The organism is Nitratidesulfovibrio termitidis HI1 (genome assembly GCF_000504305.1).
GTDB classification, from domain to species: Bacteria; Desulfobacterota; Desulfovibrionia; order Desulfovibrionales; family Desulfovibrionaceae; genus Cupidesulfovibrio; species Cupidesulfovibrio termitidis.
Genome location: NZ_KI632512.1, coordinates 3,952,154 through 4,009,824 on the forward strand (window position 1 = coordinate 3,952,154; position 57,671 = coordinate 4,009,824).

General features: G+C 67.4%; 46 protein-coding genes and 2 tRNA genes. 32 read left to right on the forward strand and 16 right to left on the reverse strand.

Features of this window, described 5'->3' with window-relative positions:
- The first annotated feature begins 69 nt into the window (after positions 1–69).
- The 7 genes from rarD to DESTE_RS15805 all read left to right on the forward strand — a co-directional run bounded on the left by rarD (position 70) and on the right by DESTE_RS15805 (position 7,855).
- On the forward strand, positions 70–984 hold the full coding sequence (gene rarD, locus DESTE_RS15775) for an EamA family transporter RarD (RefSeq protein WP_035068710.1): 915 nt from the start codon (positions 70–72) through the stop codon (positions 982–984).
- 181 nt (positions 985–1,165) lie between these two features.
- Positions 1,166–2,236, forward strand: a complete 1,071-nt coding sequence (locus DESTE_RS15780; protein WP_035068712.1) for an extracellular solute-binding protein — start codon at positions 1,166–1,168, stop codon at positions 2,234–2,236.
- 320 nt (positions 2,237–2,556) lie between these two features.
- Positions 2,557–3,792, forward strand: a complete 1,236-nt coding sequence (locus DESTE_RS15785) for an ABC transporter ATP-binding protein (RefSeq protein WP_245590878.1) — start codon at positions 2,557–2,559, stop codon at positions 3,790–3,792.
- Positions 3,789–4,679, forward strand: coding sequence for an ABC transporter permease (locus DESTE_RS15790; RefSeq protein ID WP_051384510.1), 891 nt, complete (start codon positions 3,789–3,791; stop codon positions 4,677–4,679). Before DESTE_RS15785 ends, DESTE_RS15790 begins: the two co-directional genes overlap by 4 nt.
- Entirely contained in the window at positions 4,676–5,539 is an 864-nt protein-coding gene (locus tag DESTE_RS15795) for an ABC transporter permease (protein ID WP_035068715.1), read from the forward strand. The genes DESTE_RS15790 and DESTE_RS15795 overlap by 4 nt, the downstream gene beginning before the upstream one ends.
- 144 nt (positions 5,540–5,683) lie before the next feature.
- Positions 5,684–6,595, forward strand: a complete 912-nt coding sequence (locus tag DESTE_RS15800; RefSeq protein WP_084559503.1) for a glycerophosphodiester phosphodiesterase — start codon at positions 5,684–5,686, stop codon at positions 6,593–6,595.
- 270 nt (positions 6,596–6,865) lie between these two features.
- Positions 6,866–7,855 (forward strand): DMT family transporter, encoded by a 990-nt coding sequence (locus DESTE_RS15805; RefSeq protein ID WP_035068717.1) that lies wholly within the window; start codon positions 6,866–6,868, stop codon positions 7,853–7,855.
- Between the two features lie 87 nt (positions 7,856–7,942).
- Here the strand turns inward: DESTE_RS15805 and DESTE_RS15810 are convergent, their stop codons facing one another.
- Positions 7,943–8,380, reverse strand: a complete 438-nt coding sequence (locus tag DESTE_RS15810; protein ID WP_035068719.1) for a winged helix-turn-helix transcriptional regulator — start codon at positions 8,378–8,380, stop codon at positions 7,943–7,945.
- A gap of 291 nt (positions 8,381–8,671) precedes the next feature.
- On the opposite strand from DESTE_RS15810, the gene DESTE_RS15815 reads away from it, so the two are divergent.
- From DESTE_RS15815 to DESTE_RS17340, 7 genes are all read left to right on the forward strand, one after another.
- Positions 8,672–9,181, forward strand: a complete 510-nt coding sequence (locus tag DESTE_RS15815) for a nitroreductase family protein (RefSeq protein ID WP_035068721.1) — start codon at positions 8,672–8,674, stop codon at positions 9,179–9,181.
- 1 nt (position 9,182) lies between these two features.
- Complete coding sequence (gene dmpI / locus DESTE_RS15820) at positions 9,183–9,371, forward strand: 4-oxalocrotonate tautomerase DmpI (RefSeq protein ID WP_035068723.1); 189 nt, start codon at positions 9,183–9,185, stop codon at positions 9,369–9,371.
- A 116-nt stretch (positions 9,372–9,487) separates the two neighbouring features.
- A complete protein-coding gene (locus tag DESTE_RS15825; protein ID WP_035068726.1) occupies positions 9,488–10,606 on the forward strand; it encodes an NADH:flavin oxidoreductase in 1,119 nt (372 codons plus the stop codon).
- Positions 10,607–10,752: 146 nt separating this feature from the next.
- Positions 10,753–11,085: a hypothetical protein gene (locus tag DESTE_RS15830; RefSeq protein ID WP_015946597.1), complete on the forward strand. Its 333-nt coding sequence runs from the start codon at positions 10,753–10,755 to the stop codon at positions 11,083–11,085.
- A 136-nt stretch (positions 11,086–11,221) separates the two neighbouring features.
- Positions 11,222–11,836, forward strand: coding sequence for a flavodoxin family protein (locus tag DESTE_RS15835; protein ID WP_035068729.1), 615 nt, complete (start codon positions 11,222–11,224; stop codon positions 11,834–11,836).
- Positions 11,837–12,004: 168 nt separating this feature from the next.
- Positions 12,005–12,538: a rhodanese-like domain-containing protein gene (locus DESTE_RS15840; protein WP_035068732.1), complete on the forward strand. Its 534-nt coding sequence runs from the start codon at positions 12,005–12,007 to the stop codon at positions 12,536–12,538.
- 111 nt (positions 12,539–12,649) lie between these two features.
- Positions 12,650–13,195: a VanZ family protein gene (locus tag DESTE_RS17340; protein ID WP_051384511.1), complete on the forward strand. Its 546-nt coding sequence runs from the start codon at positions 12,650–12,652 to the stop codon at positions 13,193–13,195.
- A gap of 217 nt (positions 13,196–13,412) precedes the next feature.
- On the opposite strand, the gene DESTE_RS15850 is transcribed toward DESTE_RS17340, so the two are convergent.
- Both DESTE_RS15850 and DESTE_RS15855 read right to left on the reverse strand, forming a co-directional pair.
- Positions 13,413–13,634, reverse strand: coding sequence for a SlyX family protein (locus tag DESTE_RS15850; RefSeq protein WP_035068735.1), 222 nt, complete (start codon positions 13,632–13,634; stop codon positions 13,413–13,415).
- A gap of 92 nt (positions 13,635–13,726) precedes the next feature.
- Entirely contained in the window at positions 13,727–14,194 is a 468-nt protein-coding gene (locus DESTE_RS15855) for an EVE domain-containing protein (RefSeq protein WP_035068739.1), read from the reverse strand.
- 207 nt (positions 14,195–14,401) lie between these two features.
- Between DESTE_RS15855 and DESTE_RS15860 the strand changes: the two genes are divergently transcribed.
- Entirely contained in the window at positions 14,402–17,128 is a 2,727-nt protein-coding gene (locus DESTE_RS15860) for a hypothetical protein (RefSeq protein WP_035068743.1), read from the forward strand.
- Between the two features lie 102 nt (positions 17,129–17,230).
- Here the strand turns inward: DESTE_RS15860 and DESTE_RS15865 are convergent, their stop codons facing one another.
- Positions 17,231–19,546, reverse strand: coding sequence for a YgiQ family radical SAM protein (locus DESTE_RS15865; protein ID WP_035068746.1), 2,316 nt, complete (start codon positions 19,544–19,546; stop codon positions 17,231–17,233).
- A gap of 277 nt (positions 19,547–19,823) precedes the next feature.
- Here DESTE_RS15865 and DESTE_RS15870 point away from each other — a divergent pair, with 277 nt between their 5' ends.
- A complete protein-coding gene (locus tag DESTE_RS15870) occupies positions 19,824–23,327 on the forward strand; it encodes an ATP-binding protein (RefSeq protein WP_035068749.1) in 3,504 nt (1,167 codons plus the stop codon).
- A gap of 158 nt (positions 23,328–23,485) precedes the next feature.
- Here DESTE_RS15870 and DESTE_RS15875 read toward each other — a convergent pair whose 3' ends face one another.
- The 4 genes from DESTE_RS15875 to nhaA all read right to left on the reverse strand — a co-directional run bounded on the left by DESTE_RS15875 (position 23,486) and on the right by nhaA (position 28,128).
- A complete protein-coding gene (locus DESTE_RS15875) occupies positions 23,486–23,839 on the reverse strand; it encodes an EF-hand domain-containing protein (RefSeq protein WP_035068752.1) in 354 nt (117 codons plus the stop codon).
- Positions 23,840–24,193: 354 nt separating this feature from the next.
- Entirely contained in the window at positions 24,194–26,248 is a 2,055-nt protein-coding gene (locus DESTE_RS15880; protein ID WP_035068755.1) for a methyl-accepting chemotaxis protein, read from the reverse strand.
- Between the two features lie 319 nt (positions 26,249–26,567).
- Positions 26,568–26,643 (reverse strand) — tRNA-Asn (locus tag DESTE_RS15885).
- 102 nt (positions 26,644–26,745) lie between these two features.
- Positions 26,746–28,128 carry a Na+/H+ antiporter NhaA gene (gene nhaA / locus DESTE_RS15890; protein ID WP_035068757.1) on the reverse strand — a complete coding sequence of 461 codons (1,383 nt, stop codon included), beginning with the start codon at positions 28,126–28,128 and terminating at the stop codon, positions 26,746–26,748.
- A 414-nt stretch (positions 28,129–28,542) separates the two neighbouring features.
- Here nhaA and DESTE_RS15895 point away from each other — a divergent pair, with 414 nt between their 5' ends.
- Positions 28,543–29,241 (forward strand): methyltransferase family protein, encoded by a 699-nt coding sequence (locus tag DESTE_RS15895; RefSeq protein ID WP_051384512.1) that lies wholly within the window; start codon positions 28,543–28,545, stop codon positions 29,239–29,241.
- 278 nt (positions 29,242–29,519) lie between these two features.
- Here DESTE_RS15895 and DESTE_RS15900 read toward each other — a convergent pair whose 3' ends face one another.
- The 5 genes from DESTE_RS15900 to DESTE_RS15920 form a co-directional block, all read right to left on the reverse strand.
- Positions 29,520–30,464 carry an ABC transporter substrate-binding protein gene (locus DESTE_RS15900; protein ID WP_035068760.1) on the reverse strand — a complete coding sequence of 315 codons (945 nt, stop codon included), beginning with the start codon at positions 30,462–30,464 and terminating at the stop codon, positions 29,520–29,522.
- Between the two features lie 55 nt (positions 30,465–30,519).
- Entirely contained in the window at positions 30,520–31,998 is a 1,479-nt protein-coding gene (locus DESTE_RS15905) for an aldehyde dehydrogenase family protein (protein WP_035068762.1), read from the reverse strand.
- Positions 31,999–32,008: 10 nt separating this feature from the next.
- The gene (betA, locus tag DESTE_RS15910) at positions 32,009–33,688 is read right to left on the reverse strand and encodes a choline dehydrogenase (protein ID WP_035068765.1); all 1,680 of its coding nucleotides are present in this window, start codon (positions 33,686–33,688) and stop codon (positions 32,009–32,011) included.
- Positions 33,689–33,961: 273 nt separating this feature from the next.
- Entirely contained in the window at positions 33,962–34,744 is a 783-nt protein-coding gene (locus tag DESTE_RS15915) for a FadR/GntR family transcriptional regulator (RefSeq protein WP_051384513.1), read from the reverse strand.
- Positions 34,745–35,155: 411 nt separating this feature from the next.
- Positions 35,156–35,231: transfer RNA gene (locus tag DESTE_RS15920), tRNA-Asn, on the reverse strand.
- 274 nt (positions 35,232–35,505) lie between these two features.
- Between DESTE_RS15920 and lysS the strand changes: the two genes are divergently transcribed.
- The 11 genes from lysS to DESTE_RS15975 all read left to right on the forward strand — a co-directional run bounded on the left by lysS (position 35,506) and on the right by DESTE_RS15975 (position 50,006).
- Entirely contained in the window at positions 35,506–37,011 is a 1,506-nt protein-coding gene (lysS, locus tag DESTE_RS15925) for a lysine--tRNA ligase (RefSeq protein WP_035070705.1), read from the forward strand.
- Positions 37,012–37,021: 10 nt separating this feature from the next.
- Complete coding sequence (locus tag DESTE_RS15930) at positions 37,022–38,299, forward strand: lipoprotein-releasing ABC transporter permease subunit (RefSeq protein WP_035068767.1); 1,278 nt, start codon at positions 37,022–37,024, stop codon at positions 38,297–38,299.
- 17 nt (positions 38,300–38,316) lie between these two features.
- Complete coding sequence (locus DESTE_RS15935) at positions 38,317–39,048, forward strand: ABC transporter ATP-binding protein (RefSeq protein WP_051384678.1); 732 nt, start codon at positions 38,317–38,319, stop codon at positions 39,046–39,048.
- Entirely contained in the window at positions 39,032–41,722 is a 2,691-nt protein-coding gene (gene bamA, locus DESTE_RS15940; protein ID WP_035068770.1) for an outer membrane protein assembly factor BamA, read from the forward strand. Before DESTE_RS15935 ends, bamA begins: the two co-directional genes overlap by 17 nt.
- 377 nt (positions 41,723–42,099) lie before the next feature.
- Positions 42,100–44,484: an N-acetylmuramoyl-L-alanine amidase gene (locus DESTE_RS15945; protein ID WP_035068772.1), complete on the forward strand. Its 2,385-nt coding sequence runs from the start codon at positions 42,100–42,102 to the stop codon at positions 44,482–44,484.
- 248 nt (positions 44,485–44,732) lie between these two features.
- The gene (locus DESTE_RS15950) at positions 44,733–45,260 is read left to right on the forward strand and encodes an OmpH/Skp family outer membrane protein (protein ID WP_035068775.1); all 528 of its coding nucleotides are present in this window, start codon (positions 44,733–44,735) and stop codon (positions 45,258–45,260) included.
- Positions 45,261–45,270: 10 nt separating this feature from the next.
- Positions 45,271–46,302, forward strand: coding sequence for a UDP-3-O-(3-hydroxymyristoyl)glucosamine N-acyltransferase (gene lpxD / locus DESTE_RS15955; protein WP_035068777.1), 1,032 nt, complete (start codon positions 45,271–45,273; stop codon positions 46,300–46,302).
- Between the two features lies 1 nt (position 46,303).
- A complete protein-coding gene (gene fabZ, locus DESTE_RS15960) occupies positions 46,304–46,768 on the forward strand; it encodes a 3-hydroxyacyl-ACP dehydratase FabZ (protein WP_007527376.1) in 465 nt (154 codons plus the stop codon).
- A complete protein-coding gene (gene lpxA / locus DESTE_RS15965) occupies positions 46,768–47,568 on the forward strand; it encodes an acyl-ACP--UDP-N-acetylglucosamine O-acyltransferase (protein WP_035068780.1) in 801 nt (266 codons plus the stop codon). The genes fabZ and lpxA overlap by 1 nt, the downstream gene beginning before the upstream one ends.
- Positions 47,569–47,854: 286 nt before the next feature.
- A complete protein-coding gene (locus DESTE_RS15970; protein WP_035068783.1) occupies positions 47,855–48,700 on the forward strand; it encodes an LpxI family protein in 846 nt (281 codons plus the stop codon).
- 121 nt (positions 48,701–48,821) lie between these two features.
- On the forward strand, positions 48,822–50,006 hold the full coding sequence (locus DESTE_RS15975) for an aminotransferase-like domain-containing protein (RefSeq protein ID WP_035068785.1): 1,185 nt from the start codon (positions 48,822–48,824) through the stop codon (positions 50,004–50,006).
- Positions 50,007–50,180: 174 nt separating this feature from the next.
- On the opposite strand, the gene DESTE_RS15980 is transcribed toward DESTE_RS15975, so the two are convergent.
- On the reverse strand, positions 50,181–50,654 hold the full coding sequence (locus DESTE_RS15980) for a pyridoxamine 5'-phosphate oxidase family protein (RefSeq protein WP_035068788.1): 474 nt from the start codon (positions 50,652–50,654) through the stop codon (positions 50,181–50,183).
- Positions 50,655–50,797: 143 nt separating this feature from the next.
- Here DESTE_RS15980 and pdxR point away from each other — a divergent pair, with 143 nt between their 5' ends.
- The 4 genes from pdxR (at position 50,798) to DESTE_RS16000 (ending at position 54,383) form a co-directional block, all read left to right on the forward strand.
- Positions 50,798–52,243: a MocR-like pyridoxine biosynthesis transcription factor PdxR gene (gene pdxR, locus DESTE_RS15985; protein WP_035068790.1), complete on the forward strand. Its 1,446-nt coding sequence runs from the start codon at positions 50,798–50,800 to the stop codon at positions 52,241–52,243.
- Between the two features lie 108 nt (positions 52,244–52,351).
- Entirely contained in the window at positions 52,352–53,155 is an 804-nt protein-coding gene (gene thiM, locus DESTE_RS15990; protein ID WP_035068792.1) for a hydroxyethylthiazole kinase, read from the forward strand.
- A complete protein-coding gene (gene thiE / locus DESTE_RS15995) occupies positions 53,152–53,802 on the forward strand; it encodes a thiamine phosphate synthase (RefSeq protein WP_035068794.1) in 651 nt (216 codons plus the stop codon). The genes thiM and thiE overlap by 4 nt, the downstream gene beginning before the upstream one ends.
- Positions 53,803–54,047: 245 nt before the next feature.
- Positions 54,048–54,383, forward strand: coding sequence for a NifB/NifX family molybdenum-iron cluster-binding protein (locus DESTE_RS16000; RefSeq protein ID WP_035068797.1), 336 nt, complete (start codon positions 54,048–54,050; stop codon positions 54,381–54,383).
- Between the two features lie 71 nt (positions 54,384–54,454).
- Here DESTE_RS16000 and DESTE_RS16005 read toward each other — a convergent pair whose 3' ends face one another.
- Positions 54,455–55,219, reverse strand: a complete 765-nt coding sequence (locus tag DESTE_RS16005) for a ferric reductase-like transmembrane domain-containing protein (protein ID WP_035068799.1) — start codon at positions 55,217–55,219, stop codon at positions 54,455–54,457.
- A gap of 347 nt (positions 55,220–55,566) precedes the next feature.
- Positions 55,567–57,390 carry a sigma-54-dependent Fis family transcriptional regulator gene (locus DESTE_RS16010; RefSeq protein ID WP_084559505.1) on the reverse strand — a complete coding sequence of 608 codons (1,824 nt, stop codon included), beginning with the start codon at positions 57,388–57,390 and terminating at the stop codon, positions 55,567–55,569.
- Positions 57,391–57,671: the final 281 nt, after the last annotated feature.

The following is a 57,671-nucleotide window of genomic DNA, read 5'->3' on the forward strand; positions in this document are numbered from 1 at the left end:
GTACCCGGGCCATTCTTTCGCCACCTTTGGGCGCGGGGCTCGCACCCCTGTCGCCACCACGGAGAAGCCATGCCGCCGCAACCGGAGCAACGCACCACGCGCGCGGGCCTTTGGGGGGCCCTTGGCGCGTTCGGCCTGTGGGGCCTGCTGCCCCTGTACTGGAAGCTTGTCCAGCAGGTGCCCTCGTTCGAAATCCTGTGCCACCGCATTGCCTGGTCGGTGGTGTTCCTGCTGCCCCTGGTGCTGCTGGGGGGGCGCCTGGCAGAGGTGCGCGCCGCCCTGGCCTCGCGCCGCAACCTGACCACCATCGCGGGCAGCAGCCTGCTTATCGGCGGCAACTGGTTCCTGTACATCTGGGCCGTGAATTCGGACATGGTGCTGGAAACCAGCCTGGGCTACTACATGACCCCGCTGGTCAACGCCCTGCTGGGCGCGCTGGTGCTGGGCGAAAGGCCAAGCCGCGTGCAGCTTGCGGCCATCGCCATCGCCGCCGCCGGGGTACTGTCCATGCTGGTCTCCTACGGCAGGCTGCCGTGGGTGGCGCTGGTGCTGGCGGTGTCGTTCTCGTTCTACGGCCTGTTGCGCAAGCTGGTGAAGGTGGAGTCCATCCCCGGCCTGTTCATCGAGACCATGCTGCTTGCGCCCGTGGCCATCGGCTACCTGGGGTGGCTGGCGTGGCAGGGGGGCGGCGCGCTGGGTCACCAGGGTGCCGCCACCAGCCTGTTGCTGGTGGGCGCGGGCATCGCCACATCCACGCCGCTGCTGTGCTTTGCCTTCGCGGCGCGTCGGCTGCGCCTGATGACGCTGGGGATCATGCAGTACATCGCGCCGAGCATCGCCTTTCTGCTGGGGGCCTTCGTGTTCCGCGAGCCGGTGACCTCGGCCCACCTGCTGACCTTCGGCTGCATCTGGGCGGCCCTGGCCCTGTACACGGCGGAAGGCCTGCGCGCCGCAAGGAGCGGATACCGCCACGCGGTTCGGTGACAGCGGCAGGGTTTTGGAGTAGCCTTGCAAGCGTGGTCGTGCGGCCGTGACCCGTGTGTGGCGTGCGCGCAATCTTCGCGTAACCAGTGGGCGTCATTATGGGCGCTCCCGTTGCGGGATTGCGCCGTGCACGGGATGCGGCGCGCGCGGGCGGGAAACCCATCATACCCGGAGACTGCACATGACGAAGAAGATGTTGTTGCTGCTGTCGATGCTCACGGTGCTGCTGCTGCCCTGCCTGGGCCATGCCGCGCCCAAGGAATTCCGCCTGCTGACCTGGAAGGGCTACGCACCGGCGGAACTGGTGGAAAAGTTCGAGAAGGAAACCGGCTACAAGGTGCAGGTGACCTATTCGAACAACGAGGAAATGATCGCCAAGTTGCGCGCCACGCGCGGCGGCGGGTTCGACCTTGCCCAGCCCAGCCAGGACCGCATTTCTTCCGTGCAGGCAAGCTTTGGCCTGTACCAGCCCATCGACTTCGGCCGCATCGAGGCAGCCCGGTTCATTCCTTCCATGCTCGACGCGGTGAAGAAGAACACCCTGGTCAAGGGCAAGTCGTATGCCGTGCCGTTCTGCTGGGGCACCGACGGGCTGATCGTGAACCGCAAGTTCGCGCCCGAGGCCAAGAGCTTTGCCGATCTGCTGGACGCCAGGTACGCGGGCCGCGCCAGCTATCGCCTGAAGCGCCCCACCCTCATCGCGCAGGCCTTCGGCATGGGTATCGACCCCTTTGCCCTGTACGCCGATGAGGCCGCCTACCAGAAGATGCTGGACCAGGTGGAAGGCAAGCTCATCGCCGCCAAGGGCGTGGTGAAGAACTACTGGACCAACGGCGACGCGCTGCTGGAATCCATGCGTTCGGGTGAAGTGCACATTGCCCAGGCCTGGGACAACGGCGGCTTCAAGCTGCATGCCGAAAATCCCGACATCGACTTCGTGGCGCCCACCACCGGCGCGCTGGGCTGGATCGACACCTTCGCCATCCCCGCCAAGGCCGACAACGCCGACGCCGCGTACAAGTGGATCAACTTCATGATGCGGCCCGAAAACGCGGCCGTGTTCACCAACGCCGAAGACACCCCCACCGCCGCCGTGGGTGTGGGCGAACGCCTGAAGCCCACCTTCCGCGCCGACTTCGAACGCTGCTACCCGCAGCAGGTCATCGACAACATCAAGTGGTACCCGCCCGTGCCCGCCAAGCTCGAAGCCATGGAAGGCAAGGCGCTGGACCGGGTGAAGGCCGCCCAGTAGCATGACGCCGGGGCGCCGTGCCTGCCCGTGAGGGGGGTGCGGCGCCCCGTTTCGTTGCATCCGGAACAGGACGCGCCGGGCGTGCAGGGCCCGGCGGTTTCGCCCCCGTTCATCGGCGTGGGGCGTAACCGCGATGGATACCGGATGGCCCGGCAGCGGGTGGCCATCCAGATGCGCCGCGCATGGCGGCCCAAGCCCTTTTGCGAATCCGCGAGCCCCACGCGGACCCGATGCGGCCCGGCAACGGTGCCGACACGGGACCGGACGGGGATACGCGGCGAAAGGGCGGGCAGGCCAGCGCGGCGGGAGTGCATGACCCTATGCCCACGGATATTTCGCCAGTTGCTTCTTCTGCCGCTTCCCCAGGCGCTTCCCCAAGTATATCTGCGGACCTTTCCGTCACCCGCCTCGTCAAACGCTTTGAAAAATTCACGGCGGTCAACGACGTGTCGTTCGAGGTGGAGCAGGGCAAGTTCTTTTCCATCCTCGGGCCTTCGGGCTGCGGCAAGACCACCCTGCTGCGCATGATCGCGGGGTTCGAGTCGCCCGATTCCGGCGTCATCGCCATTCGCGGGCGCGACATGGCGGGCATTGCCCCCAACCGCCGCCCGGTGAACCTGATTTTCCAGCATCTTGCGTTGTTTCCCATGATGTCCGTGGCCGACAACGTGGCCTTTGGCCTGAAACGCCGGGGCATGGCCGGGGGCGAGATAACCCGCCGGGTGCAGGACGTGCTGGAACGCGTGGGCCTGCCCGGTTACGGGGCCAAGATGCCCGCCCAGCTTTCCGGCGGGCAGAAGCAGCGCGTGGCCATTGCCCGTTGCCTGGTGCTGGAACCCGCCGTGCTGCTGCTGGACGAGCCTCTGGGCGCGCTGGACCTGAAGCTGCGCGAGCAGATGAAGGTGGAACTGAAAACGTTGCAGGCCGAGGTGGGCACCACCTTCGTGTACATCACCCACGACCAGTCCGAGGCCCTGGTCATGTCCGACCACGTGGCGGTCATGAACGCCGGGCGCTTCGAGCAGGTGGACACCCCGCGCAACCTGTACCGCCGCCCGGCTTCGGCCTTCGTGGCCGGTTTCGTGGGCGAGACCAATGTGTGGTCGGGCACGCTGGAAGAAGCCAGCGGCGATGCGGGGCTGGTGCGCACCGACGAGGGCGCGGTGTTCCGCGCCCGCGTGGCCGCCGGGCTTGCCAGGGGTGCGCGGGTGGACATGTTCATCCGGCCAGAGGCAGTGCTGATCGACCCCGATGAGGTGTCGTGTGCGACCGGTGACGCGACAGGCGGCGCGACCAGTGACGTGGCTGGTGACGGCGGCGATGCGCCCCTGCCGGTGCGCGGGGCCTGCGCCAATCGCGTGCAGGTGCAGGTGCAGGCCATCCTGTTCGACGGCGCGGCCAGCCGCCTGCTGACCCATCCGGAAGGTTCGCGCCGCGAGGTCATGGTGGCCCTGCCCCAGAACCGCCTGTACGACCACATCAAGCCCGGCGACCGCATCACCGTGGGCTGGGACGACCGCGCGGGCATCTGCTTCGCGGCGGGGAGCGGGAAATGAGCGCCGCCGTGCATGCAGCGCCCGTGAAATCCCGACCGGGACTGCGCCTGACCCTGGCGTTGTTCCTGACCCCGGTGGTGCTGTGGCTGGGGCTGCTCATCGTGTTGCCGCACATCGACCTGCTGATCATGTCCTTTCGCATGGACCCGGCCTTCGGCGACGAAGGCTGGAGCCTGGAAAACTACCACCAGTTCTTCTCGGAACCCATCTACTGGCTGACCTTCGTGCGCACAGCCGGGTATTCGGTGCTGGTCACCGTGCTGACCTTCCTGGTTTCCCTGCCCGTGGCCTTCTACGTGACCAAGGTGGTGGCGCGGAACACCTCGCGCTTTCTGCTGACCATGCTGCTGCTGCCGTTCTGGGTCAGCGAACTGGTGCGGGTGTACGGCTGGATGATCCTGCTGCGCGAAAGCGGCGTGCTGAATCACTGGCTGACGGCGCTGGGCATTACCGCCAGGCCCGTGGAGATGCTGTACAACGACGCCACCATGATCATGGGGCTGGTGTACACCTCCATGCTGTTCATGGTGGTGCCGCTGGTGTCCGTGCTGGAAAGCCTGGATGACAGCCTCATCGAGGCCGCCTGCGACCTTGGCGCGGGCCCGTGGACCATCATGCGCACCATCGTGGTGCCGCACTGCATGCCGGGCATCATGTCCGGGGGCATAGTGGTGTTCATGCTCACCCTTGGCAACTACCTGACGCCCAACCTGATGGGCGGCAAGAATTCGCTGTGGTTCACCGAGCAGATCTACAACCAGTTCATCGCCAGCTTCAACTGGAACCAGGGCGCGGCCTTCGGCTTTCTGCTGCTGGCGCTGTCGTCGTGCATCATCTGGCTGGGGCTGCGGCTGACCGGCCAGAAACTGAGCAGGGTAGTGCAATGATCCGTTCGCTGCCGCGCTCGCGCGGCTACACCATGGGCTACGGCCTGTATATCACGCTGTACTTCGTCTTTCTGTTCGCACCCCTGGCGGTCACCTGCGTGCTGGCCTTCAACGATTCGCAATTCCCCTCGCTGCCGTGGAAGGGCTTCACGCTGGACTGGTTCCTGGCCGACCTGCCCGCGCGCACCGGCATCTTCCACGACCGGGGCAACCTGTCGTCCATCCTCACCAGCGCCCAGACCGCCATCCTGGTGTCCGCGCTGGCCACGCTGGTGGGCACCTGCGCCGCCTTCCTGTTCGAGCAGGAGGAGTTTCCGCTGAAGGGGCCGTTGTACTTCCTGATGCTGGCCCCGCTGGTGGTGCCCGGCGTCATCCTGGGCATTTCCATCCTGATTGCCGCCACCACGGCGGGCACCTTCATGGAAGACGTGCTGGGCATCGACGTGGGCATCCTGCGGCCCGGCTTCTGGCTGGTGGTGCTGGGGCAGTTCTCGTTCATCACCACCTTTGTCACCCTGGTTGTTTCCGCCCGGCTGAAAAAGTTCGACCGCACGCTGGAAGAAGCCGCGCTGAATCTGGGGGCGACGAGGCTGGAGGTGATCCGCTACATCACCCTGCCGTTCCTGCGCACGGCCATCATCGGCGCGGGCGCAGTGGCCTTCCTGATGTCGTTCGAGAACTTCAACACCACGCTGTTTCTCGTGGGCTCGGAACCCACCCTGCCCATCAACCTGTATCTGCAGGTGCGCGACGGCTCCACCCCGGTCATCAACGCCATCTCGTTCCTGCTCATCGTGGGCACCTCGCTGGTGGCGTGCGTGAATTTGTATGCGGGGCGGAGGACCGAAGCCGGTAGTTAGAGAGTGTTGGAAATGAACCGGGGGGAAGGAACCTTTTGGAAAAGGTTCCTTCCCCCCGGACCCCCCAACCTCCCAAACTTTTTATTTGGGGTACGTATTCCAGGCATGGAGTCGTGCCTTTGCTCGAATTTTCAGGAGGTCAGCATGTCCGGTGCAACCATGCCCCGTGAAGGATACTACGCCCTGCGCGAGGGGCGGGTGCTGTGCATCGCCCATCGCGGCGCGCGCTCCGTGGCGCCCGAAAACACCATCCTTGCCGCCCAGCGCGGGCTGGAAGAGGGCGCGGACCTGTGGGAACTGGACGTGCAGCTTACCGCTGACGGTCATCTGGTGGTGGTGCACGACGACACCCTGGACCGCACCACCGACGTGGCCACCCGCCCGGAATACGCAGGCCGAGCCCCGTGGCGGGTCTGCGACTTCACCCTGGACGAGGTGCGCGGACTGGACACGGGCGGCTGGTATCAGGCTGCGGACCCGCACGGCCAGATTGCCTCGGGTGGAGTGACCGCCGACGACCTTGCCCTGTTCCCCGGCCTGCGCATCCCCACGCTGGACGAGGCCCTGGCCTTCACGGCGGACCACGCCTGGCGCGTCAACGTGGAAATCAAGGACATGACCGTCAACGCGGACGGCAGCCCTGGCAGCCCGAATTATCCGGGCGACGAGGCGGTGGTCCGCGCCGTGCTGGAATGCATCCGCGCGCATGGCCTGATGGAGCGGACGCTGCTGTCCTCCTTCCGGCACGACTGCCTGCGCCACGCGGCCCGCATGGAACCCGCGCTGGCCCTTGCCGCGCTGGTGGAGGACGTGCGCCCGGACGACCCGGTGGCCCTGTGCAGCGAACTTGGCGTGGTGGCCTACCACCCCGGCGACGACATCGTCACCGAAGCGGACGTGGCCGGGCTGCGGGCAATCGGCGTTGCCGTCAACGTCTGGACCGTGAACGAAGAGGCGGACATGCGCCGGTTCATGGACTGGGGCGTGGCCGGGCTGATCACCGATGTTCCGCTGCTGTGCTGGGGTGTACTGCGCGAGAGGGGTTTGAGCGCGTAAGGGGTGTTTGGGCGTTGCCTTGTCCGCCCCCTCCGTTTGAGAGGGCAGGGTAAGGGGGCTACGGACCGCGCCCCCCGTGCATTCCCGCTCGCGGAACAGCCTGCATATCCGGATGGTTGACCCGGCGCGCCACAAGGCGTAGGCCGTGCGCTCGGGCATCCGCGCCTGCCGTGGTGGCGGTGCGTGGTTCCCACCGCGACTTCCACGCAATCGTCAGGCAACCCGTGCGCCGGTCCCGTCCGGCCAGCTTCCGCCCTGCGGAGGAACCCCATGCCCGCCCTCGGGACCGGCGAACTCGCCGCCCTGTCCACCGCCGCCCTCTGGGCGGTTTCGTGCCAGATCCACGCCATCCTTTCCCGGCGCCTTGGCGCCCACACCCTGATCCTGCTGCGTCTGCCCATCTGCATCGTGATGTTCGGCGCATGGTGGGGCGCATCCGTGCTCTTTTTCGGCGGCGGGGTGATGGTGCCCGGCGCGGGCAACTCGCCTGGCCTGACTGGCCTGACTGGCGCGGGCGGCCCCAGCACAGTGGCCTTGATATCGCTGGCCCTGTCCGGAGTGTTCGGCGTGGCCCTGTGCGACCTGCTGTTCTATTCCGGCGTGGTGCTGGTGGGCGCGCGGGTGGCCTTGCTGGTGCAGTCGTTGTCCACGGTGATCACCGCCGTGCTCGGCTACCTGTTTCTGGGCGAGGCCATCGGCCCCATGGGCATCGCGGGCATTCTCATCGCCACGGTCGGGGTGGCCTGGGTGGTGGGCGACGGCGGCACGGTGCCCGAGGGGGCGGTGCCCCTGTCCCGCGCCGTGCGTTTGCGCGGGGTGGGTCTGGCCTTTGCCTCGGCACTGGCGCTTTCCGGTGGCATGGTGCTGTCCAAGCAGGGGTTGAGCGAAGGGGTGGACCCGCTGTTCGCCGCACTGCTGCGCATGGTGGTGGCCATGGGTGTGTTCTGGCCCACGGCCATGCTGACCGGCAGGCTGCGCCCGGCGCTGGGCGTGGTGCGCGGAAGCAGTCAGGACCGCCGCAATTTCCGTCTGCTGCTGGTGGCCTCGCTTATCGGGCCGGTGGTGGGGGTGTGGCTGTCGCTGGTGGCCATTGGTGCCACCAAGACTGGCATTGCCGCCACGCTCATAGGGCTGGAGCCCATTTTCATCATTCCCGTGGCCGCACTGGTGGAGCGGCGCTGGCCCACGCCCCGCGCCATTGCCGGGGCGGGCATCGCCTTCGTGGGCACGGCGTTGCTGTGCCTGCGGAATGTATTGTAGGCACGGTTTGATCCCAAAAATAAAAAGCGCCCGGAGTTGCTCCGGGCGCTTTTTATTTTTGGGGGGCTGAAACGAGACGGCTGGCGGCTACACTTCGCCCACGGCCATGTCCAGGTCGTCGCCGATGGCTGCGGACTCGCCGCGCCCGGTGGCCTTGGCGCCAGTCATGTCGGTCGTGCCGTGATTCGCCTCGAAGGCGTGGCCCCACTTGCACATTTCGGACAGCACCGGCAGCACGCTGCGGCCAAGTTCGGTCAGCGAATATTCCACGCGGGGCGGCACCTGAGGGTACACCTCGCGGTGCAGCACGCCGTCCGATTCCAGTTCGCGCAGCTGCTGGGTGAGCATTTTCTGGGTGATGTTGGGCATGATGCGCCGCAGTTCGCTGAAGCGCAGCGTACCGTCCTGGCCCAGCCGCCACAGGATGATGGGCTTCCACTTGCCGCCGATGACCTGAAGGGTCAGTTCCAGCGAGCAGTAGTATTCCTTGCCCGCGCAGTGCTTGAGGGTGCATGCCGTGACCATCTGGTACCTCCGCGCGAAACATAGTATCATCTTCGGTATCTTTCAAGACCCTACAGTATGCTGCAGGATACTATGCCACAAAATGGTGCGTACTTGATGAAAAATCCGAAGCAGGTATTTTGTGCCGTAGAGTTTCGCCATCTCTTGCCCGCGTTGCCTGTCCCGGCCACCGCCGCCTTGCCGCAGGGAGTCTCCGGCAGGGGCGGCGGCTGGCCGGGCACACGGCGATGCCGCAGGAATCATGCTCTGGCACCTCGCAAATCCGCGCCACACAGGGCGCAGGAGGGTTTCATGGACATCCTTTCCGCCATCCACGGGCGCCGTTCCATTCGCAAGTACACCGAGGCCCCCGTTGCCGCGTCCGATGTGCGCGACATCCTGGCCGCCGCCATGTCCGCGCCCAGCGCGGGCAATGCCCAGCCGTGGCGCTTCGTGGTCGTGGACGACCGCGCGCTGCTGGAGGCCATTCCCGCGTTCAGCCAGTATGCCGCCATGGCCGCAAAGGCCCCGCTGGGCATTCTGGTGTGCGCCGACCTGACGGCGGAAAAGTACCCCGGCTACTGGGTGCAGGACTGCTCCGCCGCCGTGCAGAACATCCTGCTGGCCGTGCACGGCAAGGGGCTGGGCGCGGTGTGGACCGGCGTGCACCCCATGCAGGACCGCGAGGATGGCTTTCGCCGCCTGCTCGGCCTGCCGGACAACGTGGTGCCGCTGGGCTTCATCGTCATCGGCCACCCGGCTCAGGAACTGGCCCCGCAGGACCGCTACGACGAAGCCAAGGTCCACTGGAACGGGTGGTAGCATGCCCATCATCAGCGTGGTGGCCAACCCCATGGCAACGGAAGACAAGCGCGAACTGGTGCGCGAACTGACCGCCACGGCGGCGCGCGTCATGAAGTTGCCGCCGGAAACCATCACCGTGCTTATCGATTGTCGCCAGCCGGAAGACATCGGCGTGGCCGGTGTGCTGCTGGCCGACCGGAAGAAATGACGGGGGGCGGCAACCCGCCGTCCGTTGTCCCGGCATTATCACCGGCAACATTTCGATTTTAGGAAACATTTACGCGCGGCCCCCCTTCGGGGCGGGTAGCGCATCACGGAGACCCAATGAGCGCATCCATTTTCGCTCCCGTGCGCATCGGCAACCTGGAATCGCCCAACCGCTTCGTCCGTTCCGCCACCTGGGAAGGGCTGGCCACAGACGACGGCCTGGCCACCCCGGCCCTGGCAGACGTGCTGGGCGCACTGGCCAAGGGTGGCGTGGGCGTGGTCATTCCCGGCCATGCCTACGTGGAAAAGCGCGGGCAGGCGGGCCCCCGCCAACTCGGCATCCACGACGACGCGTGCATTCCCGGTCTGCGCATGCTGGCGGACGCCGTGCACGCGGGCGGCGGGCGCATCGTGGCCCAACTGGCCCATGCGGGCGGTCTGGCCCATACCCCGGCCACCGGAGAACCCGGCATGACCGCCACCCCCTTCGAGCGGGAAGGCTTTCCGCCCATGCGTGAAATGACTGCAACGGACCTCGACGAGGTGGTGAGCGCCATTGCCGCCGCCGCGCGTCGCGCCGTGCAGGCGGGCTTTGACGGTGTACAGGTCCATGGCGCGCACGGCTACCTGCTGAGCCAGTTTCTGTCGCCCGCGCGCAACAAGCGCACCGACCAGTTCGGCGGCAGCCTGGAAAACCGCATGCGCCCCCTGCTGATGGCGGTGCGCGCCGTGCGCGAGGCCGTGGGGCCGAGCTGTCCCGTGTGGGTGAAGCTGAACAATTCCGACTTCATGGACGGCGGATTCGAGGTGGACGAGATGCTGGAAACGGCCCGGCACGCCATATCCGCCGGGGTGGACGCCGTGGAAATGTCCGGCGGCACGGCCATGAACCCGCCGAGCCGCATGCCCGCCCGGGTGACCCGCATCCGCAAGCCGGAGGACGAGGCCTGGTACCGCGAGGCCGCCCGCCGCTTCAAGACCGAGGTGGGCGCGCCGCTGATCCTGGTGGGCGGCATCCGTACCCCGCAGGTGGCGCAGCAACTGGTGGACGAGGGCACGGCGGACATGCTTTCCCTGTGCCGCCCGCTGATCCGCGAACCCGGCCTGGTGCGCCGCTGGGCGGAAGGCGACGACGCTCGCGCCACGTGCATCTCGTGCAACAAGTGTTACGGCCCCCTGCGCGAGAACCGGGGCTTCTACTGTCCCGTGGCGCGCGGCGAGGTGGCCGGGGAGTAACGGGCCTGCCCGGCAGGCAGGGGAGCAGGACGGGGCCGTTGCCCGGTTTTGTCCCCTGCGGCAGGGCACTGGGGCCTTGAGCCAGACGGCGAAACCGCGTACCCGTCGTGGACCGGGTGCAACCCGAATTCCACCAGGAGCCGCGCATGAAGATTCTCGCCATCGACAAGGTTCGCGAAGACGCCACCCCCGACGTCATCCGCGCCAACTTCCTGAAGGAAGTGGCCCATACCATCAAGATGTATCTCGCCGACGTGGTCCGCGAGGTGTACTTCCGGCAGGACCGCTCCGGCACCGTCATGGTGCTGGAAGCCCCCTCCATGGAAGAAGCGCAGTCGCTGATCAACACCCTGCCCCTGGTCAAGCAGGGGCAGATAGAGTTCGAACTGATTCCCCTTGGCCCGTACGTGCCGTTGGGCCTGCTTGTGGAAGAGGCCGACGGCCCGGCGGAAGAAACCGCCGCAGGCCCCGCGCAATAGCCCGGATACGGGCCGCGCGCCGTGCCCTGTTCCGCCTTCCCTGGCCGGAGCGGGCACGGCGCGCGGCCCCGCCTCCGGGTGCGGTGCGGCCATGCGGCCACCCATCATGTCCCCATCCCAACCGGAGGATATTTCCATGCATGTCGTCGTCTTCAACGGCAGCCCCCGCAAGAACGGCAACACGTCCATCCTGCTCGGCGCCGTCCGGCGCGAGCTTGAGGCCGCAGGCGTCACCACCGAGGAATTCCGCGTGGGCGGCAAGGCCGTGCGCGGCTGCATCGCCTGCATGAAGTGTTTCGAAAAGCAGGACGGCCAGTGCATCCAGACCGGCGACCCCATGAACGAATGGATCGCCGCCATGCACAAGGCCGATGGCGTCATTCTGGGCTCCCCCACCTATTTCGCCAACGTCTCCACGGAAATGAAGGCCCTCATCGACCGCGCGGGCATGGTCTCCATCGCCAACGGCGGCGCGCTGCGCATGAAGGTGGGCGCGCCCGTGGTGGCCGTGCGGCGCGGCGGCGCGCAGCAGGTGTACAACGGGCTGATGGCCTTCTTCGGCATCGCCGAGATGGTGGTGCCGTGTTCCAGCTACTGGAACGTGGGCATCGGCCTGGCCCCCGGCGACGTCAACGGCGACGAGGAAGGCATCCGCACCATGGTCAACCTGGGCCGCAACATGGCCCACGTGCTCAAGTGTCTGAAGAGTGGGCCGGAAGCGCCTGCTTCCCTGAAGGGCGGCGAAGTCTAGGGCTAAACCCAGATTTGGAAACATCCCCCGGGATGCGAAGGGCGGGCCGCAAGCGCGGCCCGCCGGACCAGGCATGCCACGCGGCGCGGTCGGGCTTTTCGTCCCGTCCGCGCCGTGTTACGTGCGGGCAGGGTGGAACCGTGCACGGGGGGCGAAAGGTAACGGCGCATGGGCGATGGTTCGCGGGGATTTCCGGTCGGGCTGCAACGGCAGGCGGACGCTGGGGGCTACGGCCTGCTGGTTCCGGACGAGGCCTGGCGGCGCGTCCAGACCGGGGCGCTGAGCGTGGTGGACGTGCGCGATGCCCCGCAGTTCGAGGCCGGGCACGTTCCCGGCGCGCTGTGCTTTCCCCTGCCGCTCACCTGGGTGGCCCGCCTTCTGCGGCGCTGGTGGCTGCACAAGGTGCTGTGCGCCGCGCAGTGTCCATCCGTGGCCTTCGTGTGCGACGGGGCCACGTCCACCCGCAGCGATTCCGCCGCCCGCGCCGCCGTGGTGCAGGGCTTTGCCGTGGCCTACCGCATCGCGGGCGGCATGGACGCCTGGCATGCCGCCGGGCTGCCCGTGGAGTTCGGCCCCTGCGGGCCGTGCGCGCCGCCGGGCCAGTCGGGCCAGTCAGATCAGTCAGGCAATTCGGGCAGTGACATGTCGGACAGGGGCGGGCGCGATGCCGCGCCCCGCACGGTCTGTTCCGGCGGCGGCTGACGGCTGCGCTGAAGCGGCGCGGCGCGCCGTCCCCTGATGTATCGGCCCCTGGCCTTTAGATGACGGCGCTTTCACCGGCGGCATGGCCGCCGTTTTCATGCAGGATTTCTCATGTCACCATTCGGGAGCGGTGTACCGCGCCCCCTGCATCCCCCACGCCCCCGGCGGCCCCTGAACGCATGGGCATTGCTGGCCCTGCTGGCCGGGCATCCGTGGCGGCCGGTCTGCACCCGGTGCGCCTGGGCGCTGGCCGTGGCCGTGGTGATGTATCAGTCGCTGATCCCCCAGCCGGACATGCTGCTGGACGTGCCGAACATCGACAAGGTGTGGCACGCGCTGGCCTATCTGGTGCTGGCGGTGCTGGCGGCGGGGTCGCTGTGGGGCAACCCGCCCACGCCCCTTCTGTCCCGTGCAGCGCGCCGGGCGGCATGGTCCATGGCCCTGCTGGGCGTGGCCATGGAGTGCGCGCAGGCCTTCCTGCCCGGCAGGATGGCCTTTGCGGCGGACGTGGCCGCCAACACGGCGGGCACATGGCTGGGCGTGCTGCTGGCAGGGGTGCTGGCACGGCATCTGGCCCGCTGGCATGGCGAGCTTTACGGTGAGGCAGCCATCGACCGGGAAGCGGCGTCCCCGTTTTTTTCGGTTTCCCCAGATTGATGGACACCGGGATGGTCCGGATTTCGCGCGGACAGGAGCGCGGACAGTCCGGCCCGAGCGTTCTCCGGAGGGTCTTTCAGGCGAACGCGTGCGGGTCACCTGTGCCGGAAAAGGCCAGGTTTGCGGCCTGCAACGGAAACCGGCGGACAGGTTGCCCTGACCGCCGGTGAGGCGAAATGCGCCAGTTGGGTGAAATTCACCAGCTGCGCGACGTTTCCTACAGATAATGCGGCGGCGGTCCCGTATCCTCTCCGCCGTCGTCCTCCATGGCCCGGGTCAGCGAGCGCAGTCGTTCGCGCGTGGCCTCCAGCAGCCGTTCTGTCTCGTCCAGTTGGGCCTGCTGGCGCACCAGCGCGTCGTTCAGTTCGCGCAGGGTCTGTTCCTGAAAATAGACGGTTTCTTCCAGCCGGGTCAGGCGATCTTCCAGTTCCTTGGTCATGATATGCATCCGTGAAGTGGCGGTGGATGGTCCATGCCCGGCGCGCAGGCGCATCGGGGCATGGCGTGGACAATGGGGCGCGGGGCTGCGGCTCAGGCCGGGGCATCGGCCAGGCGCAGCACCGTGGCGTATTCCTGCGGACGTACCGGCTGCACCGAAAGGCGGCTGCCCTTGCGCAACAGTTCCATGTCCCCCAGTTCCGGCAGGGTGCGCAGCAGGGCCAGGGATACCGGCTGGGCAAAGGTGCGCACCAGCCGCACGTCCACCATGAACCAGCGGGGCTTTTCCGGCGTGGATGCCGGGTCGAAGTGGCGGTCTTCCGGGTCCCACGCGGTGTGGTCGGGATAGGCCTCGCGCACGATTTCCACCACCCCCGCCACCGAGGGGTTGGTGACGCTGTGGTAGAACAGCCCAAGGTCGCCCAGGCGCATGTCGCGCATGAAGTTGCGGGCCTGGTAGTTGCGCACGCCGTCCCAACTGGTGGTTGCGCCGGGCAGGGCGGCCAGATGGGCGATGGAGAAGCAGCCGGGCTCGGTCTTGAACAGCCAGTGGCGGGGCATGACGCCTCCTTGCGGGGTTGCGTGGTCGATGCGCCGGACGATACCCGCGCCGCGCGCCCGCGTAAAGCCCGCGTCCCTTCGTAAGGCCCGCGTCACGCCCTGCCGTGCCTGCCGTGACGGGGCCGCGCGGCGCACTTGGCGATGGCTGCATTTTGGCGTAGGTGGTGGCTATGGACGAAAACCCGCCGGAAGTTCACCGGAGGTTCCATGAAAGAGCGCAGGCCACCCCACCGCAAGGTGCTCCCCTTCCGCCGCACCCGCCGTGCTGGCGGAACCGGCGGTGATGCGCCGTACGGTGCGCCGCGCCCGTCTGGTCCGTCTGGCCCCGCAGGCCTGTCTGGCGCAACTGGCCTGTCGGGCGGCTTCGTGGCACCGGATGACGGCACCAGCCCCGCCAGTCCTGCCAACCCCGCCAGTCCTGCCAACCCCGCCAGTACGGGCAATCCTGCCGGTCCTGCTGGCCCCGATCTCCCCGATGATGCCCCCCGGTCGGGCGGTTCCCGCACCCCGCGTGGCGGCGGCACCCCGCCGGAACTGGTGGTGGTGCCCGGTCGAGGGGGCCGCAGCCGCGCCCCCCGGTCATTGGGCGCCGTGGCTCCGCCCGGGCCGTCCTTCCAGTGCATGGATGACCTTGCGGGTCTGGGAGGGGTCCTGGGGGTCGTGAATTCTTTGGATTCTGCCGGACCCGCAGACATGCCGCGCCGCCCCGGCAGGCCGCCCACGTTGCGCCGCCTGCCCTTGCTCCGGCGCATCCTGTGCCGTTTTGCCGATGCCGCCGCCCGGCGCATCGGCACCCTGTGCGGGGTGGGCTGCGTGGTCACCCCCGACGAGACGCAACTGTGCGACATGGCCGGGTGCGCCGGGCTGCTGACGCGGCCCGCCATGCACCGCTTTGGCGTGGTGCCGCTGGAGGGCATGGCCGGGCTGCTGTTCGACCATTCCCTGCGCGATGCGCTTGCCTGGCTGGGGCTGGGCGTGGACCCTCGCTTGGTCATGAGTTCTCCGGGGGGATATCCGGTGGGATATCCGGTGTACGGACAGGCAGAGGGCCGGGCAAATGGCCTGGCAGGCCACCGGCCCGGTGGTTCCCCCGTTCCTGCGCTGCCGGGTTCGGGCAGTCGCAACGGCTGGCTGCCCGGCCATGCGGAGTCCGGGCTGTGCGTGCACCTTGGCCGGCAGTTGCAACTGGATCTGGAATGGGCCTTCCTGCCCTATTTCGAAATCGAGACCTCCGGGTGCGATGCGCCCCCCGGCGAGCCGGGGCAGCCCGCCCACGCCCGCGAGGTCCTGCGCCCCGACTGGACGGCCCTTGGCGAGCCGCTGGTGGCCACGCCGTTCACGGTGGCGTTGCACTGGCTGTCGCCCGCAGTGGTTCCGCAACCGGAGCGGCCTGCGGGTTCGTCCCTTCCCCGTGAACTGGCCCTACCCCAGCCCCTGGTGACCTCCGCGACCGCGGCGACCTCTGCGTCTTCCACTTCCCCGATGTTTCCGCAGTCTCCCGAGCCGTGGACGGGACGGGTGATGCTGGTGCTGCCCCTGTCCATGCTGCTGCCGCTGGCGGACCTGCTGTCCGACGATACCGCGCTGCTGGCCCCGGAACAGACCGAATCCGCCGAATCGGCCCATGACCGCCTGCAGGTGTTGCCCGACGCGGAACTTGCCGCGCGCCTGGCGGAGGGGCACCCGCAGACGGCGGCGGTGGTGGCGGCCCGGCTGGCCCCGCAGCGGCGCGATGTCGTACTGGCGCTGCTGGACCCGGAACTGGGCACGGAAGTGCGGCGGCGCATGGCCCGGCGGCGGCTGTTCCGGCAGGTGCTGTCGCCGGAGCAGCGTTTTGTGGTGCGCACCCTGGCCATGGGCGAGGTGCACGCCGCGCAGGCGCTGGCGGCCATGCGTCCCGAGGCGGCGGCCCGTTTCGTGCGGGTCATGCGTGGTCTGGGGCGCGGACAGGGGTCGCTGTACGCGGAACAGGTGGAGGCCGTGCTGCGCGAAGACGGCGCGGGCGTGGCGGGCGCGGAGGATCTGGTGCTGGAAGGCGAGGCCCAGGTGCGTCGCCTGCTGATGCGGGCCCTGGGGCCGGACGACATGCGCACGGTGCGGGCCTGCCTGGAGACGGAGGCGCGCCGCGCGATGGTTGCGCCATCGGCTGCGCCGCAAGCGCCGGGCATGGTGTCGGCCGGTCTGCCCCGTGAGGACGGCGGCAAAGGTGTGGCTGCCGCACGCGGAGATGTTGCGGTGGGCGATTTCGGCGACGGGGATGGGGGGAACGAGGCCGAACCGTTTGCCCCGCTGCTGGGGGTGCCCGCCGTTGCGCTGGCCCGTCTGCTGACGGCGGAGGGGCTGGCCGTGACCGTGGCCGTGCTGCGCCATCTGGCCGTGCGCGATGCGCGGCGGGCGGCGGCGGTGCTGGGCGCGCTGCCCACGGCCTGGGCCGGTCCGGTGGCGGTGGGGCTTTCGCCCGAAGTGGCGGATACCGGCGGCTGGATGCCGGAAACGAGGGGGGGCGAGGCCCCGGCCGGGAAGAACTGGCCGGACGGGGCGGATACGTTGGCGGAGCAGAGTGGCCAAGCCAGGCATTCGCCTCGTGCCGTGCGGTCCGGCTCGCTGGAGGCGTTGCTGGTGGCGGAAAACGCCCTGTGCCGTGCCCTGCCGGAGGAACACGCCTGCCGTGTGCTGGCCCTGCCCCTGAGCCGGGAAGAAAGCGGGCGCGATACCCCGCCCGCCACGGCCTTGGCCGCCCTGTTGCGCCATGGCGGCGATGCGGTGCGCGAGGCCGCGTTGCAGGCCCTGCGCCATCATCGTCCGGGCGGCGGAAAGGGAAGTCCCCGCATCCGCGAGGGCAGCAGGCCGGGTGGCGCGGAGCGTCCGGCACCGCCTGCCCGCCTTGCCGATGAAGACGGCCCGCCGTTCCCTTCCGATGACGATGTGAGCTGACGCCCTGCACATGCGGGGCGGCCCAGCGGTCACGACGCAGTCTGGGGCACCCGGTCCGATGTCCGGGGTGTACTGCCGGACATCCCGTCAGGCCGGTCGGCGTCAGCGGGTTCTTCCGCCTCCTCCCTTGCTTCCGCGCCTGTCATTATGGGAACCGGGACCGGAGCCGGGACGCGAGCCGGGCCGGGAATCGGGGCGTGGGGCGTTGCGGCCCTCATTTCGCCCCTCATTTAGCTTGTCGCTGCGCGCACCGTGCCGGTTGGCATTGCGTGCGTCATTGTCCGGACCGTCAGGCCAGCCCGACCTGCCGCCCGGGTTGCCCCCCGATCGTTCTCCGTGGCCGCGTCGGTCGCGGCCCGCGTCATTCCCCCGTTCTCGCGGTTCCCGTCGTTCCTGTCCGCTGAATTTCCCGTTGGGCCTGCCCCCGGATTTCCCTCCCGGTCCGTCCGTCTGTCTGCCTCCCGCGCCCGGCGGCAGGCCGAAGTCGGGAATCAGGATGCGGTGCTGGCGCAGCCGCGCGGCATCGGTGCGGGCCACGGGCACGGGGTTGCCCGCAGGGTCGATGCCCGCGAAGAACATGGCCGTGGCCACGGTGCCGGGGGTGGGGATGAAACACTGCACCTGCCGGGGCGACCAGCCGCGCGCCGCCAGCCAGCGGGACAGGGTGCGCATGTCGTTGTCGGTGCAGCCAGGAAAGGCGCTGAGCAGGTAGGGCACCACGTACTGTTCCTTGCCCGCCGCCGTGGAATGGTCGGCGAAGGCGGTCAGGAAGCGCTCGAACACGGCAAGGCCGGGCTTGCGCATCAGGTCCAGCACGCTGTCGCAGATGTGTTCCGGGGCCACCTTCAACTGGCCGCCGGTGAATTCCATGGTATAGGCGCGCAGGGCGTCCGCGTCGCGCAGGGCCAGGTCGAAGCGCACCCCGCTGGCCAGGCGCACGTGGCGCACGCCGGGGGTGGCGCGCACCGCGCGCAGCAGTTCCACCGCCTCGGACTGGTCCACGGCAAAGCCGGGGCACACGCGCGGGTGCATGCAGCTTGCCCGGCGGCAGCGGGCCGGGTCCAGTGTGCAGCGGGCATTCCACATGTTGGCGCTGGGGCCGCCCACGTCGCTGACCGAACCGTTGAAGCGCTCCATGTCGTTCAGGCGGCGCGCCTCGTCCAGTACGGAATCACGGCTGCGCGAGGCGATGCGCCGCCCCTGGTGCAGGGCCAGCGAACAGAACGAGCAGCCGCCGCCGCAGCCCCGGTGGGTGGTGATGCTGGTGCGGATCATTTCCTCGGCGGGGACGGGTTCGCGGTGGGATGGATGCGCCCGTCGGGCAAAGGGCAGGGCGTACAGCGCGTCCATCTCTTCCGGCGACAGGGGCGGTGCGGGCGGGGCCAGCAGCACGGCGCGCGACGCGGGGGTGTCGTCCACGGGCTGGATGGCCCGGGCATCGCCCCGGTGCACGTGGCGCTCCAGCAGCAGGGTGGCGCGCATGAGCAGCGTCGGGTCCGCCGCGATGGCCGCGTGCGAAGGCAGGCGCATGAGGGGGGTGGCGTTCGGGCCACCGTCACCCGCGCCGCCCTGGTCGTTGCCGTTCTGACCATCAAAGTCCGTGCGCTCATCGTTGCGGGCGTCGTCGTCCGGAGCGTCCCCAGCCCCATGTGCGGCATCGTCCGCCGGGGCCACGCCCCACTCGGTCACCCGGCCCATGCGGGCCGTGCCGGGGATACCATCGAAAATTTCCGCAAGGGGCGGCAGCAGGGCGGCATCGTAACTGTCCGCCCCCACGGCCTCCATGGCGTTGTCCAGCGCGCAGGCCGCGTCCAGCAGGGCGCGCTCGCCCATGCCCCACACCAGCAGGTCGGCCTTGGCATCCATGAGGATGGGCCGCCGCAGGGCGTCGGTCCAGAAATCGTAGTGGCTGATGCGCCGCAGGGATGCCTCTATGCCGCCCAGCACCACGGGCAGGCCGGGAAAGGCCTGGCGCGCCAGGTTGGCGTAGACGATGGCCGCCCGGTTGGGGCGCGCCCCGGCGCGGCCGCCGGGGGTAAAGGCGTCGTCGTGGCGCTTTTTCCGGAAGGCGGTGTAGTGGGCCAGCATGGAGTCGAGCGAGCCCGCCGAAATGCCGGTGAACAGGCGGGGGCGGCCCATGCGGGCCACATCGTCCGGAATGTCCCAGCGGGGCTGGGCCACGATGCCGGTGCGAAATCCGTGCGCCACCAGCCAGCGGCCCAGCAGGGCCATGGCAAAGGTGGGGTGGTCCACGTAGGCGTCGCCGGAAACGAGCAGCACGTCCAGCCGGTCCCAGCCAAGCTCGCGCATCTCGCGCGCGGTGGTGGGCAGAAAGGCGGGCTGGGGCAGGGGCGTGCGCCCGCGTTGCGGGGTGTACGCCTGGGGGCATGCCCCGGATTGCGCGGCGCGGCGCGGCATGGAACCGCCGGGCGTGGCGCGGCGGTGGTCGTGGCTGGAATGTCGCATGCGCGGACTATAGTGGCGGGCAGGGGGGCAGGCAAGGACAAGACGGATGGTGTGATGGGGGAGCATGCGGATGATGCGTGGCGGATGATGCCTGCCGGATGGCGCGGGCTGCCGTTTGAGACCGGTTGAGGCCGTTTGAGGCCGACGGGCTCTGGGGCGGTTGCCTTCGCTCCCGGTTTCGCGCAGTATGCCGAGTGGCCCCGATACAGGGGAACCCCGTGAGGATGCCATGCGCAAGGATGATGCCGACGGGGCCGCACAGCCCCGCCCCCGATCCCCGGAACATGTCTCGGAACATGTCTCGAATCGTGCTTCGGAGCATGCACCGGAGCATGCCGCCGGTGCGCGTGCCGGTGTGTGCGCCAGCGCGCCGGGCGGTGCGTCCGTGTCCGGCGATGCCGCCCAGGACCGCCTGCGCCTGCTGGAGGAGGAAAACCGCCGCCTGCGCGAGGCCCTGGGGTTGCGCCCCGACGACCACGTGCCGTGCGGCGTGCCGCTTCACTCCTCCCCCACCGCCCCCCCCGATGGAGGCCCCCGTCTGCCCCGTCCGGCGTCGGGCTGTTGGGCGGGCAGGCCCCTGTACGGCGTGGCCGACCCCTTCGTGGAAATGGTTGCCCCGGCTGCGGATGGCCTGGTCTGCGCCTATGTGTCCGACATCGATACCCACGAGGTCCTGCACGTCAATGCCGCCCTGCGCCGCCTGGTGGGCGACTGCGAGGGCCGCCGCTGCCACGAGGCCCTGCAGGGCCGCGATACCCCTTGCCCCTTCTGCAACAATGGCCGCCTGCGCGACGAGCCGGAAAAGGCCCACGTCTGGGAGTTCCGCAACCCGGCCCTGAACCGCTGGTTCCGCTGCATCGACCGGCTGGTGCCGCTGGGCGACGGGCGTCTGGCCCGCTACGAACTGGCGGTGGACATCACCGACATGAAGGAGACGGAAGAGGCCATGCGCCGCTTCCGCGCCGCGCTGGACGCCACCGCCGAGGCCATCTTTCTCATCGATCCGGTGAGCGGGCTGCACGTGGACGTCAACCGCGGGGCCTGCGCCCTGCTGGGGCTTTCGCGCCAGCAGTTGCTGACCATGGGCCCCTGCGACATCAACCCCACCCTGACCCGCGACCGCTGCCTGGAAATCTCGCGCACCGTGCTTGGCGGCACGCCGCTGCTGGACCAGGAGACGCGCTACTGCCGGAGCGACGGTTCGCTGGTGCCGGTGGAACTCAGCACCAGCGCGTGGCATTCCGCGCGCGGGGACCTTATCGTGGCGGTGGCGCGCGACATTTCGGAACGGGTGCGCATCCGCAACGAGATGCAGTTGCGCCTGCTGTACGACCGGGTGCTGTCCACCTGCGCCCGCGACCTGCTGGCGCGCCCCTGCGCCGACGACACGCTGCGCGTGGTGCTGGAAAGCCTGCGCGAGGCGGCGGGGGCCTGCCGGGTGTACATTTTCGAGAATCATCAGGACGCGCAAGGCAAGCCGTGCTGTTCGCAGCGCTACGAACGGTGCGCGCCGGGGGTGCCGCCCCAGATCGACAACCCGCTGTTGCGCGACGTGCCGTACGCCACCGTCATTCCCCGCTGGCGGCACGAACTGGAAGCGGGCCGGGTGATCCGGGGGCCGGTGGCCACCTTCCCCGAGTCGGAGCGGGTCGTCCTGGAATCGCAGGGCATCCGGTCGCTGCTGGTGCTGCCCATCGTGGCGCAGGGGCGGTGGTACGGGTTCATCGGTTTTGACGACACCCGCAGGCCCAGGGTGTGGGAATCCGTGGACCTCAAGTTTCTGCAGACGGCGGGCGAGATCATCGGCGCCGCGCTGGAGCGCCGCAGGACGGAACAGACCCTGGCCGAATCGGCGCGCGGACTGGAGGAAGCCAGCCGGGCCAAGAGCGAATTCCTGGCCAACATGAGCCACGAGATACGCACCCCGCTCAACGCCATCATCGGCCTGACCGAACTTTCATTGCAAGAACACCTGCCTGCCGACGTGGCCGAGAACCTGCGCGCGGCGCTGGTTTCGGCAGAGGCGCTGCTGGGCATCGTCAACGATCTGCTGGATCTTTCGCGGGTGGAGGCGGGCAAGCTGCGCCTGGAATGCATCGACTTCGCCCCGGCGCGGCTGGTGCGCGGGGTGATGCGCGTCATGGGCCACACGGCGGAACGCAAGGGCCTGGCCCTGACCCTGCACATCGACCGCGACGTGCCCCGCCACCTGCGTGGCGACCCCGGCAGGCTGCGTCAGGTGCTGGTGAACTTCATCAGCAACGCCATCAAGTTCACCGATGAGGGCGGGGTGCATGTCGTGGTCTGCCGGGCGGAACCGCCCCATGTGCCTGGCACGCCCCATACGCCCCATACGCCCGATGTACCCGATCTGTCCGATGTGTCCGGAATGGGTGGCGGCGCCGCACGGGGCGTGCCCGCGCCCGGGGCGTCTTCGGTGACGCCTGCGGACGGCGACACGCAATGGTTGTGCTTTTCGGTGCGGGATACGGGCATCGGCATTCCGGACGACAAGCATGAATTGATCTTCGAGAATTTCCGGCAGGCCGACGCCACCACGGCCCGGCGCTACGGCGGTTCCGGCCTTGGCCTTGCCATCTGCCGCAAGTTCACGGACATGATGGGCGGCCACATCGTGCTGGACAGCGCGCCGGGGCAGGGCAGCACCTTTCGCGTGCTGTTGCCCTTTGGCGTCTGCAACGCAGGTTCGCCTGCCCCGTCCCGGGATGCCGCCGCGCCGTCCACCCCCTGCGGGCAGCCAGGCATGCCGTCCGCCCCCTGCTCCGTTGCGGAGGGGCGTGCGGACCATGGTTGGCGAGAGGCCGGGGGGGCGCGGCTTACATCTCCGCCACGGCTGGTGGCCGCCGATCCGCTAAGGATACTGCTGGTGGAATCGGATGACGTGAATCGCCATGCCGTCAGCCGTGCCCTGGCGCGCGGCGGACATGACCCGGTCTCTGTGGTTACCGGGCACGAGGCACTGGAGATGGCCCGCACGCAGCGTTTCGACCTGGCCGTCGTTGACGCACACCCGCGCGACATGGACGGCGCCGACGTGGTGCGCGCCCTGCGCCGCCTGACCGATGCGCCCACCCCCTCCGACGTGCCGGTGCTGCTCATGACCGGCGACCCCGCCGGAGTGGACCAGGCCGCGCTGGAGGCGGCGGGCGGAGTATCCGTGGCCCTGAAGCCGGTACGACTGAAGACCTTGCTGGCCGCCGTGGAAGGCATGGTGGGCGGCGCCGGGGAGGATACCCTGCGCCGGTCGTCGCCCGCGCCGGTGGATGAGCCCCCGGTGTTCAACGCCGCCACGCTGCTGGTGGGCGGCGACGAGGCCTCGCTGCGTTTCCTGCGCCAGTCGGGCACGCTGCGCGAAAGCCTGTGGTCGGCCATGGACCGGGGCAGCCGGGTGGAACTCATCGCCCTGTCGCACCTGCTGCGCCTGGAGGCGGAGGCCATCGGCGCCGAACGGGTGCGCCAGATGGCCGAGCGGATGGAACTGCGCACCCGGTCCGCCGGTGCGGAAGAGACGCGCCCGGTGTTCATGCTGCTGATGGATGCCCTGAACCAGTTGGAGCATGAATTGCGCAAGATGCAGCGCGGCGCGGTGCCGGTGCACGAAGGTCCGCGTGCCGGGCCGGGTTCCGGACCTGACGCCGGGCCTGACGCCGGGCCTGCTGGCGCATCCGGCAGCGGACAGGAGGAAGGGCCGGGTTCGGGCGAAACGACGTAGCCGCGAGTGCCCGACTGTTTTTCGGGCCGATGGGGCCGGGACGGGGCTCCGCCAGACGCGCCATGCACGCCATGGGTTGCCGATGACAAGCAAACGGGCCGGTACTGTACCGGCCCGTTTCGCATTCAGGGGGGTGGGGTTGTGCCGTGGCGGCGCGGCTACTTGGAGGGGGGCTGGATGAGCGGGGCGGACCCCATGCCGCCCATGCCCTTGGGCATGTCCTTGGGCATGGTGGCGCCTTGCCCGTCCTTGGGGCCCATGCCGCCGCCCATTCCCATGCCGCCCTGGCCGTGGTGGGCGCGGAAGGCGTCCCATTCCTCGTGGGTAATGGCCCCGCTGCCGTCGGTGTCCACGGCGTCGAAGGCGGGCTTTTTCATCTGCGGGAACGCGGCCGAGAACTCTTCCCAGGTCACGCTGGCGTTGCCGTCCTTGTCCATGGCGGAGAACTTGTCGTCGGCCTGGGCCGTGGCGGCGCACAGCAGCAGCACGGCGGCCGGGATGATGCGTTTCATGGTGCCTCCTGCGGGCTTCGGGTTGCGGAGCGGGTGCTTATGCCGTGCGGCGTGTGCGCGCTCCGTACCGCCATGTATAGGCCCGTGGCCGTGTTGGTCAACAGTCCGAGGCGGTGCAAGGTGGTATGCGGCGGTGCAACGCTGCGGGGTTCGGCCGGGTACGGCGGGCGAGGTGGTGAAGACCTCCGGCTGCGGCGGCAGGGCAGGCCGGGCCTGCGGACGGAAAAGGGCCGGAACGGCGCGTACCGCCGCTCCGGCCCCGTGGTGTACCGGCATGCGCATCGGCATGTGCGGGACAGCCGCCCCGCATGCCATATCCTGCGCAGCGTGCCCGGAACCACCGTGTCCGGTTGGCTACGCGGTCGTGGCCTCGCTTTTCATGCCGTCGATGACGGTCTTCATCTCCTGCGACTGGCGGGCCAGTTCGGTGACGGCCACGGACGACTGGCGCATGGCGTCGGAGGTTTCCGCCGAAATGCGGCTGATGTCCTCGATGGAGTGGTTGATCTCCTCGCTGGTGGCGGACTGCTGTTCCGCCGCCGTGGCGATGGAGCGCACCTGTTCCGAGGTCACCTCCACCAGTTGCACGATGGATTGCAGCGCGTCGCCCGACTTGTTGGCGAGGCCGGTGGCGTTGTCGATGAGCTGCACCGCCTGCTCCACGTTGTCGATGTTGCGGCGGGTGCCGTGCTGGATGTTGCGGATGGCGTCGCCCACCTCGCGGGTGGCGTTCATGGTCTTTTCGGCCAGCTTGCGCACCTCGTCGGCCACCACGGCAAATCCGCGCCCGGCATCCCCGGCGCGGGCCGCCTCGATGGCCGCGTTCAGCGCCAGCAGGTTGGTCTGGTCGGCGATGTCGGTGATCACGTTCATGACCTGGCCAATGCCCTCGGCCTGCGATCCCAGGGTTTGCATGTCCTCCTTGAGGGACAGCGCCTGGGTCTGCGCCTCGGCGATGCTGCGCACCACGTCGGTGACCAGGGTGGCGCCGTTCTCGGCCCTGCCCTTGGCGTTTTCGGCGGATTCGGCGGCCTGCGAGGCGTTGCGCGCCACTTCCAGCACCGTGGCGTTCATTTCTTCCATGGCGGTGGCCGTCTCGCCCACGCGGGCGCTCTGGTTTTCCGCGCCCTTGCTGGACTGTTCAACCTGGGCGGACAGTTCCTCGGAGGCGGAGGTGACGATTTCCACCACGCTCTCCAGTTTGGCCGCGGCTTGCAGCATGCCTTCGGCACGGGCGCGCACGGCAGCGGCGCGGGCTTCTTCCGCCTCGCGTCCCGCCTTGGCGGCGCGGGCAGATTCCTCGTTGGCCATGCGGGTCTTTTCATCGGCCTCGGCTATCTTGCCTTTCAGGCTGCCCACCATGGTGCGCAGGCTGTCGGCCAGCTTGCCGATTTCGTTGCGCTGAGCAAGGTCCAGGGTGTCGTCCAGGTTGCCCGCCGCCACGGTGGAGGCATAGCCTTCCAGCTTCTTGATGGGGCGCACGGCGATGCGGTCGAGGGCGAACAGGCTGACGCCGATGAGCGCCACGATGGCGGCGATGCCCATGGCGATCATGTAGTTGCGCTGGGCCACTGCGGGGGCGGCGATTTCTTCCATGTCCATGGAAATGCCCAGGATCCAGTTCCAGTTGGGCACGCGGGTCCAGGTCTGCATCACTTCGCGCCCGTCGCGCATGATGCTGTTCTGGCCGTCGGGCGCGGCGATCATTTCGGCAATGCCGGGGGTGCCGGCAATGTCCTTGAGGATCATGGCGTCATCGGGGTGGCCGATGACGATGCCCTTGGGCGAAAGGAAGAAGGGGCGACCGGTGTCGCCAATCTTCACGGAGTCGATGTAGTTTTCCACCAGCCCGTCGATGGCGTAGGACATGCCCACGCCGCCCAGCACCCGGCCCGACTCGTCGAAGATGGGGGCGGTGACGCTGACGATGAGCTTGCCGGTGGCCAGGCTTTTGGTGGGGGACGAACTGTAGCCTTCCTTGCCGGACAGCGCGGCCTTGATGTATTCGCGGTCGGCCAGATGGTTGGGCTTGCCCGGCTTGCCCTGGGCCCGCAGGATGACCTGGCTGCCCTGCGCGTTGAACAGATAGTAGGTGTTCACGCCGGGCGCCGCCTGGGACATGGCCGTGACGACTTCCGCCGCAGCCCCTTCGAGCGAGGCGTCGCCCTGCAGGAACTGGCGCAGCACCGGCGCCTTCGAGACCCCGCGCATCATGTCCACCTGGCGCAGACCGAAATCGGACACGGATTTGGAAATGGTTTCGGCCATCAGGCGCATTTCGCGCTTCTTTTCCGCCAGCCCGTCATCGTAGCCGGTTTTCGCCACCACCACGACCAGCGCCGATTGTATCAGCAATACAACACTGGCAATGATGATGAGCATGGTCGTACGGATGCTCTGCGAGACCATCTGTGTCCTCTCCCTGTTCGATAGGTGAGTGTGTTCTGTAATGAGAGGTCTTGTATCTAGCATCAGTCTTGGAGTGGTGTCTATCAACCGGTGTTGTGCGTAATCGCTCGTGCGCATTGGCATGACATGCCAATGCGGATGCCGAAGAAATTGTTTTTCACGGGGATACGGTGCCCTTGTCATGGGGGATCGCCCCCGGAAAAATGCGGAAGCAGGGGGCGAGAGGGGCGGTGGCCGAAGAATAGGGGGGAAGAGGGGGCGCTGCCCGCATGTGGATGCAAAAAAGGCGCATGACCTGAATCATGCGCCTTTTGCATTCTGGCTCCCCGGGACGGACTTGAACCGCCAACCTAGTGATTAACAGTCACCCGCTCTGCCGATTGAGCCACCGGGGAACGTGGCCGTCGTTGCGGCGAAGAAGGTGTGTATGGTGAAGCGGCTTCTTTGTCAAGCGCGTGGGGCAGGTTTTCACGCTGGTGAGGCCCCCGCGCGCGCCGTCAGGGGATGCGGGCCTCCGTCTGGTCAGGCTGCTGCGGGGCGGTGCGCAGCACCAGCCAGCCGCACACCCCGGCCACCAGAGAGGCGGAGAGAATGCCCACCTTGGCGTAGTCCAGCGTGAGCGCATCGGCGTAGGCCAGTTGCGCCACGAACAGGGCCATGGTGAACCCGATGCCTGCCAGCAGGGCCACGCCGTACACGTGTCGCCAGGTCATGCCGCGGGGCAGCCGGGCCAGCCCCAGCTTCACCGGCAGCCACACGGCGGCCAGCACCCCAAGCTGCTTGCCGAAGAACAGGCCCGCCGCCACCCCAAGGGTTACCGGGTTGCCAAGGCCACCCAGCAGGTCGGGGCTGATGGACACCCCGGCATTGGCCAGGGCGAACACCGGCATGATGCCCCAGGCTACCCACGGGGCCAACGCATGCTCCAGCCTGCGCAGGGGGGTGGAAGCGTGGCGGGCGGCGGTTTCCATGGCCTCGACGGCGGCATGGCGGTGGGCATCGGCCAGCAGGTGGGCGTCGGATGCCCCGTTTTCCAGGGTGTCCAGCAGGTGGCGCCCGGCGTTCACGAGATCGCCGGGGGTGGCCCGTGCGCGAGCGGGTATGCAGAAGGCCAGCAGCACGCCCGCCACCGTGGCATGCACGCCGGATTTCAGGAAGGCCACCCAGGTCACGGCGCCCGCCAGCACGTAGAACAGGGTGCGCACCACCCCCAGCCAGTTGCCCAGCGCGGCCACGGCCAGCGCGGCAAAGCCGATGCCCAGCGCCACCAGCGAAATGTCCGCCGTGTAGAACAGGGCGATGGCCAGCACCGCGCCGATGTCGTCGGCAATGGCCAGGGCGGTCAGGAACACCTTGACCGAAAGGGGCACCCTGTCCCCGGCCAGCGAAAGCACGCCGAGGGCAAAGGCGATGTCGGTGGCCATGGGCACGGCCCAGCCCTGCGCAATGCCGGAAGGATGGCCCATGTTGAAGGCCAGGTAGACCAGGGCCGGGGCCGCCATGCCGCCCGCAGCGGCCAGCACTGGCGGCAGCGCCTGGGCGGGGCTGGCCAGTTCTCCGGCCAGCATCTCGCGCTTGATTTCCAGGCCCACCAGAAAGAAGAAGATGGCCATAAGGCCGTCGTTCACCCAGAGGATCAGCGCCTTGCGCAGTTCGAAGCCTTCCGGCCCCATGGCGAAGGGGTGTTGCCAGAAGGCATGCCAGGCAGGGGCCAGGGGCGAATTGGCCGCGCACAGCGCAAGTACGGTGCAGGCCAGCAGCAGGATGCCGCTGGCTGCCTCCATGCGCATGAAGGACAGGAAGGGGTCGAGCAGGCGATCGGCAGGGGTCGCAGGCCGTGCGTAAGAGGATCGCAGGTCGTGACCGGTGTCGTGCGTCATGTGGACTCCAATTGAAGGTTTGAAGGTGTAACTTTTGATACTATGCATGCGTTGTGGACAGTCAAGAAAATCTGGTCGCGTTTTCTGCGCATGCCGCAATCCGGAATGGGGTGTGCCGCATGCATCCGTCCGGCATGATTGTCTGCATGATGCTGGCTGTGTCTTTGCGCGTCGGTGACATTCGGGGATTTGGGGCATCAGGGTATCAGGGTATCAGGGGCATCAGGAATACTTGGGGCATCAGGAATACCTGGGGGCAAGCCCGACGGTGACGGTGGCGACAAGGGAGGAAGGGGGCGATGGGGGAATCGCACCGGTTGCTGGGGGGCGCCGGGAAGGAAGGGGGCTTCCCTCATGGCTGGCGATTCGGGTATGATGCAGGCGTGGAAAACCCTTCGGCATGGAGGTTGCGCCATGAAGCACGATCATCTGGACATCGCGCACGAGTACTCCGCGCTGCTGCGCACCGACGAGGCGGACGACCGGCAGCCGGGTTCCTTCCGTCTGCCGCATGACGAGGCCGGGCACACCGACGAGAACGGGAATTCCGGCGAGCCCGGCGCGGGCGGCGATGGTCCGGTCATTCCCCACGTGGTGCCGTCGCACGAGGACGAACGCGCCGGGGGCGTGGTGCCGGAAGAGTTTTCGCTGTGGGGCGCGGGACCGCGCATCGTGGTGCCCGCCTTGCTGGCGCAGCTTGGCGGGGCGGGGCTTACCCTGGCCCTGCCGGGGCCTTTCGGCATGGAGATGCTGCCCCATTGGGCCTGGGTGCTCATGGGACTGTGTGCCCTGCTGCTGGGCACGCTGGCCGTGCGCCGCGCCTGGGCGGAACTGAAGCCGGGCCGGCAGCGGGGGCGTCTGGTCACCAGCGGCCCGTACCGGATAACCCGCAACCCCATCTACGCGGCATGGATTCTGGGCATTCTGCCGGGCATCGCGCTGTGCTTCGCCTCGTGGCCCATGCTGGCCGGGCCGGTGGTGGCCTGGGCGCTGTTCCGCGAGACGGTGGGGGTGGAGGAATCGTTTCTGGCCGCCCGCTTCGGCGAGGAATGGGACCTTTACGCCACCCGGGTGAACCGCCTGTGGCCCAACCCGTTCCGCAAGCACGGCTAGGTGGCTTTCCTGCGTCCGGTACACGCCGGGCACGCCATCCGGACAACGGCTTCGGGTTCACGGACATCGCAAGGGGGCGCACGGCCATGGCCGTGCGCCCCTGCTTGCTGACCGTCGCATGGCGGGCACTGCCTCCCTGCCCGGCGCGCTGTTGCCGCGCGGGGCGTCTCCCCTGAGGGTCGTGGGGGGCGTCTCTACTGACGGCCGCACAGGGCGTCCTGTTTCACACCCGGCTCCACCCGGCTCCACCCGGCCCCATCGTCTGCGCCAGGGGGTGCCTAGCGGTGTTGTTCCATCCAGGCGGTGAAGACCGGCAGGGCGGGCTTGCCGTCGGCGGTGGTCACGCCGTCAAGCCATGCCCGCACCCGTTCCGGATGCTGTCGGAGCCACGCCATGCCCGCGTCCAGGTGGGTCAGCTGCTTGTCGGCATGCATGGCCGCCATGATCTGATTCATCATGTCGATGGGAAAGATCAGGTTCTTCAGGAACTTCGTCACGTTGGGCCGGGCTTCGGGAAATCCCTTGCGCACGTTGGTGTAGATGGTGGCCATGCCGTCGCTTGCGCCAAAGGTTTCGGCCGTGCTGCCGGTAAGGTACTTCATGTCGATGAGTTCGTTCATGTAGTGCGGGGTCCAGCCCAGAAAGACGACCCACTTCCCGCGCTTCGCGAAGTCCTGCACCTGCAGGAGCATGCCCGCCTCGCTGGACGGCACCAGTTGGAACTTGCCGAGGCCGAACATGTTCTTCCTGATCATGTCCAGGATCACCTCGTTGCCGTCGTTGCCTTCCTCGATGCCGTAAATCTTCCAGTCCAGCCGGTCGCCGAACCTGGCGATGTCGGCGAAGTCCCGGAGCCCGCCGTCCACCACGTAGGAGGGTGCGGCCAGGGTGTACTGCGCGCCGGGCATGTTGGCCACGAGCTGGATGACGCTGCCCTTGTCGAAGAGCGGCTGGGCCACGGTGGTCATGGTGGGCATCCAGTTGCCCAGAAAGGCATCCATTTCGCCCATGTCCAGGGCCTTGTAGACCACGGGCAGGGCAAGCATGGTGTCGCTGGCCTCGTACCCGAGCACCTGCAGGATTTTCACCGCAAGCTGGGTCTTTACGGTGACGCCGGTCCAGCTGACGCTGGCGAAGCGGACGGCGGGCCTGGCGTCGGCAAGCTGCGCGCCGCCAAGGACAAGTGACGCGGCGAGCACGCACAGCAGAAGAACCTTACGCATGGATCGCTCCTTGGTTACGGGTTGCGGGCGGCCCCGGCGGGCCGGGAAGGCGGCATCAGACGCCGAACCAGTGTACGACCGAGGGAGCGTGGTTCTGGTAGATGTGTTTGACCTCGGTGTATTCCTCAAGCCCCAGCCGGCCCAGTTCGCGGCCCATGCCGCTCTGCTTGTAGCCGCCCCAGGGCGCCTGGGTGAAATAGACGTTGAAGTCGTTGACCCACACCGTGCCAAAACGCAGGGCGCGGGAAACGCGGTGGATGCGGTCCGGGTCGCGGGTCCAGAATCCGGCGGAAAGCCCGTAGATGGTGCCGTTTGCCCTGTCCACGGCCTCGGCCTCGGTCTCGAAGCGCTCCACGGTGATCACCGGGCCGAAGACTTCCTCCTGCACGATGCGCATGGTGTGTTCGCAGTCGGTGAACAGGGTGGGTTCGTAGAAAAAACCCTTGCCCAGCGCGGGATCGGCGGGCCGCCCGCCGCCCAGCACCAGCCGGGCGCCTTCCTGCTGCGCCATGGCCACGTGGCGCTCCACCTTGTCCCGGTGCACGGCGGAGATCAGCGGCCCCATCTGGGTGCCGGGGGCCATGCCGTTGCCGAGCCTGATGCGCCGCATGCGCGCGGCCAGGGCCTGCACGAAACGGTCATGGATGGGGGCCTCCACCATCAGCCGCGCCCCTGCGGAGCATATCTGCCCGGCGTGGAAGAACACGGCGTTGAGGGCGTAATCCACGGCCACGTCGAAGTCGGCGTCGGCGAAGACGATGTTCGGGTTCTTGCCGCCCAGTTCCAGGGCGACCTTCTTCACGTTGTCCGCCGCCGCCCGGATGATGGATTTGCCGGTGACGATGCCGCCGGTGAAGGACACGAAGTCCACGTCCCGACTCTCGGCCATTTCGGCCCCCACCTCGGGACCGGGCCCGAGGACCAGGTTGACCACGCCCTCCGGAAAACCGGCCTCGTGGGCCAGTTCGACGATGCGGGCGGTGGTCAGGGGGGTGATTTCGCTGGGCTTCATCACCAGGGTGCAGCCCGCCGCCAGGGCCGGGGCCATCTTCCACGACGCCTGGAGCAGGGGATAGTTCCAGGGCGATATCTGGGCGCAGACGCCGATGGGCTCGCGCACCACCAGGCTGGTGCTGTCGGGCTTGGGCGACGCGATGACCTCCCCTTCGCCGCCGGTAAAGGCCAGACCGCCGAAGTAGGTGAAGATGTCGGCGATGTCGGCCATGTCCCAGCGGCTTTCCTCCAGGGTCTTGCCCGTATCCAGCGTTTCCAGTTCGGCCAGTTCCGGGGTCTTGTCGCGGACCAGGCGGGCCAGTTCCAGCAGCCTGGCCCCGCGTTCGGGGCCGGGGGTATGCGGCCACGGGCCGTGGTCGAAGGCCCGACGGGCCGCGGCAATGGCGTCGCGGGCGTCCTCGCGGTCGCTTTCGGCGGCCACGGCCACCACGGACTGGTCGAAGGGATTGATGATCTCCCGCACGGCGCCGGTCCTGGCATCCTGCCAGACGCCGTTGATGCAGTTCTTCGGCATGCGCATGCGTTACTCCTTACGAGCTTGCCGCGCCGGTGGCGGCGTGCCGGTGGAAGGGGGCGTCGGATGGCGCCAGGGGGGTGTTGCCCAGGATCAGGTCAGCGGCCTTTTCCGCGATCATCATGACAGGTGCGTAGATGTTGCCGTTGGTGATGGCGGGCATGACCGAGGCGTCCACCACGCGCAGGCCCGTCAGGCCGTGCACCCGCAGCTCCGGATCGACCACGGCCATGGGGTCCGTGCCCATCTTGCAGGTGCAACTGGGGTGGTAGGCGCTTTCGCCCTCGCGCGCCACGAAGTCCAGAATCTCCTCGTCGCTCTCCACGCCGGGGCCGGGGGCGATCTCCGCCCCGCGAAAGCGGTCGAAGGCGGGCTGGGTCATGATCCTGCGCGTGCAGCGGATGGCCTCCACCCACTCGCGCCGTTCCTGTTCCGTGGAAAGGTAGTTGAACTGTATGGCCGGGTGGGCCAGGGGGTCTGCCGACTTGAGCCGCACGTGGCCGCGCACGTCGGTGTTCATGGGCCCCACGTGAACCTGATAGCCGTGGGACTGGTTGGCGACGGAGCCGTCGTAGCGGATGGCGATGGGCAGGAAATGGTATTGCAGGTTGGGGTAGGCGACCCTGTCGTTGCCACGGATGAAACCGCCCGCCTCGAAGTGGTTGCTGGCGCCCGCGCCCTTGCCCCGGAAAAGCCAGTCGAGCCCGATCATGGGCTGGTTCCACCACTGGAGCGCGGGGAACAGGCTGACCGGTTCCTTGCACTGGTACTGGACGTAGACTTCCAGATGATCCTGCAGGTTCTCGCCCACGCCGGGCAGGTCGGTCGTGACCCCAAGGCCCAGCGCCCGCAGGTCGTCGGCCCGCCCCACGCCGGAAAGTTGCAGAAGCTGCGGGGAATTGATGGCCCCGCCGCAGCAGACGACCTCGCTGGCGTAGGCGCGCCTGAGAACCGGCTTTCTGCCGAAGGGCCGCCAGACGGCATATTCCACGCCCACGGCCCGCGTGCCGTCGAAAAGGATGCGCGTGGCCTGCGCGCGGGTGACGATACGCAGGTTGCGGCGGTTCTTCACCGGGTGCACGTAGGCCCGCGCCGCGTTCCAGCGTCGCCCCCGGTAGGTGGTGCGGTCGAAGCGGCCAAAGCCTTCCTGCCGGTATCCGTTCACGTCGTCGGTCAGGGGGTGCCCGGCTTCCTGCACGGCCTTGAAGAAGGCGTCAAAGAGCGGGTTGGCGCAGTCCGGCGTGGTCAGATAGAGCGGCCCTGCGGGCCCCTGATATTCGTCCGCCCCATTGAGCCGGTATTCGAAGCGGCGGAAATAGGGCAGGCAGTGGGCGTAGTCCCAACCGGACAGGCCGGGGTCGTCGTTGGCCCACTTCTCGTAGTCCATGGCGTTGCCGCGGATGTGGATCATGCCGTTGATGCAGCTGGAGCCGCCCAGCACCTTGCCCCGGGGCTGGTAGATGCGGCGGTTGTGCATGCAGGGTTCCGGCTCTGATTCGTACCACCAGTTGTAGAAGCGCCCGGCCAGCGGATAGGTGAGGGCTGCGGGCATGTGGATGCGAAAGTCCAGGGTGTAGTCGGGGCGGCCCGCTTCCAGCACCAGAACCTTGTGCCCGGGGTTGGCGCTCAGGCGGTTGGCCAGGACGCTGCCTGCCGAGCCGCCGCCGATGATGAGAAAATCGTATTGCGTGGGCATGAAACCCCCTTGTGCGTGGCTTGAATCGAGGATTCGTGAATGAGGAAGGTGGGGAGCCGGGCCACAACGGGCTGTTTTCGAACGGTTTTTCCGCGCACTGGCCGTGCGGGCTTCGCCGGTTGTTCCGGATGCACGCAATGATGCATGCGTGCGCATGGCGGGCGTGCTCCCCGTGTCGGCGAACGGAAACCCCGGGCCGGAAATGGTCCCGAAGGCCGATTCCGGCCGCCGTTGCCGCAACTGCGGCTTGATCTGGTCCGGTCGGTGCGGTGGCTAGGAGACCGGTTGTCCGATGCCGGGGCGGGCGTGGTCCGGGGCGGGCGGCACGGCGTTCTCGTGCACGCAGCGGCCCAGCAGCAGGTAGTGGCGGCTGATGCAGGCCAGCGCCTGCATGGGTTCGTTGGCCGCAATGGCCCGGGCCGTGTCGCACCAGTTGGCGGCTGTGGCCTCCCGGTATTCGGGCGACTCGTACAACCGGTAGTCGTGTGAGCTGAAACCGGCCTGCAACGCGGCCATTACCCATTCGAAGATGGGGTTGCGGGCCATGTGCGCCAGCATCAGGTTCAACTGGCGGTCGATCTCGCCCACGGCGTCAAGGTCGGGCCGGTTCGCACGCAGCTCGGCGGCCAGCCGGTCGGCCTGGGCCACCAGGGCTTCCCGTTCCCGCGGCGTGGCCCGGGCGATGGCCAGGGTGGTGATGCTGCGGTCGATGCTTTCGCGAAATTCGATCAGGCTGGCGGGCGCGAACGGATGCTGCTTCAGGAACAGGGCGAGGGATTCGCTGACCTGGGCGACGTCGATCTGCTTGACGTAGGCCCCGCCCCTGGACCCTTTGCGGATTTCCAGCAGGCCTTTCTGGGTAAGGGCGCGCAGGGCTTCACGGATGACGCCCCGGCTGGTCCGGAACTGCATGTGCAGGTCGCGTTCGCTGGGCAGGCACTGGCCGGGCAGGATGCGGCCCTCAATGATGGCCGCCTCTATCTGCAGGGCGACATCCTGGCCTGCCCTGCCGACCTCGGCGGGAGTGAAGAGTGGTTCCGTGGTGTCGTTATGCATGCTGGAAGGCTACAATGGTACTACCATTTGGGTCAATGCCTTTCGGCTATTTTGTGTGTTCTCACAGCCATTCGCTGTGTGCTGACAATTTTTATTTTTATATTTAACAGTATTACGATGTAATTGTTTTCATTTTGGCCAGTGGCCTAGCAGGGCGAATCGAAGGAGCGTGGATGTCCTTGTACGTATAATGGTAGTGCCTAATAGCGTACATTGGCAGATTGGCACGTTGGCGGGCGGGGGAGGCGGGGCTGCGGAGGGGGCGTCCCGTGGGGGGGCACACCGCCGTGCCGAGGGCGGGATGTTCACTGCCGGGCTGTCCGGTGCCCGGCGAAAACGCCGAAAGCCCCTGACGCTGTTGCGTCAGGGGCTTTCGTTCAAATGGAGCCGTATTGATACGGCGTTGTTCTCTGGCTCCCCGGGACGGACTTGAACCGCCAACCTAGTGATTAACAGTCACCCGCTCTGCCAATTGAGCCACCGGGGAACGTGGCGCGCCGGGTGTTTTCCGGCGCGGAGGGTGAAGTACCCGCAACGGGCAGGACGGTCAAGCAAAAAAACGTGCAGCGCGAGAAAACTGTTGACGAACGAGCGCCTTGGGCGTTTCTTGACTGCCGCACTCAATTGGCATACCCGTAGCAGTCCGGCATCCGGCAGAATCAACAGGTCCACGGAGAACGTCCTTGAGCAGTCAGGAACAGTCGAAGCGCAAGCGGATCAAGCTTGCCACCAAGTCCGAGCGGGCGGAGTATTTCATGCCCATGCTCGAAAGTCTGGAAACCCGCGACGAACTGAACGAAGTCGTCAAGAACCGGGTGGTCAAATCCTGTGAACTGCTGGACGACGGCGTTGCCCTGTACCCCAACGGTTTCGTGAAACAGCACGACGTGGCGGCCATTTCGGCCGAATACGAAGGTTTGACCGCCGAGGAACTGGAAAACGTCGACACGCGCTTTACCTGCGCGGGGCGCATCGTCTCGCAGCGCTCGTTCGGCAAGGTGACCTTCTTCCATCTAATGGATAAGAGTGGCCGCCTGCAGTGCTACACCGCGCGAGAAGTGCTGGGCGAAGACCTGTATCGCAACTTCAAGAAGCTGGATACCGGCGACATCGTGGGCGTTTCCGGCACGCTGTTCCGCACCAAGACGGGTGAACTGACCCTGTCGTGCGACCAGTGCGTCCTGCTCACCAAGTCCATCCGCCCCCTGCCCGAAAAGTACCACGGCCTGAAGGACGTGGAGACCCGCTACCGCCAGCGCTACGTGGACCTTATCGTCACGCCGCGCACGCGCGAGATTTTCCGCAAGCGCACCATGATCGTGCGCGAATTCCGCCGCTTCCTGGAGGAAAAGGGCTTCATGGAGGTGGAAACCCCCATGATGCAGCCCATTCCCGGCGGCGCCACGGCCATGCCGTTCATCACCCACCACAACGCGCTGGACATGCAGCTGTATATGCGCATCGCGCCGGAGCTGTACCTGAAGCGCCTGCTGGTGGGCGGGTTCGAGAAGGTGTTCGAGATCAACCGCAACTTCCGCAACGAAGGCATCTCGACCCGGCACAACCCGGAATTCACCATGTGTGAATTCTACTGGGCGTACGCCACCTTCGAGGACCTCATGGACCTGACCGAACAGCTGTTCGCCCATGTGGCGGAGAAGGTGTGCGGTTCGTACGTGGTGACCTATCAGGGCCAGGAAGTGGACCTTACGCCGGGCCGCTGGACGCGTCTTTCGTTCCATGATTCGCTGGAGAAGATCGGCGGGCACAAGCCGGAATTCTACAACGATTATGACGCGGTGCGAAAGTATATCCGTGAACGCGGCGAAAAGGTGGTGGACGGCGAGAAGATGGCCAAGCTGCAGGCCAAGCTGTTCGACCTGGACGTGGAAGGCAAGCTGATCCAGCCCACCTTCATCTATCATTACCCCACCGACATCTCGCCGCTGTCGCGCCGCAACAACGAGCGGCCCGACGTTACGGACCGCTTCGAACTGTTCATCACCGGGCGCGAACTGGGCAACGCCTTCTCCGAACTGAACGACCCCGTGGACCAGCGCATGCGCTTCATGGACCAGGTTGCCGAAAAGGAAGCGGGCGACGCCGAGGCGCACTTCATGGACGAGGACTACCTGCGTGCCCTGGAGTACGGCATGCCGCCCGCGGCAGGACAGGGGGTGGGCATCGACCGGCTGGTCATGCTGCTGACCGACTCGCCCTCCATCCGCGAGGTCATCCTGTTCCCGCTGCTGAAGCCGGAAAGCTAGGCCCCGCCGCATGAGCTTCGAACTGTTCGTGGCCTTGCGCTACCTGTTCGCACGGCGCAGGCAGACCTTCATATCCGTCATTTCCGTCACCTCCATTCTGGGGGTGGCGCTGGGGGTGGCGTCGCTGATCGTGGTGCTGGGCGTCATGAACGGCTTCACCACCGACCTGCGCGACAAGATCCTGGGCGCCAACGCCCACGGCATCGTCATGTCCGCCGACCGCACCGGTCTTTCCGACGCGCCGCATCTCATCGAGAAGATCCGGCAGGTGGACGGGGTGCGCGGCGCGACGCCGTTCATCTATTCCGAAGTCATGCTTTCCACCCCCCACGGGGTGAAGGGGCTGGTGCTGCGCGGCATAGATCCGCAGACCGCTCCTTCCGTGCTGGGCATCCTTTCCAACATGACCAAGGGCAACGTGGCCGACCTTGCGCCGCGTGCAGGCGCGGAGGGCGCGTCTCCCACAGGGGGCGCTGGCGCTCCCTCCGGCCCGCCCGGCGTGATCATCGGCGACGAACTGGCCCAGCGCCTGGGCGTGGTGGTGGGCAGCCGGGTGAACCTGCTGTCGCCCGCCGGGCAGAAGACATCCGCCGGGTTCGCCCCGCGCATTCGCCCCTTTATGGTGGTGGGCGTGTTCTCCACCGGCATGTTCGAATACGATTCTTCGCTGGGATTCGTGTCGCTTGATGCCGCGCGCGACGTGCTGGGCCTGCCGGACGGCGCCGTCTCGGGCGTGGAGCTTGCCGTCACCGACGTGTACAAGGCGGACGAGGTGGCCGAACGGGTTACCCGCGCCGTGGGCGGTTACCCGCTGTACACCCGCCACTGGATGGAGATGAACGCCAACCTGTTCGCCGCGCTGAAGCTGGAAAAGACGGCCATGGCGGTGATTCTGGTGCTCATCGTGCTGGTGGGCTCGTTTTCGATCATCACCACGCTGGTCATGCTGGTCATGGAAAAGACGCGCGACATCGCCATACTCATGTCCATGGGGGCCACGCGGGGCATGATCCGGCGCATCTTCATGCTGCAGGGCACGGTCATCGGGGCCATCGGCACCTGCCTCGGCTACGCGCTGGGGCTGGGCGTGGCGGAACTTCTGAAGCGCTATCAGTTCATCAAGCTGCCGCACGGCGTCTATTCGCTGGACCACCTGCCGGTGCTGCTGCAATGGCCCGACATGCTGGCCATTGGCGCAAGCTCGATGCTGCTGTGCTTCTTCGCCACCATCTATCCGGCGCGCCAGGCTGCCAGCCTGGAACCCGCCGAAGCGCTGCGCTACGAATGAGCACCGATTTTCTGCGCATGACCGCCCCCGGCCATGGCCCGGACGCGTCCTCCCCCATCTCCGGGGACGAGCCGCTGTACCGCCTTGCCGGAGTGGACAAAGAGTACGAGGGGCCGGCCGAGCAGGTGACCATCCTGCGCGGGGTGGACCTTTCCATCCGCCAGGGGGAATCGGTGGCCATTGTCGGAGCATCCGGCTCGGGCAAGTCCACCCTCTTGCATCTGCTGGGTACCCTTGATACTCCCTCACAGGGACAGGTGCTGTTTCAGGGCCGGGACATGGGAACCATGTCGCCGGACGAGAAGGCGGGGCTGCGCAACCGCGATATCGGCTTCGTCTTCCAGTTCCATCACCTGCTTCCGGAATTCGATACATTGGAAAACGTGGCCATGCAGGCCATCATCGCGGGCATGCCGCGCGCACAGGCCCTTGCACGGGCGCGCGACACCCTGGCCCTGGTCGGCCTGTCCGACCGGACCGCGCACCGGGTTACCACGCTGTCGGGGGGCGAGCGTCAGCGCGCCGCCATAGCGCGGGCCATCCTGATGCGGCCAAAGGTGCTGCTGGCCGACGAACCCACGGGCAATCTCGACGCGCGTACCGGCGACGTGGTGGCCCGCCTGCTGCTTGAACTCAACCGGGATCTGGGCATGACGCTCGTCATCGTCACCCATAACCGGGAATTGGCAGACATCATGGGCAGATGCCTAGAACTCAGAGCCGGAGAGCTGTATGACCAGACTCGCTAGATGGGGGCGCATCCTTGCGGTGGCCCTGCTTGTGCTCGCACACGCGGCAACCTCTCCGGCCCAGACGCCGAGGGACACCACCGTCATTGTCCTGCCTTTCCAGGTGAATGCCGGACCGGACCTCGAATATCTCAACGACGACCTGCCGGAACTCGTCTCGCAGCGCCTGGTGGCGCGCGGGCTTACCGTCATTGCCCGGCAGGATACCCAGGCCCTGGTGCGCGACCAGCGCGTGACCAATCTGGACGTGTCCATCGCGCGCGACCTGTCCGTGCTGGCGGGCGCGGGCGTTGCCGTGTACGGCAGCTTCAACCAGGTGGGCGAAGGCTTCAGCATCGACGTGCGCGTGGTGGACGCCCTGGGCATCCGCGCCGCGCGGCCCTTCTTCATCCAGAAGGAAGGGCTCATCAACATCCTGCCCGCCGTGGATGAACTGGCCGAGCGCATCGCGTCCGACCTGTTGCGCCGCAACACCCTGGCCGACGTCAAGGTGCGCGGCACCAAGGTGCTGGACCCCGACGTGGTGCTGATGCGCCTGACCACCCGCAAGGGCGACCCGGTGGACCCGGCAGCCATCAACCGCGAAGTGAAGCGCATCTGGGATCTTGGCTACTTCAGCGATGTGCAGGCCAACGTGGAGCAGGACGGTGAAGGCCTGATCCTCGTGTACACGGTGCAGGAAAAGCCGCGCATCGAAAACGTCACCGTAGAGGGCTCGGACAAGGTGGACGTGGACGACATTCTTGCCGCCATGAGCACCAAGACCGGTTCGGTCCTCAACGAAAAACTGCTTGCGCAAGACCTGCAGAAGGTCACCGAACTCTACCGCAAGGAAGGCTACTACCTGGCCAAGGTCTCGCACCGCATCGATTCGCGTGCGGGCGGGTCGGGCGCCAGCCTGGTGCTGAAGGTGGAGGAAGGCAAGAAGCTGTACATCAAGAAGGTGGCCTTCGAAGGCATTGAAAAGCTGGATGCCGACGACCTGAAGAAGCAGCTGGCGCTGTCCGAGCGCGGCATGTTCTCGTGGATCACCGGTTCCGGCGTGCTCAAGGACGAACATCTGGAGCGCGATTCTGCCGCCATCACCGCCTACTGCATGAACCACGGCTATCTCGACGCCATGGTGGCCGCGCCCAAGGTGGACTACGAAGAGGACGGCATCATCGTCACCTTCGCCATCAAGGAAGGCCCGCGCTACAAGCTGGGCGAGGTGACCTTTGCGGGCGACCTCATCGAGCCCGACACCCGCCTGTCTGAAATCGTCAAGCTGGACGACGTGAAGAAGGAAGACGGCTACTTCCGCTTCAACGTGATGCAGGAAGACAACAAGGCCCTTACCGACTTTTACGCCGACTACGGCTATGCCTTCGCCGAGGTGAACCCCCGTACCAGGAAGCACGAGGACGAGCCCGTGGTGGACGTGGCCTACACCGTGAACAAGCGGCAGAAGGTGTACATTCGCCGCGCCCTGGTGGAAGGCAACGACAAGACCCGCGACAACGTCATCCTGCGTGAACTGCGCATCACCGACGGTGACATGTTCGAGGGCAAGAAGCTGCGCCGCAGCGCGGAACGCCTGAACAGGCTGCAGTACTTCGAAGCCGTGAGCACGGAACTGGTGCCCACCGACCATGAAGACGAAGTGGACCTGAAGGTCAAGGTGAAGGAGAAGAACACCGGCGCGCTCATCGGCGGCATCGGGTACTCCACCTACTACGAGTTTGGCGTGTCCGGCACCATCATGGAACGCAACCTGTTCGGCAAGGGGTACCAGACGTCGTTCATGGCCCTGTTCTCCGGTCGCCGTACCGCGTACCAGTGGTCCTTCACCAACCCGCGCTACAACGACACCAACCTGTCGGTGGGCTACGACGCGTACAACATTCGCGACGAGTACACGGACTTCAGCAAGAACACCATCGGCAACACCGTCCGTTTCGCCTACCCCATCGGTGAATACACCACCGTGGGTTGGGGCTACCGGCTCGACTTCTACAAGCTGTACGACGTCGAGGACGACGCGGCAGATATCATCCACGAGCGAGAAGGCGATAACGTGTCCAGCGTCGTGCATGGCCGTATCACCCGCGACACCACGGACAGCAAGGAAAACCCGACCCGGGGCAATATCACCAAGATATTCACCGAATACGGCGGCGGTGTCCTGATGGGTGACGACAACTTCTTCAAGCCCACGGTACAGACCGAACAGTACTACCAGTGGCGTCCCAACCATGTGCTGCACGGTCGCGTGCGCGGCGGCGTGGTGCTGGAAACCAAGAATGACGAGGAAGTGCCGGTGTTCGAACGGTTCTACATCGGTGGCATCGATTCCATTCGCGGTTACAGTTCCAAGGACATCTCGCCGCGCGACAAGGATTCCGGCGACCGCATCGGCGGCGACCGCATGGCCTTTGCCAACATGGAGTACATCTGGGTGTTCGAGCCGGATTTGGGGCTTGCCCTGGTGCCGTTCTTCGACGTGGGCTTCAACGCGGACTCGTCCGAGGAATTCACCTGGGATGACGAGATCAAGAAGTCGGTGGGGCTTGAATTCAGGTGGCGTTCGCCCATGGGCGACCTGCGCTTTGCCTACGGCTATCCGCTTGACGAAAACCGCGAAGGCGACAAGACCAACGGCCGCTTCGAGTTCTCCATGGGCCAGTTCTTCTAGCCAACTGCGGCGCCCCACGGGGCGGAGCAGCATACGCAACATGACGGGGCGCGGCGCAGGCCGCGCCCCGTTTGCGTGGCAGGCGGCAGCGCGTGGCGGCATGCCATGTGGACGCCGGATGCCGCTCGCCCGCCGGGCCTGATGGCTTCGCCGTCCGCTTCGTCGTCCGCTTCGTCGTCCGCTTCGTCGTCTGGGTGCGGCGCTTGTCGGCATACGTGTCGGCCAGCGCGTTCGGCAGATCTGCCCGGCAGGCCCGCGCGCGGGTACGGGTTGCCAACGATGCGCGGGTTGCGGTAGGGTTTGCCGCCGCCGCAGCCCGTCCGGGGTGCTGCAGGCTGCACTGCGCCGTGGCCGCCCGGCGGAACCCAGGAACGGACATGCACAGGTTTTTCGCTCTCCTTCTGCTTTCCCTCACATTCGTTTACTGCATCGGCCTTCCCGCACCGGCGAAGGCCGCCGATGCCGCGTCCGCGTACGCCGCCGCCAAGAAAGAGCTGGAGTCCCTGAAGCGGGATGCCCGGCGCGGCGCGCTGCGCGAACCGTGGGAACGGGTCGTGTCGCGGTTCGACGGCACGGTCCGCGACTATCCGCGCTGGCCCAACGTGCCCGCCGCCATGTTTCACGGCGCGCTGGCCGTGGAAGAACTGGCCAGCCGCTCCTATCGCAAGACCGACTTCGAGGATGCGGCCCGCCGTTTCGAGCGGGTGGCGGCCAAATATGCCTGGCATGTGCTGGCCGACGACGCGTTGCTGCACGCGGCGGACATCCGGGGCAACCGCCTTGGGGATGTTGCGGCCTCGCGCAAACTGCTGGACACCATCCTGACCCGCTATCCCAGCGGCGACATGGCCGACCCAGCCCGCGACCTGTTGGCGGCGCTTTCCGGCACGCCCGGCGGTGATGCGCCCACGGCGCCGGTGGCCGTGGGGCGGTCCGGGCGTCTGGAGCAGGACGGCGACGTGCCCGCCGCCAAGGTGACGGGCGATTCCGCACGGTCTTCGGACGGCGGGGTGGCGGTGGCCTCTGCATCGGACGGCGTTCCGACCCCCAAGGCACCCGCCAAGGCGAAGAAGGCCGCCCGCAGCGACCCGGCCAAGGCCGCGAAGCTGTATGCGGAGGCCCGCAAGGAACTGGAGGCCGTGCGCGGCGACGCCAAACGGGCGGCCCTGCGCGAGCCGTGGCTGCGCGTGATGGCCCTGTACGAGGGCGCCCGGGATGCCGCGCCGGAAGGGGATCTGGCCCCCAACTCCGCCTACGGCATGGCCGTGGCGCAAGAGGAACTGGCCTCGCGCTCGTGGCGGAAGGACGATTTTCTCACGGCGGTGACCCGCTATAACGAGGTGGTGGCCGCCTACCCCGACGATTCGCTGGCCGACGACTGCATGCTGCGGGCCGCGCGGTTGCGGGTCACCCGGCTGGACGACGCCGAGGGGGCGCACCAGTTGCTGGAAGCGCAGTTGCGCCGCTACCCCAAGGGCGACATGGCCGGAGAGGCCCGCGCCCTGCTGGCGGACCTGACCGCCGCGCGCATCACGGCATCTGCCCGGCAGGGCGCGCCTGGTTCAGCCGTTCCGTCTGGGCAGTCGGGAAAGGCCGCGTCTCCTGCCGCGCCCGCGCGCGGTGGCAAGCCCGCAGTGCTGCGCCAGGTGTCGTGGCGCGCGGACAACGACCGGGCCACCATCACCATCGAGCTTTCGCGCGAGACGGAATGGCGCAGCCAGTATGCCGCGCCGGACAATGGCGCGGGGCGTCCGCCGCGCCTGTACATCGACTTTTCCGATGCCCTGCCCGACGACGCCGTGAAGCCCGGCGCCAAGGTGTCCGGCGCGCTGCTGACGCGGGTGCGTTCCGACCAGCCCTCGTCCGGCCACACCCGGGTCATCCTGGATTTCAAGGCGCTCAGGCGCTACAAGGTGCAGGCCGTGCGCAATCCGTATCGGGTGGTCATAGAGGTGGGGGCCACCGACGCGGCTCTGCCCGATGGCCAGCGGCCCGACGACAGCCGCGTGTCCGTGCCGGTGCGTGAGGCGGACAGGGCCACGCCCTCCGCCCCGCCCAAGGACCTGGTGGAACAACTGGGCCTGACCGTGCATACCGTGCTGATCGACGCAGGCCACGGCGGCAAGGACCCCGGCGCCATGGGGAACGGCATCGTGGAACGAAACCTGACGCTCAAGATGGCCAAGATGGTGGGCGAACGCTTGCGCCGCATGGGCTTTTCGGTCATCTACACCCGCGACAAGGATGTTTTCGTGCCGTTGGACAGGCGCACCGCCAACGCCAACGACAAGAAGGCCGACCTGTTCCTGTCGCTGCACGTCAACGCCAATACCGACCCGCGCATCTGCGGCTTCGAGACCTACTACCTCGACCTTGCGCGATCGGACAGCGCCACCCGTGTGGCCGCGCGCGAAAACGCCGTCAGCGAGAAAAGCCTCAGCGACCTGCAATTCATCCTCACGGATCTCATGCTCAACGCCAAGACGCAGGAATCGCGCGACGTGGCCAACTTCGTGCAGGATTCCGCCCTGGGGCGGTTGCGGCGCGGGGGTTTTCCCGCCCATGACAACGGCGTGCGTTCGGCCCCGTTCTATGTGCTGATGGGGGCGCGCATGCCCTCGGTGCTGGTGGAGCTTGGCTACTGCACCAACCCCGACGAGGCCCGCCGTCTGAACTCTGAAAAGTACCTCTCCACGCTGGCCGACGGCATCGCCGAGGGCGTGGCCTCGTACAAGCGCAAACTTGCCCGTTTTTCGCAGTGATGTCGCGTCGCTTGACGCCCCACCGACAAGGGGATAACTGACCGCGAACCCCTGCATATCGCGCCCCTTGGCGCGGCATGCGGCAGGTACCGGGGGAATGGTGCCGGTCGGGCGTCGGGCGGCGTCCGGTAACGTCGGGCAACGCTCGGGGCGCCCGCGAATCGGCATCCGCCACATCGCATTCATTGCAAGCTACGCCGGTTTCCGGCTGCAACTCATCCAAGGTGTTTTCAAAGGAGTCGCTTCGCATGCGTAGAGTTCTCATCCTGGCCGCGGCCTTCGTCCTTGCCTGGACCGCCGTTGCCGTTGCCGCCGACATGAAGATCGCCATCGTCAACATGCAGGCCATCGCCTCCCAGAGCGAAGCCGCGCAGGACGCCCAGAAGAAGATGAAGGCCACCTTCGGCGCAGAAAGGGACCAGCTGGAAAAGCAGGCCAACGACCTGAAGAAGAAGGCCGAGGACATGAAGGTCCAGTCCGCCGCTCTGTCCGCTGAAGCCAAGGAAGACAAGAAGGTGGAGTTCATCCGCCTGAAGCGCGACCTTGAAGACAAGACCCGCGCCTTTGCCCGCAAGGTCGAATCCGCCGAAGTGCGCGTGCGCCAGGAAATGGCCGCCATCATCCTGAAGGCCGCCAAGGAATACGGCGAGAAGAAGGGCTACACCCTGATTCTCGACGGTGCCGCCGCTGGCGTGGTGCATGCCGACAAGACCATCGACGTGACCAAGGAACTGCTGGACGAAGTGAACCGCGTGTACCGCGCGGGCAAGAAGTAGCGGGGGGCTGATGGCCAGACTGCTTTCCGAGTTGGCGGGGCTGCTGGGACTCGAACTGCGTGGTGAAGACCGCGCGATCGAGGGTGTGAACACCCTTGAGGCGGCGGGCCCCGCCGAGGTGAGCTTTCTGGCGAACCCCAGGTACACCCATCTGCTGGCGACCACCCGCGCAGGCGCGGTGATCGTGGCGGCGGAGCATGCGGACGCCGTGCCGTGCGCCCTGATCAGCGCCAATCCGTACTTCGACTTCGGGCGTACCCTGGCCCTGTTTTCCAAGGCGCAGGGCAGTCTTTCGGGCGTGAGCGACATGGCGTTCGTGCACCCCGAGGCGGAACTGGGCGAAGGCTGCACCGTCTATCCCTTTGCATTCGTCGGACCCCGTGCGCATATCGGCGCGGGGTCCGTTCTCTTTCCCGGCGTGTACGTGGGCGAGGACTGCCACGTGGGGTCCGGCTGCCTGCTGTACCCCAATGCGGTGCTGATGGCCGGGACCGAAATCGGCAGCGGCTGCATCCTGCATGCCGGGGTGGTGCTGGGGGCCGATGGCTTCGGTTTTGCCCGCACCGACTTCGGCATCCAGAAGATTCCGCAGGTGGGCACCGTGCGCCTTGGCAACGATGTGGAGGTAGGCGCCAACTCCGCCATCGACCGCTCGGTGCTGGGCGTGACCTGCGTGGGCGACGGGACCAAGATCGACAATCTGGTGCAGATCGGCCATAACGTCGAAATGGGACGCAACTGCCTGATCGTTTCGCAGGTGGGCATTTCCGGCTCCACCAAGGTGGGCGACGACGTGACCATGGCCGGGCAGGTAGGCGTGGCCGGGCATCTTTCCATCGGCAACGGGGTGACCCTGGGGCCCAAGTCGGGCGTGGCCAAGAGCATTCCCGACGGCGAAACCATGGGCGGCGCACCCGCCGTGGACAAGTCCACCTACATGCGCACCCTGACCGTGATGCCCAAGCTCCCCGACATGTACAAGCGCATCGGCAAGCTCGAAAAAGAGCTTGAGGAACTGAAAAAGCTCGCCGCCAAGGAATGACATGACCGACCCCGCACAGAACATCCTCGATATCCGCCAGATTCTGGGCCTTCTGCCCCATCGCTATCCCTTTCTGCTGGTGGACAGGGTGACGGAATACGTCCCCGGCGAGTACATCAAGGGATACAAGAACGTGACCATGAACGAGCCGTTCTTCGAGGGGCACTTTCCCGGCGTGCCCGTGATGCCGGGCGTGCTGATCATGGAAGCCCTGGCCCAGGCCGGTGGCATTCTGGTGGTCAAGAGCACCGACACCCCCGTGGAGGACAAGCTGTTCCTGTTCACCGGCATCGAGTCGGTGCGCTTCCGCAAGCCGGTCTACCCCGGCGACAAGCTGGAACTGCACTGCCGCCTGCTGCGCCACAAGCTGAAGCTGTGGAAGATGGAAGGCTTCGCCTACGTGGACGGCAAGCTGGCCGCAGAGGCTGTGATGACCGCCGCCGTGACCAACAGGGAGGACATGTAGTGGCCGCGCAGGTGCATCCTTCCGCGTTCGTGCACGAAAGTGCCCGGCTTGGCGACGGCGTGGTGGTCGGCCCCTGCGCCGTTGTCGAAGAGGACGTGGTCATCGGGGCGGATACGCGCATCGACGCATTTGCCTCGGTCAAGAGCCACACCCGCATGGGCGCGCGCAACCACATCCACTCCTATGCCTGCGTGGGCGGCGAGCCGCAGGACCTGAAATTTCATGGCGAAGTCACCACCCTGGAAATGGGCGACGGTAACACCGTGCGCGAATTCGCCACGCTGCACCGGGGTACAGAGGGCGGCGGCGGGGTGACCCGCATCGGCAGCAACAACCTGCTGATGGCCTACACCCACGTTGCGCATGACTGCGTGCTGGGCGACGGCATCGTCATGTCCAACGGCGCAACCCTGGCCGGGCACGTGCACGTGGGCGACCACGTGATTCTCAGCGGCCTTTCCGCCGTGCACCAGTTCGTGCGCATCGGCGGTCACGCCTTCGTGGGCGGCATGAGCGGCATCGCGCAGGACCTGCCCCCGTTCATGCTGGCCGTGGGCCATCGCGCCGGGGTGCACAGCCCCAACCTGGTGGGACTGCGCCGCATGCAGGCCTCGCGCGAGCTTATCGCCGCGCTGAAGAACGCCTACCGGCTGGTCTGGAATTCCGAGGTGCCCCGCAAGGAGGCCTTGGAACAGCTGGAATACGAGCTTGGCAACTACCCCGAAGTTCTTCTATTCGTAGAGTTCATTCGCGCCAGCGAACGCGGCATTCTGCCCGCATCGCAGGGGACGCCCGTATAGCCCGTACGGAATGCACCGGCATTCCGCCAAAGGGGGAAAGCGGGCCACGGCTCCTTTCCCCCTTCGCCGTTTTTGGCGGCGGACGCGCCCCCGGCGCGACTGGGGCGACCGGGACGACCGGGGCGACTGGCGCAACTGGGGCGACCGGGACGACCGGGGCGACTGGCGCAACTGGGGCGACCGGGACGACCGGGGCGACACGGGACGAACCAGGCGCCAGGCCCGGCGGCACGGCAACCTCACGCACGAAGCATACGCACACGGCACACACCCGCACGGGAGCAGCATGAGCAACGAATCCATCGGCATCATCGCAGGCAAGGGACAGTTTCCGGCGCTGGTGGCGCGCGGCGCGCGCGCCGAAGGGCTATCCGTGGTCATGTGCGGCTTTCACGGCCACACCGACGAGGCGCTGGAGCACGAGGCGGACGCCTTCGCCATGCTGCACCTGGGGCAGCTTGGCAAGCTCATCGACTTCTTTCGTGACAACGGGGTGCGCCGCCTGTGCCTTGCCGGGGCCATCAGCAAGCCGCGTGCGCTGGACCTGCGGCCCGACCTGCGGGCGGCAAAGGTCTTGTTCCGCCTGCGGGCCAAGGGCGACGACGCCATCCTGCGCGCGGTGATCGACGAACTGGAAGCGGAAGGGCTGGCCGTGGTGCAGCCCGCCTCGCTGGTGCCCGGCCTGCGCGCGCCCGAGGGCGTGCTGACCAGGCGTCCCCCCAGCGACGAGGAATGGGCAGACATCCGCTACGGCTGGCCCATCGCCCATGTGCTGGGGCGGCTGGACATCGGCCAGTGCATCGTGGTCAAGCGTGGCATGACCGTGGCCGTGGAAGGCATGGAAGGCACCGATGCCACCCTGCGCCGAGGCGGCGAACTGGGCGGCGAGGGATGCGTGGCGGTGAAGGTGGTCAAACCCGGCCAGGACGACCGCATCGACCTGCCCGCGCTGGGCGCGGGCACCATCCGGGTGCTGGCCGATTACGGCTACACCTGCCTTGCGCTGGAAGCGGGCAAGACCCTGTTCTTCGACCGCGAGGAAAGCCTGGCCCTGGCCGACAAGCACGACATTTCGATCATCTCCATGCCGGAAGGATTCATGGCCGGAGATGAACCCGACGTCACCAACTGACGCCTGTCGTCACGGAGTTACGGACAGCCTCAAAAGTTTCACCGCATATCCGGCAGACCCCACGCGGGCCGGTTGCCCGCACAGATACGTGCCGTCCAGAGTGATGGCGGAGGATACAGCGATGCGTCTTGCCCAACGCATGGAAAGCGTGCCCCGTTCCTACATCCGTGAAATCCTGAAGGTGACGGCGCAACCGGACATCATTTCCTTTGCCGGGGGGCTGCCGCACCCGGCGTCGTTTCCGGTGGACGCGGTGGCCAGCGCGGCGGCCAGCGTGCTGGAAGAGGCCGGGCCGGAAGCCCTGCAATACACCACCACCGAAGGTTTTCCGCCCCTGCGGCAGTGGATCGCCGACCGCTACAAGCGGCAGGGCATCCATGTCTCGCCCGACGACATCCTGATCACCACCGGCTCGCAGCAGGCCCTGGACCTGGTGGCCAAGGCGTGCATCGACCGGGGCGGCAAGGTGGTCATGGAACGTCCCGGCTACCTGGGGGCCATCCAGTGTTTTGCCGTGTTCGGGCCGGACTTCGTCACCGTGCCCCTGACCCCGCGCGGGGTGGATACGGATGCCCTGCGCAAGGCGGCCAAGGGCGCGCAGGTGTTCTACGCCGTGCCCAGCTTCCAGAATCCGTCCGGCATCACCTATGACGAGCAGACCCGCCGCGAGGTGGCCGACATCATGGCCGAAGCCGGCTGCCTGCTGGTGGAGGACAACCCCTATGGCGAGCTGCGCTTCATGGGGCAGCACCTGCCGCCGGTGCGGGCCTACGCCAGTGCGCCGTCCGTGCTGCTGGGCTCGTTCTCCAAGGTGGTGTCGCCGGGGTTGCGCCTGGGCTGGGTGTGCGCGCCGCAGGAGGTGCTGAACCCCATGATCACCGCCAAACAGGCCAGCGACCTGCACACCCCCGGTTTTACCCAGCGCATCCTGCACCGCTACCTGACGGACAACGACGTGGACACCCACATCGCGTCCATCCGCGCCCGTTACGGCGCCCAGCGCGACGCCATGGTGCAGGCCATCCGCCAGCATTTTCCGGAAGAGGTGGCCTACACCGAGCCGGAAGGCGGCATGTTCCTGTGGTGTACCCTGCCCGAGGGCATTTCCGCCGAGGCGCTGTTCCACAAGGCCATCGAGCGCAAGGTGGCCTTCGTGCCGGGGCGTCCGTTCTACGTGGACGAGACCGACGACACCTTCCGCCTGAACTTCTCCAACTCCAGCCCGGAACTGATCGACGAGGGCATCGCGCGCCTCGGGCAGTGCCTGCGCGAGTACCTTGGCAAGGGGCAGGCAAGCGCGTCCTAACCGCGTCCTAACCGCGCCTGGGCATCGTTGCTGGCGGACCCCGCGTTCGCCCGCCGACGCCGCAGCGATGATCGTTGCCATGACGATGGGGCGCTCCACCATGCCGGTGGGGCGCCCCTTTTCGTGTGCCGCGTCATGCCGTCAACGGGCGAAAAGGCAACGCAGGGACAGTCCCTAGGCGGGATAGAACTTGCCCGTGCACGACGTGACGTTCACGGCGATGACGGCGGTCATCTTCAGCATGTTGGGCGGGTACCCCTTGCCGGCGTGCTGCGGGGTGTACTTGGCGACAATGGCGTCCAGCACGCGGCTCACGGCGGCGGTGTCCTGCACCACCGACGCCCGGCCCCGGATGATCACGCTTTCGTAGGCGGTGTTGGTGTCGCAGGGCAGGTCGGGGTGGTGGATGAGCGAGAGGATCTTGTCCACCTCGAACCCGACCATGGGGTCGCGCTTGATGTTGTTCAGCTTTTCGCCCGCGGCCAGTCCGTGGATGTAGACGGTGCCGTCCATGACGGCGAAATGGACCGGCGTGACGTACGGGCAGCCGTCGGCGCCGTTGGTGGCCAGCCTGCCCACAAGTTCCGTGTCCAGCAGGTGGGCTATCTGCTCCGGCGAGAGGGGGTAGTCTTTCATTCTTGCCTGCATGGGAACCTCCGGGTAGATGTTTTCTGTCCCCGCAATTAGTGCATTTATGCTGCATATGGGTAGGGACAGTTTGCTTTTATGGCAGCGGACAGTCTTTTGGGCCGATAGTCGCCAATTCCGCCACCGTACCGCCGGAGTGTTCCATGCTGCATCTGGATGCCACCGCCGCTGCACCGCTTTACCAGCAGATTTACGACCAGTTGAAGCAGGACATCCTTTCCGGCGCGCTGCCGCAGGGCATGCGCCTGCCGTCCATCCGCGCCCTGGCCCGCGATCTGCGCGCCGGAAAGAACACGGTGGAAAACGCTTACGCCCAACTGGTGCTGGAAGGATACGTGTCGGTGTTGCCGCGTTCCGGGTACCGGGTGAACGTGATCCAGCGCGACCTGCACGCGGCGGAACGCCCTGCGGCGCAAGGCGGCGGCAATGTCGGACACGGACGTGCCCCCGCCATCCGGCGTTCGCCGGACTACGATTTTCACTACGGCAATCTGGATGCCTCCACCTTTCCCTATGCCGTCTGGCGCAAGCTGCTGTTCGCGGTGATGGAGGAGGCGCGGACCGGGCGCGTCGCCTCCGACGGCATGCATGTGTATGGCGATGCCCACGGCGACCGCCACCTGCGGGCGGAACTGGCGGCCTACCTGTACCGCAGCCGGGGCGTGCGCTGCACCGAGGACCAGGTGGTCATGTGCAGCGGACTGCAGCCGTCGATCATGGCGGTGACGCGCCTGCTGCACCACGAGCACGGGCAGGTCGCGCTGGAAGACCCCGCCTACAACGGAGCCAGGCGGGCCTATGAATGCTTCGGCTTTCGCACCATTCCCATCCCCGTCTCCGAGGACGGCATCGACGTGACCGCGCTGCGCGCGTCGTCCGCGCGGGTGGTGCACATCGCCCCGTCGCACCAGTTTCCCACCGGCGCGGTGACGCCCATCTGCCGCCGCATGGAAATTCTCAACTGGGCCACGGAGCGTGGCGCGTGGATCGTGGAGGACGACTACGACAGCGAACTGCGCTACGACGGCAGGCCCATTCCCTCGTTGCAGTCCATCGACCGGCATGGCCGGGTCATCTACACCGGCACCTTTTCCAAAACCCTCTCGCCCGGCATGCGCATGTCGTACATGGTGCTGCCGGAGCAACTGGCGGACAGGTTCCGCTCGGTATTTGCGGGGTTCCAGTGCACGGTGCCCTGGCTGGAGCAGGCCGTGCTGGCCCGCTTCATGGCCGAAGGGCATTGGGAACGGCATCTGCGGCGGATATGCCTGGCCAAGAAGCGCAAGCACGATGTGTTCGTGGGCATGGCCAGCCGCCTGATGGGTGATGGACTGCGCATCCACGGACACAATGCGGGGCTGCATTTGCTGCTGGAGGTTCCCGGCGGGCCGGGCGAGGCCGCGCTGGTGGAACGGGCGGCGGCCCACGGCGTGCGGGTATACCCGGCATCGCCGTTCTGGGCGGATGCGCGGCGGTATCCCGGCAACTGTCTGTTCATCGGGTACGGCATGCTGTCCGAGGCGGACATCGCGGCGGCACTGGAACGGTTGCGGCAGGCGTGGTTTCCGGCCACCGCATTGCGGGGTTGACGCGGCGTCCGCCGTTCGTAAGATGCGGAAGCGATTCCGGGAAATTTCGAAGTTTCCGTTGCCTGCCCTGGCAGGGACGACACGAGCAGTTCATCACAAGGAGGGCGCATGCCCCATACCGAGCATATATGGCGCAACGTGGACGCCGTACGGCGTCAGGCTCCGCTGGTGCACAGCATCACCAATTTCGTGGTCATGAACGTCACCGCCAACGCGCTGCTGGCCGCCGGGGCCTCGCCCATCATGGCCCACGCGCGCGAGGAGATGGCGGAACTGGTCAACATCGTTGCCGCGCTGGTGCTGAACATCGGCACCCTGAGCGCGCCGTGGATCGACAGCATGTTCCTGGCCGGGGCCGCCGCGCGCGAGCGGGGCATACCCGTGGTGCTCGACCCGGTGGGCGCGGGCGCGTCCACCCTGCGCACCACCACCGCCGCGCAGCTCATGGAGCGGGTGCGCCCGGCCATCGTCCGCGGCAACGGCTCGGAAATCATGGCCCTGGCCGGTGCGGCGGGGGCCACGCGCGGGGTGGATTCCACCCGCGACGCGCACGCCGCCGCCGATTCCGCGCGGGCCTTGTCGCGCCGCCACCACTGCGTCACCGTGGTCAGCGGGCCGGTGGACCTGATCACCGACGGGGACGAGGTGGTGCTGGTCACCGGCGGGCATGAACTGATGCCCCGCGTCACCGGCATGGGCTGCACCGCCACGGTGCTGGTGGCCGCCCACGCCGCCGTGGCCGCCAGCCCGCTGGAAGGCGCGGTGAGCGGCATGGCCGCCATGTCCGCCGCCGGAAGCATGGCGGCGGAGCGCGCCGCCGGGCCGGGCAGCTTTGCCATGCACTTCATCGACGCCCTGTACACCCTGTCGGAAGCGGACATCCGCGCCCGCGTGCGGGTGGGCCGCCCGTGAGCGCTCTGCGGCGGGATGCGGATTACGGGGTATATCTGGTCACCGACCGCGCCCTGTGCCGGGGGCGCGCCCTGATCGACGTGGTGACGGCGGCGGTGGCGGGCGGCGTGACCGTGGTGCAACTGCGCGAAAAGCACGTGGACACGCGCGAATTCGTGGAACTGGCCCGCGCGCTGAAGGCGCTGCTGGCCCCGCGCGGCGTGCCCCTGCTGATCAACGACCGGGTGGACGTGGCCCTGGCCTGCGGGGCCGACGGCGTGCACGTGGGGCAGGGCGACATGCACCCCGCCGACGTGCGCGCGCTGCTGGGGGGCGATGCCCTTGTGGGGTTGTCCGTGGAGACCATGGAGCAGGTGCGCGAGGCCGAGACGCTGGACGTGGACTACCTGGGGGTGAGCCCGGTGTTCGCCACCCCCACCAAGACGGACACCGCGCCGCCATGGGGGCTGGACGGCCTGGCCCGGCTGCGTGCGGCCACGGGGCGCACGCTGGTGGCCATCGGCGGCATTGGTGTGACCAACGCGGCAGAGGTGTTGCGTGCCGGGGCAGACGGGCTGGCCGTGGTATCCGCCTTGTGCGCGGCGGACGACCCGGAGCGGACGGCAAGGGAACTGCGCGACGCGGTGCGCGGCGTGCGGGGTTGGTAGCAGGGTGGGATGGTCGGGTGCGGATGGTCGGGCCGATGGTTGAGGCTGCCGGGGGGGGGGCGTACCGGCAACTGGCCGGATATTGGCCGGATATTGGCCGGGCGCTGGCCTGGTCGGGCGCCGCTACATGTGGCCGTCACATGCTGTTGGCGCGGCGAGCGGGCCGTGCAGTTCGAACAGGCCGACTGTTGGCGGGCACGGCGTTTCGGAGGCGCATCAATAACAGGAAAACCCAAGGAGGAGCCATGCGCATTGCCGTGGCGGCGGACGGGCCCCGGCCCGACAGCAACGTGGAGCCGGTGTTCGGCCGGGCGGAATGGTTCGTGGTGACCGATACGGAAACCGAGGGTGTCATTGCCGTGCGCAACGCGCACCGCGACGACCGCGAAGGTGCCGGGCGCTCGGTGGCGCAACTGCTGTCCGCCGCGCGGGCCACGGTGGTGCTGTGCGGTGAATGCGGCCCCAAGGCGCGGCTGGCCCTGGCCGATGCGGGCATCGAGGTGCTGGCGGCCAGCAGCGGGCTGGTCAGCGAGGCGGTGGCCCGGTATCGGGAACTTGTCGGTAGCGTCCCGCAGCAGTAGATAGTGTTATTCCGGCATGTTGACTGCGCGTTGGCATACGCCCGCAGGGTGCGGCGCATCATGCGCGCAGGCTACGAAAAGACGAACTGCTCCGTCTCCACGCCGCCGGTGTCCACTCCGAAGGCATGCAATTCGTCCAGCACGTGCTGCTGCATGGGGCCGGGACCGCACAGGTAGAACGAGGCCGTGGCCGATTGCACGTGACGGCCCAGCATCTCGCGCGAGAGGCGTCCCTTTTCGAAGAACACGGCGGGCAGTTCCGGGTCGGCATAGTGGTGCGGATTCGTCTCGCGCGTGAGCACATGCACCACGGTCAGGTCCAGCCGCCGGGTCATGGCTTCCAGTTCCTCGGCGGCAAAGGCGTCGCCATAGGTCTTGTTGGACCAGAACAGCACCACCCGGTTGGTCGCCCCGGCCTGGTCGAAGCTGCGCAGCACGCTGAGGAACGGCGTGATGCCCACCCCGCCCGCGATGAGCACGATCTGCTCCTGCCGTTCGATGTCGCGGCAGAACACCCCGTAAGGCCCTGCGCAGCGCACTTCGTCGCCGTCGCGCAGGCCCGGCACCAGTTCCGACGTGAAGTGCCCCTTGCCCCGGATGGTCAGCCGCACGGTGTCACCGGGCGCGGCGGCGATGGTGAAGGGATGGGCATCGCTCCAGCCATCCTCCTCCATCACCCGCAGGGTGGCGAACTGCCCCGGACGGAAGGTGCGGAAGCGCTCATCGTCGCCCGTGTCGATGTACACGGAGGTGGTGTTGTCGTCCTCGCGCACGGTGCGCAGGATGCGGGCCTTGTGTGCCTTGGGGCCCTTGGAATGTGTCGAATCGTCGCTCATGTCTCGCTCCCTGCGGTGCGTGCGGTGCGGTGGCCGCCGGGCGGATGGCGGCCAGTCCGCAGTCTCGCCCCTTAGTTTCGCCCATGACGGCGGGCATGACAAGCGGGGCACGCAAAGATGGGCGTAAATATCACCGCCAGGTCCCGCACTGCCGGACGAGGCCTGCGTGCCGGATCATAACGGATCATAACGGATCATGGCGGGTCATAACGGATCATGGCCGATCATGGCGGATCAGGGCGGATCAGGGCGGGTCATAACGGATCATGGCGGATCAGGGCGGATACTCCCAGGGCTCGCCAAGGCATGCCGAGGGGCCTTGGTTTCCGGCAACGCCCCGTGCGGGTTCAGCGTCCGCGCAGCCCCAGTGTCTTCATGCGCGATTGCAGGGTGGTGGGCGGCAGGCCCAGCAGTTCCGCCGCGCCGCCGGGTCCGTGCACGCGTCCGCCCGTCGCCGCGAGGGCGCGTTCGATGTTGACGCGCTGCAATTCACGCCAGCGGGCTTCGGAAATGATGCCCGTGGGGGCGTAGGCGTCCAGTGGCCCCGTTTGCCCGGAACCGTCGGCTAGTTCGGCGTACCCGCGTTTTCCCGTTTCCCATGGCGCTTCGTTGGGTCCGCTCCCTTCCGCGTATCCCGCACCCCCTGACATGCCGAATGCGGCGCCGGGCGGAACGGGCTGCATCGCGCCTTCCGGCGGCAGGTCCAGCACCAGCACGCCGCCCTCGGCCATGATCACCCCGCGCTCGATGACGTTCTGCAATTCGCGCACGTTGCCTGGCCAGGGATAGGATTGCAGTTCGGCCATCTGGCGATGGGCGATGCGCGGCTCCGGCAGGTTCAGGCGGCGGCACGAGGCCCGCACGAAGTGCCGTGCCAGCAAGGGGATGTCGTCGCGCCGGGCACGCAGGGAGGGCAGGGCCACGGGGAACACGCTGAGCCGGAAGAACAGATCCTGCCGGAAGCGTCCATGCTCCACGTCGGCCCGCAGGTCGCGGTTGGTGGCGGCGATGATGCGCACGTCCACGCTGCGGCTGCGTTCCTCGCCCACCCGCTCGAACACCCCCTCTTGCAGCACACGCAGCAGCTTGCCTTGCAATTCCAGCGGTATTTCGCCCACTTCGTCCAGGAACAGGGTGCCGCCGTCGGCCAGTTGAAAGCGGCCCACGCGGTCGCGCAGGGCGCCGGTGAAGGCGCCCTTCACGTGGCCGAAGAATTCGCTTTCGAACAGTTCGCGCGGGATGGCCGAACAGTTCACCCGCACCAGCGGGGCGGCGGCGCGCTGGCTGCGGTCGTGGATGGCCTGGGCCACCAGTTCCTTGCCGGTGCCCGATTCGCCCAGCAGCAGCACGGTGGCGTCGGTGGGGGCCACCATGTCCACCTGCTCCAGGGCCCGGCGCAGGGGTGGGCTGTCGCCCACGATGGAGTGCGGGGCGCGGGCGCGGCGCACCTCGCCGCGCAGGTGCTCGTTTTCCAGTTCCAGCGCCCGGCGCAGGTGCTGGATTTCCTCGAAGGAGCGGGCGTTGACCACGGCGGCGGACAGCGAATCGGCGAAAATCTTGTGCATCTTGCGGTGCAGCAGCATCAGGTCGGCCAGCACCCCGCGCATGGGGCGGTCGTAGAACACGGCCATGACCCCGATCATGTTGCCCTTGAACTGCAACGGATAGGCCGCGTAGGCGTGGATGGCCTCGTCCACGGCCCAGGCGGGGCGGGCCCAGTCCTCGGGCGATGCCGCCCACGTGGGTTCGCCGCGCGCGGCCACCTGCCCCACCAGCAATTCGGACAGCGGCACCACGGCGTAGGTGCCCTCGGCGTGGCGCCAGTCGCGCACCGGGGTGGCGGTGTGTCCGGCCACGGTCATCAGGCGCAGGACGTGGTCTCCCTCGCCGGGGCCGGAGGTGACGCCGGAGGCCTGGGGCGGCGTATCCACGAACCAGATGCACCCGCACATGACGTGGGTGCCCCGGTTGACGCGGTGGGTCAGCTCCAGCAGGCCTTCCACGGTGCGTTCCCGGGCCACGTTGAGCATCATGTCCAGGAACGGGCTGATGTCGAACTGCCGGAGCACCGAATGGGCCAGGGCGGGGTCCGTGGCGTCGGGCGTCTGCTGGCGGGATGGAGCGTCTCCGGTCAGGGCGAACGGGGAGGGCATGGGGGACGTGGGGGACATGGGAACCTCGGTGATTGCGGGGCAGGCGTCTGGCTTGCAACAGGGCCGTGGTGTCGCCTGTGCATGTTTTTCACGATATATCGTTACGAAAATTCGTCAATACCGAAATTTCGTAACGACAAGAGGCGTCGCCTTGCGCGGCAACCCCTTGTCAGCTCTGGATCGGGCGATTGTCACCTGTCTGGCACGGGTTGTGCTAACTGCCGTAACGAAAGACGGTGCTGCCGTTCTTTTCGGTGCCGAGTCCGTGCATTCCCTCGTGCCCGGACTTATGATTCAGT

What these genes read in the sequence shown, in the direction of transcription:
- rarD (WP_035068710.1), top strand. Translation starts at nt 70, where the DNA reads ATGCCGCCGCAACCGGAGCAACGCACCACGCGCGCGGGCCTTTGGGGG.
- DESTE_RS15780 (WP_035068712.1), top strand. Translation starts at nt 1,166, where the DNA reads ATGACGAAGAAGATGTTGTTGCTGCTGTCGATGCTCACGGTGCTGCTG.
- DESTE_RS15785 (WP_245590878.1), top strand. Translation starts at nt 2,557, where the DNA reads ATGCCCACGGATATTTCGCCAGTTGCTTCTTCTGCCGCTTCCCCAGGC.
- DESTE_RS15790 (WP_051384510.1), top strand. Translation starts at nt 3,789, where the DNA reads ATGAGCGCCGCCGTGCATGCAGCGCCCGTGAAATCCCGACCGGGACTG.
- DESTE_RS15795 (WP_035068715.1), top strand. Translation starts at nt 4,676, where the DNA reads ATGATCCGTTCGCTGCCGCGCTCGCGCGGCTACACCATGGGCTACGGC.
- DESTE_RS15800 (WP_084559503.1), top strand. Translation starts at nt 5,684, where the DNA reads ATGTCCGGTGCAACCATGCCCCGTGAAGGATACTACGCCCTGCGCGAG.
- DESTE_RS15805 (WP_035068717.1), top strand. Translation starts at nt 6,866, where the DNA reads ATGCCCGCCCTCGGGACCGGCGAACTCGCCGCCCTGTCCACCGCCGCC.
- DESTE_RS15810 (WP_035068719.1), bottom strand. Translation starts at nt 8,380, where the DNA reads ATGGTCACGGCATGCACCCTCAAGCACTGCGCGGGCAAGGAATACTAC.
- DESTE_RS15815 (WP_035068721.1), top strand. Translation starts at nt 8,672, where the DNA reads ATGGACATCCTTTCCGCCATCCACGGGCGCCGTTCCATTCGCAAGTAC.
- dmpI (WP_035068723.1), top strand. Translation starts at nt 9,183, where the DNA reads ATGCCCATCATCAGCGTGGTGGCCAACCCCATGGCAACGGAAGACAAG.
- DESTE_RS15825 (WP_035068726.1), top strand. Translation starts at nt 9,488, where the DNA reads ATGAGCGCATCCATTTTCGCTCCCGTGCGCATCGGCAACCTGGAATCG.
- DESTE_RS15830 (WP_015946597.1), top strand. Translation starts at nt 10,753, where the DNA reads ATGAAGATTCTCGCCATCGACAAGGTTCGCGAAGACGCCACCCCCGAC.
- DESTE_RS15835 (WP_035068729.1), top strand. Translation starts at nt 11,222, where the DNA reads ATGCATGTCGTCGTCTTCAACGGCAGCCCCCGCAAGAACGGCAACACG.
- DESTE_RS15840 (WP_035068732.1), top strand. Translation starts at nt 12,005, where the DNA reads ATGGGCGATGGTTCGCGGGGATTTCCGGTCGGGCTGCAACGGCAGGCG.
- DESTE_RS17340 (WP_051384511.1), top strand. Translation starts at nt 12,650, where the DNA reads ATGTCACCATTCGGGAGCGGTGTACCGCGCCCCCTGCATCCCCCACGC.
- DESTE_RS15850 (WP_035068735.1), bottom strand. Translation starts at nt 13,634, where the DNA reads ATGACCAAGGAACTGGAAGATCGCCTGACCCGGCTGGAAGAAACCGTC.
- DESTE_RS15855 (WP_035068739.1), bottom strand. Translation starts at nt 14,194, where the DNA reads ATGCCCCGCCACTGGCTGTTCAAGACCGAGCCCGGCTGCTTCTCCATC.
- DESTE_RS15860 (WP_035068743.1), top strand. Translation starts at nt 14,402, where the DNA reads ATGAAAGAGCGCAGGCCACCCCACCGCAAGGTGCTCCCCTTCCGCCGC.
- DESTE_RS15865 (WP_035068746.1), bottom strand. Translation starts at nt 19,546, where the DNA reads ATGCCGCGCCGCGCCGCGCAATCCGGGGCATGCCCCCAGGCGTACACC.
- DESTE_RS15870 (WP_035068749.1), top strand. Translation starts at nt 19,824, where the DNA reads ATGCGCAAGGATGATGCCGACGGGGCCGCACAGCCCCGCCCCCGATCC.
- DESTE_RS15875 (WP_035068752.1), bottom strand. Translation starts at nt 23,839, where the DNA reads ATGAAACGCATCATCCCGGCCGCCGTGCTGCTGCTGTGCGCCGCCACG.
- DESTE_RS15880 (WP_035068755.1), bottom strand. Translation starts at nt 26,248, where the DNA reads ATGGTCTCGCAGAGCATCCGTACGACCATGCTCATCATCATTGCCAGT.
- nhaA (WP_035068757.1), bottom strand. Translation starts at nt 28,128, where the DNA reads ATGACGCACGACACCGGTCACGACCTGCGATCCTCTTACGCACGGCCT.
- DESTE_RS15895 (WP_051384512.1), top strand. Translation starts at nt 28,543, where the DNA reads ATGAAGCACGATCATCTGGACATCGCGCACGAGTACTCCGCGCTGCTG.
- DESTE_RS15900 (WP_035068760.1), bottom strand. Translation starts at nt 30,464, where the DNA reads ATGCGTAAGGTTCTTCTGCTGTGCGTGCTCGCCGCGTCACTTGTCCTT.
- DESTE_RS15905 (WP_035068762.1), bottom strand. Translation starts at nt 31,998, where the DNA reads ATGCGCATGCCGAAGAACTGCATCAACGGCGTCTGGCAGGATGCCAGG.
- betA (WP_035068765.1), bottom strand. Translation starts at nt 33,688, where the DNA reads ATGCCCACGCAATACGATTTTCTCATCATCGGCGGCGGCTCGGCAGGC.
- DESTE_RS15915 (WP_051384513.1), bottom strand. Translation starts at nt 34,744, where the DNA reads ATGCATAACGACACCACGGAACCACTCTTCACTCCCGCCGAGGTCGGC.
- lysS (WP_035070705.1), top strand. Translation starts at nt 35,506, where the DNA reads ATGCTCGAAAGTCTGGAAACCCGCGACGAACTGAACGAAGTCGTCAAG.
- DESTE_RS15930 (WP_035068767.1), top strand. Translation starts at nt 37,022, where the DNA reads ATGAGCTTCGAACTGTTCGTGGCCTTGCGCTACCTGTTCGCACGGCGC.
- DESTE_RS15935 (WP_051384678.1), top strand. Translation starts at nt 38,317, where the DNA reads ATGACCGCCCCCGGCCATGGCCCGGACGCGTCCTCCCCCATCTCCGGG.
- bamA (WP_035068770.1), top strand. Translation starts at nt 39,032, where the DNA reads ATGACCAGACTCGCTAGATGGGGGCGCATCCTTGCGGTGGCCCTGCTT.
- DESTE_RS15945 (WP_035068772.1), top strand. Translation starts at nt 42,100, where the DNA reads ATGCACAGGTTTTTCGCTCTCCTTCTGCTTTCCCTCACATTCGTTTAC.
- DESTE_RS15950 (WP_035068775.1), top strand. Translation starts at nt 44,733, where the DNA reads ATGCGTAGAGTTCTCATCCTGGCCGCGGCCTTCGTCCTTGCCTGGACC.
- lpxD (WP_035068777.1), top strand. Translation starts at nt 45,271, where the DNA reads ATGGCCAGACTGCTTTCCGAGTTGGCGGGGCTGCTGGGACTCGAACTG.
- fabZ (WP_007527376.1), top strand. Translation starts at nt 46,304, where the DNA reads ATGACCGACCCCGCACAGAACATCCTCGATATCCGCCAGATTCTGGGC.
- DESTE_RS15970 (WP_035068783.1), top strand. Translation starts at nt 47,855, where the DNA reads ATGAGCAACGAATCCATCGGCATCATCGCAGGCAAGGGACAGTTTCCG.
- DESTE_RS15975 (WP_035068785.1), top strand. Translation starts at nt 48,822, where the DNA reads ATGCGTCTTGCCCAACGCATGGAAAGCGTGCCCCGTTCCTACATCCGT.
- DESTE_RS15980 (WP_035068788.1), bottom strand. Translation starts at nt 50,654, where the DNA reads ATGCAGGCAAGAATGAAAGACTACCCCCTCTCGCCGGAGCAGATAGCC.
- pdxR (WP_035068790.1), top strand. Translation starts at nt 50,798, where the DNA reads ATGCTGCATCTGGATGCCACCGCCGCTGCACCGCTTTACCAGCAGATT.
- thiM (WP_035068792.1), top strand. Translation starts at nt 52,352, where the DNA reads ATGCCCCATACCGAGCATATATGGCGCAACGTGGACGCCGTACGGCGT.
- DESTE_RS16000 (WP_035068797.1), top strand. Translation starts at nt 54,048, where the DNA reads ATGCGCATTGCCGTGGCGGCGGACGGGCCCCGGCCCGACAGCAACGTG.
- DESTE_RS16005 (WP_035068799.1), bottom strand. Translation starts at nt 55,219, where the DNA reads ATGAGCGACGATTCGACACATTCCAAGGGCCCCAAGGCACACAAGGCC.
- DESTE_RS16010 (WP_084559505.1), bottom strand. Translation starts at nt 57,390, where the DNA reads ATGTCCCCCACGTCCCCCATGCCCTCCCCGTTCGCCCTGACCGGAGAC.